38 protein-coding genes, 1 tRNA gene and 1 pseudogene are annotated in these 53,580 nt (G+C 65.2%); 17 read left to right on the top strand and 23 right to left on the bottom strand.

Annotated features, from left to right (window positions below):
* Positions 1-182 precede the first annotated feature (182 nt).
* The 4 genes from GX414_07635 to GX414_07620 all read right to left on the bottom strand — a co-directional run bounded on the left by GX414_07635 (position 183) and on the right by GX414_07620 (position 6,140).
* Entirely contained in the window at positions 183-1,355 is a 1,173-nt protein-coding gene (locus GX414_07635) for an IS4 family transposase (GenBank protein ID NLI46961.1), read from the bottom strand.
* 131 nt (positions 1,356-1,486) lie between these two features.
* A complete protein-coding gene (locus tag GX414_07630) occupies positions 1,487-4,399 on the bottom strand; it encodes an efflux RND transporter permease subunit (protein NLI46960.1) in 2,913 nt (970 codons plus the stop codon).
* Between the two features lie 14 nt (positions 4,400-4,413).
* The gene (locus GX414_07625; GenBank protein ID NLI46959.1) at positions 4,414-5,556 is read right to left on the bottom strand and encodes an efflux RND transporter periplasmic adaptor subunit; all 1,143 of its coding nucleotides are present in this window, start codon (positions 5,554-5,556) and stop codon (positions 4,414-4,416) included.
* A complete protein-coding gene (locus GX414_07620; GenBank protein NLI46958.1) occupies positions 5,553-6,140 on the bottom strand; it encodes a TetR/AcrR family transcriptional regulator in 588 nt (195 codons plus the stop codon). The genes GX414_07625 and GX414_07620 overlap by 4 nt, the downstream gene beginning before the upstream one ends.
* A gap of 341 nt (positions 6,141-6,481) precedes the next feature.
* Here GX414_07620 and ggt point away from each other — a divergent pair, with 341 nt between their 5' ends.
* The 9 genes from ggt (at position 6,482) to GX414_07575 (ending at position 20,713) form a co-directional block, all read left to right on the top strand.
* The gene (gene ggt / locus GX414_07615) at positions 6,482-8,236 is read left to right on the top strand and encodes a gamma-glutamyltransferase (protein ID NLI46957.1); all 1,755 of its coding nucleotides are present in this window, start codon (positions 6,482-6,484) and stop codon (positions 8,234-8,236) included.
* Between the two features lie 21 nt (positions 8,237-8,257).
* On the top strand, positions 8,258-8,791 hold the full coding sequence (locus GX414_07610) for an MGMT family protein (protein ID NLI46956.1): 534 nt from the start codon (positions 8,258-8,260) through the stop codon (positions 8,789-8,791).
* An 8-nt stretch (positions 8,792-8,799) separates the two neighbouring features.
* Positions 8,800-9,819: an alpha/beta hydrolase gene (locus GX414_07605; GenBank protein NLI46955.1), complete on the top strand. Its 1,020-nt coding sequence runs from the start codon at positions 8,800-8,802 to the stop codon at positions 9,817-9,819.
* Between the two features lie 124 nt (positions 9,820-9,943).
* Entirely contained in the window at positions 9,944-10,576 is a 633-nt protein-coding gene (locus GX414_07600; GenBank protein NLI46954.1) for a hypothetical protein, read from the top strand.
* Between the two features lie 223 nt (positions 10,577-10,799).
* Positions 10,800-11,936, top strand: a complete 1,137-nt coding sequence (locus tag GX414_07595) for an alanine--glyoxylate aminotransferase family protein (GenBank protein ID NLI46953.1) — start codon at positions 10,800-10,802, stop codon at positions 11,934-11,936.
* Between the two features lie 233 nt (positions 11,937-12,169).
* A complete protein-coding gene (locus GX414_07590) occupies positions 12,170-12,583 on the top strand; it encodes an osmotically inducible protein OsmC (protein NLI46952.1) in 414 nt (137 codons plus the stop codon).
* Positions 12,584-12,636: 53 nt separating this feature from the next.
* Positions 12,637-13,203 carry a hypothetical protein gene (locus tag GX414_07585; GenBank protein NLI46951.1) on the top strand — a complete coding sequence of 189 codons (567 nt, stop codon included), beginning with the start codon at positions 12,637-12,639 and terminating at the stop codon, positions 13,201-13,203.
* 118 nt (positions 13,204-13,321) lie between these two features.
* On the top strand, positions 13,322-19,279 hold the full coding sequence (locus GX414_07580) for a hypothetical protein (protein ID NLI46950.1): 5,958 nt from the start codon (positions 13,322-13,324) through the stop codon (positions 19,277-19,279).
* 156 nt (positions 19,280-19,435) lie between these two features.
* Positions 19,436-20,713 (top strand): serine hydrolase, encoded by a 1,278-nt coding sequence (locus GX414_07575; GenBank protein NLI46949.1) that lies wholly within the window; start codon positions 19,436-19,438, stop codon positions 20,711-20,713.
* 171 nt (positions 20,714-20,884) lie between these two features.
* Here GX414_07575 and GX414_07570 read toward each other — a convergent pair whose 3' ends face one another.
* Positions 20,885-21,169, bottom strand: a complete 285-nt coding sequence (locus GX414_07570; protein NLI46948.1) for a hypothetical protein — start codon at positions 21,167-21,169, stop codon at positions 20,885-20,887.
* 181 nt (positions 21,170-21,350) lie between these two features.
* Between GX414_07570 and GX414_07565 the strand changes: the two genes are divergently transcribed.
* The 3 genes from GX414_07565 to GX414_07555 all read left to right on the top strand — a co-directional run bounded on the left by GX414_07565 (position 21,351) and on the right by GX414_07555 (position 26,659).
* Positions 21,351-21,659 (top strand): hypothetical protein, encoded by a 309-nt coding sequence (locus GX414_07565; protein NLI46947.1) that lies wholly within the window; start codon positions 21,351-21,353, stop codon positions 21,657-21,659.
* Positions 21,652-25,674 carry an FHA domain-containing protein gene (locus tag GX414_07560; protein NLI46946.1) on the top strand — a complete coding sequence of 1,341 codons (4,023 nt, stop codon included), beginning with the start codon at positions 21,652-21,654 and terminating at the stop codon, positions 25,672-25,674. The genes GX414_07565 and GX414_07560 overlap by 8 nt, the downstream gene beginning before the upstream one ends.
* Positions 25,675-25,906: 232 nt before the next feature.
* A complete protein-coding gene (locus GX414_07555) occupies positions 25,907-26,659 on the top strand; it encodes a Nif3-like dinuclear metal center hexameric protein (GenBank protein NLI46945.1) in 753 nt (250 codons plus the stop codon).
* A gap of 42 nt (positions 26,660-26,701) precedes the next feature.
* Here the strand turns inward: GX414_07555 and GX414_07550 are convergent, their stop codons facing one another.
* Genes GX414_07550 through GX414_07540 form a run of 3 tightly spaced genes read right to left on the bottom strand, consistent with a single transcriptional unit; the run spans position 26,702 to position 28,834 of the window.
* The gene (locus GX414_07550) at positions 26,702-27,118 is read right to left on the bottom strand and encodes a tetratricopeptide repeat protein (protein ID NLI46944.1); all 417 of its coding nucleotides are present in this window, start codon (positions 27,116-27,118) and stop codon (positions 26,702-26,704) included.
* Positions 27,119-27,120: 2 nt separating this feature from the next.
* Complete coding sequence (locus tag GX414_07545) at positions 27,121-27,747, bottom strand: hypothetical protein (GenBank protein NLI46943.1); 627 nt, start codon at positions 27,745-27,747, stop codon at positions 27,121-27,123.
* 22 nt (positions 27,748-27,769) lie between these two features.
* Positions 27,770-28,834: a radical SAM protein gene (locus tag GX414_07540; protein ID NLI46942.1), complete on the bottom strand. Its 1,065-nt coding sequence runs from the start codon at positions 28,832-28,834 to the stop codon at positions 27,770-27,772.
* Between the two features lie 249 nt (positions 28,835-29,083).
* Between GX414_07540 and hemW the strand changes: the two genes are divergently transcribed.
* The 4 genes from hemW (at position 29,084) to GX414_07520 (ending at position 34,742) form a co-directional block, all read left to right on the top strand.
* Positions 29,084-30,256 (top strand): radical SAM family heme chaperone HemW, encoded by a 1,173-nt coding sequence (gene hemW, locus GX414_07535; GenBank protein NLI46941.1) that lies wholly within the window; start codon positions 29,084-29,086, stop codon positions 30,254-30,256.
* On the top strand, positions 30,246-31,280 hold the full coding sequence (locus tag GX414_07530) for a low specificity L-threonine aldolase (GenBank protein ID NLI46940.1): 1,035 nt from the start codon (positions 30,246-30,248) through the stop codon (positions 31,278-31,280). Before hemW ends, GX414_07530 begins: the two co-directional genes overlap by 11 nt.
* Positions 31,281-31,296: 16 nt before the next feature.
* Entirely contained in the window at positions 31,297-32,697 is a 1,401-nt protein-coding gene (gene purF, locus GX414_07525; GenBank protein NLI46939.1) for an amidophosphoribosyltransferase, read from the top strand.
* Between the two features lie 404 nt (positions 32,698-33,101).
* Positions 33,102-34,742, top strand: coding sequence for a mechanosensitive ion channel family protein (locus GX414_07520; GenBank protein NLI46938.1), 1,641 nt, complete (start codon positions 33,102-33,104; stop codon positions 34,740-34,742).
* A 6-nt stretch (positions 34,743-34,748) separates the two neighbouring features.
* On the opposite strand, the gene GX414_07515 is transcribed toward GX414_07520, so the two are convergent.
* The 12 genes and pseudogenes from GX414_07515 to trkA form a co-directional block, all read right to left on the bottom strand.
* The gene (locus GX414_07515) at positions 34,749-35,315 is read right to left on the bottom strand and encodes an isoprenylcysteine carboxylmethyltransferase family protein (protein ID NLI46937.1); all 567 of its coding nucleotides are present in this window, start codon (positions 35,313-35,315) and stop codon (positions 34,749-34,751) included.
* Between the two features lie 104 nt (positions 35,316-35,419).
* On the bottom strand, positions 35,420-36,256 hold the full coding sequence (locus GX414_07510) for an NAD-dependent epimerase/dehydratase family protein (GenBank protein NLI46936.1): 837 nt from the start codon (positions 36,254-36,256) through the stop codon (positions 35,420-35,422).
* A 60-nt stretch (positions 36,257-36,316) separates the two neighbouring features.
* Positions 36,317-36,883, bottom strand: a pseudogene (locus GX414_07505) (hypothetical protein).
* 108 nt (positions 36,884-36,991) lie between these two features.
* A complete protein-coding gene (gene aroA / locus GX414_07500; GenBank protein ID NLI46935.1) occupies positions 36,992-38,287 on the bottom strand; it encodes a 3-phosphoshikimate 1-carboxyvinyltransferase in 1,296 nt (431 codons plus the stop codon).
* Positions 38,284-39,102, bottom strand: a complete 819-nt coding sequence (locus tag GX414_07495; protein NLI46934.1) for a tryptophan synthase subunit alpha — start codon at positions 39,100-39,102, stop codon at positions 38,284-38,286. The genes aroA and GX414_07495 overlap by 4 nt, the downstream gene beginning before the upstream one ends.
* Positions 39,099-41,555, bottom strand: a complete 2,457-nt coding sequence (gene trpB / locus GX414_07490) for a tryptophan synthase subunit beta (GenBank protein ID NLI46933.1) — start codon at positions 41,553-41,555, stop codon at positions 39,099-39,101. Before trpB ends, GX414_07495 begins: the two co-directional genes overlap by 4 nt.
* Positions 41,527-42,561, bottom strand: coding sequence for an anthranilate phosphoribosyltransferase (gene trpD / locus GX414_07485; GenBank protein ID NLI46932.1), 1,035 nt, complete (start codon positions 42,559-42,561; stop codon positions 41,527-41,529). The genes trpB and trpD overlap by 29 nt, the downstream gene beginning before the upstream one ends.
* The gene (locus tag GX414_07480) at positions 42,558-43,130 is read right to left on the bottom strand and encodes an aminodeoxychorismate/anthranilate synthase component II (protein ID NLI46931.1); all 573 of its coding nucleotides are present in this window, start codon (positions 43,128-43,130) and stop codon (positions 42,558-42,560) included. The genes trpD and GX414_07480 overlap by 4 nt, the downstream gene beginning before the upstream one ends.
* Positions 43,127-44,686 carry an anthranilate synthase component 1 gene (locus GX414_07475; GenBank protein ID NLI46930.1) on the bottom strand — a complete coding sequence of 520 codons (1,560 nt, stop codon included), beginning with the start codon at positions 44,684-44,686 and terminating at the stop codon, positions 43,127-43,129. The genes GX414_07480 and GX414_07475 overlap by 4 nt, the downstream gene beginning before the upstream one ends.
* The gene (gene aroF / locus GX414_07470) at positions 44,686-45,699 is read right to left on the bottom strand and encodes a 3-deoxy-7-phosphoheptulonate synthase (protein NLI46929.1); all 1,014 of its coding nucleotides are present in this window, start codon (positions 45,697-45,699) and stop codon (positions 44,686-44,688) included. The genes GX414_07475 and aroF overlap by 1 nt, the downstream gene beginning before the upstream one ends.
* Before the next feature lie 295 nt (positions 45,700-45,994).
* A complete protein-coding gene (locus GX414_07465; protein ID NLI46928.1) occupies positions 45,995-47,446 on the bottom strand; it encodes a TrkH family potassium uptake protein in 1,452 nt (483 codons plus the stop codon).
* Positions 47,443-48,795, bottom strand: a complete 1,353-nt coding sequence (gene trkA, locus GX414_07460) for a Trk system potassium transporter TrkA (protein NLI46927.1) — start codon at positions 48,793-48,795, stop codon at positions 47,443-47,445. Before trkA ends, GX414_07465 begins: the two co-directional genes overlap by 4 nt.
* A gap of 110 nt (positions 48,796-48,905) precedes the next feature.
* On the opposite strand from trkA, the gene GX414_07455 reads away from it, so the two are divergent.
* On the top strand, positions 48,906-49,286 hold the full coding sequence (locus tag GX414_07455) for a hypothetical protein (GenBank protein ID NLI46926.1): 381 nt from the start codon (positions 48,906-48,908) through the stop codon (positions 49,284-49,286).
* Positions 49,287-49,561: 275 nt separating this feature from the next.
* On the opposite strand, the gene GX414_07450 is transcribed toward GX414_07455, so the two are convergent.
* From GX414_07450 to GX414_07440, 3 genes are all read right to left on the bottom strand, one after another.
* Positions 49,562-51,907: a YfhO family protein gene (locus GX414_07450; protein ID NLI46925.1), complete on the bottom strand. Its 2,346-nt coding sequence runs from the start codon at positions 51,905-51,907 to the stop codon at positions 49,562-49,564.
* A 738-nt stretch (positions 51,908-52,645) separates the two neighbouring features.
* Positions 52,646-52,735 (bottom strand) — tRNA-Ser (locus GX414_07445).
* A 99-nt stretch (positions 52,736-52,834) separates the two neighbouring features.
* Positions 52,835-53,580: ATP-binding cassette domain-containing protein (locus GX414_07440; GenBank protein NLI46924.1), on the bottom strand; the 746-nt coding region annotated here is incomplete at its 5' end.

The raw sequence follows: 53,580 nt of genomic DNA, 5'->3' as shown, positions 1-53,580 counted from the left end.
CGTACTTGTTCGGTCCGCCACCCGGGCGATGACGGCGCCGAGCCTCCCAGGCCCCATAGAACCCGAACACACGTCGACCCGGACCGGCTGCCCGCCGGGCGGGTCTGCCTCAGCCTGTCCCGCCGCCGGGATGTCATCTTTCTTAATCGGTTCTTAACCGTTTCCTCATCATCACTAGTGTCCTAAAAGATCTCGAATAGATTCTTCTGGTTAGCGGCACCCCTTGGTGGCATCAGGTCGGCCGATTCGGTCAACACCTGATACAGCGGGCGTTTTTCGGTCAGGGTGACTTCCAGAATGTGCAGGATAGTGTAGTGGCTGCGGTTCACCTGCAGCACATGCCGGGCGATGGCTACTAGCACATACGCGCAGATGGCGATCCACAACTGGGTCTGGACGGCATTGGCAGACGTGCCATAGAACGCCTTGATCCGCAGATGGGACTTGATCCATTTGAAGAAGAGTTCGACCCGCCAGCGGCCGCGGTAGAGTTCGGTGATGGTCAGCGCCGGCAACGTCGTGTGGTTGGTCAGGAAGACCAGCCCGTTGCCGGTGACGGGATCGCGGAAGGAGATGCGGCGGAGCGGTTCGAGATAGGTGTGGCGGGGATAATAGCTGACTAGCGAGACCGTCTGGTCGGCGCGCAGGCCGGTGGCTTTGTTCACCTTCACGGAGTCGTGGCGGTAGTAGCGCAGATCGCGCCGGGCCCGGATGATGAAGAAGGCCGCCGCGCGATGTATCCGGTACAGGCGGGCGAAGTCGAGGTAGCCACGGTCGAGGACGTAGATGGCCCCCGGCTGCCAGGGCAAGCGGTCGAGGAGCTGCACGTCGTGGATCCGGCGTGGGGTGATACAGGCAAAGGTCGGCAGGTCGGTCCGCAGGTCCAGGAGGGTATGCAGCTTGACGCCAGCCGCCTGGCGGCCGAAGCGGGCCCAGGGAAAGAGCGCCCGGCACAGCTCGATGGTGGTGGAGTCGAACGCGTAGACCGCTTGCTGGAGACCGGGCAAGTACTCGCGTTCGCCATAGAGCCGGACGGCCTGTTGGATCAAGACCTGGGCGAAGTCGGCGTAGATGCGCCAATCCCGCTGCTCGTTGGCGTGGGCCAGGTTGCTGCGGGACATGGGGGAGCGGATCCCGCAGTGGTAGAGATGGGTCCGGACACTGTGCAGGCAGACTTCCAGCGAGCGGAGGCTTTCCCGCCCGGTCAGTTGGGCGTAGAGCATGCACAGGAACTGATCCCAGCAAGTGAAGTGCTTGACCCCACGATTGCCGTGGTAGCGGTGGACGCATTTACGAAACTCGTAGGTCGGTATCAAATCGAGCAGCTGCGCGAAGACAGTCTGGCCGGTGTTCATGCGGGTGCTCCTGGGATGTCGAGATCCCACGAGTATGGGCGGAGAGCCGGCTGGAATTCAAATCGATAAATCGGCAGACAGGATCTTTCTTCATGATATTGCTTGTGTTACGGTGTTCCTTAACAGATTATTTAGGACACTAGTGTGGCCAGGGTTGTCATCATGATGGGGCGCAGGCGGGTTCGGCCCGCAACGATTAGCGCCTCGCGGCGGCTCACCCCTTCCGCCCGCAGAGCCTTGGCAAAGTCCACCAGCAGGATGGCGTTCTTGGTGACGAGACCCATGAGCATGATGAGCCCGATGAGCGACATGATGTTCACCGTGTCGCCGGTGATGAACAGCATACCCGCCATGCCGACGACAGACAAGGGGAGCGACAGCATGATAGCGAGCGGGTCGATGAACGACTCGAACTGCGCGGCCAGGATCAAGTACACCAGGATTACCGCCAGCAGGAGCGCCTCGGCCATGTAGCCGAACGACTCCACCATGATCTCGTTCTCGCCGCCGAACACCACCTGGTAGCCGGGCGGCAGGTCCAGCTTGGCGGCCTCGGCATCGATGCGCTGCACCGCCGTTCCCAGCGGGAGGTTGTCCATGTTCGCCGAGAAGACCACCTCGCGGCTCAGATCCTGACGATTGATTTCAGAGGGAGTCGTACTCACCTCGTAGCGGACGAGGCTCAGCAGCGGCACCAGAACCGGCAGTCCCCCGGGCGTGCGGACCGTCACCTTGAGCTGCTGGACTTGGCCGGGGTCGCGGCGCAACTCCTGCGGCAGGCGCACGCGGACGTCCACCGCGTCGCCGTCCTCGTCCTCGTAGGTGGACACCACCTGCCCGCCCACCAGCGCCCCGACGGTGCGCACCACATCCATGGTCATGACCCCGGTGGCCAGCGCCTGCTCGCGATCCACGATGATCTTGTACTCGGGGATCTCCTGCTCCAGGCTGACTTCCTGATCGACGACCCCGGCGATGGAGTAGGTGGCCTCCTTCAAACGGAGCGCGTGCTGCTTCAGCAGATCCAGGTCCTCACCCCGGATGCTCACCAGCAGCGGTTTGCGGGAGTCCATGTTGCCGGGCTCCGCAAACGACGGCACGATGCCCGCCACGTGCAGCAGCCGCCCCCGAACCGCCCGCTGCAGCTGGAACTGGTTCCGGCTTCGGGCGTCCCGCTCCACCAGCTTCACGTAGACGCTGGCGTCACGGACGGTGCCCCAGTCCCCCGCCCCGATGGTCGCATAGGTATGCCTGACCTCCGGGAATTCCTCCAGAACCCTCAGCACCGACTCCACCCGGTTGCGGGTTTCGGCGATAGACGCGTTGGGCGCCGTCTTGAAGTTGATCTGGAACTCCGCCTGGTCATACGGCGGGAGGAACGCCGTCTCCAGGAGACCGAACACGGCCACGCCGCCCACGAAGGCTACGGCAGCCAGCAGCACGATGGTCTTGCGGTGATCCAGTGCCCAGCCGACCAGCACCCGGTAGCCGTCGGCGGACCGGTCGAACCAGCCGTTGAAGCGGTCCAGGATCCGGGCGATCAGATGCCGCTTCCCCTTACGCTCCACGTCCGGGTCGTACCAGCGCGATGACAGCATCGGGTCCAGGGTGAACGACACGAAGAGGCTCACGAGCACGGCGAAAGTCACGGTGATCCCGAAATGGAAGAAAAACCGCCCGATGATCCCCTTCATGAACGCCACCGGGACGAACACCGCCACGATGGAGAACGTGGTGGCCATCACCGCCAGGCCGATCTCGCTCGTGCCGTTGCGGGCGGCGGTGAAGTGGTCCTCGCCCCGCTCCAGGTGGCGGACGATGTTCTCCCGGACGACGATGGCGTCGTCGATGAGCAGGCCGATGGCCAGCGACAGCGCCATCAGCGTCATCATGTTCAGAGTCATCCCCATGAAGTTCATGACGATGAATGACGAGACCACCGAAATGGGCAGGGTCAGGCCGGTGATCACCGTGGAGCGCCAGGAGTTCAGGAACAGGAACACAATGAACACCGTCAGCAGGCCGCCAAGAATCATCGTCTCCTGGACGTCCCGGACCGAATCGCGGATGAAGATGGAACCGTCGCGGATCAGCTCGAGGGTGGTGCCGGCCGGCATTTCGTTCTGCAGCTGGACCACCTCGGCTTTGACCGTGTCCACGACCTCCACGGTGTTGGCACCCGACTGCTTCAGGATGTCCAGGGCCACCGCCGGCACACCGTTGATGAGCGCCAGCGATCGCTGCTCCTGGATACCGTCCTCCACGCGGGCCACCTCGGCCAGGGTGATAGGCCGGCCGTTGCGCTGGGCGATGACCATCTGCTGGAACGCCGCGACATCCCTCGGCTTGCCGGCCACGCGCAGGGGAAATTCTGTTCCGTTGCGGTTGATCCGCCCCAGTGGGGTATTGACGTTTTCCGACTGGAGGCCGAGCACCACCTCGTCCACACCCATCCCCAACGCCTCCAGGCGGACGGGATCGAGCTGGATGGCCACTTCGCGCTCCGACTCGCCCACCATGTCCACCTTGCCCACTCCGGAAATGTTCTCCAGGCGCCGCTTGACCTTCTTGTCCACCATCGTGGTCAGCGCCTGGGGCGACAGTTTCTCCGAACGGATGGCCACCGACACGATGGGCACCGCCGCGAAGTCCAGCTTGTTGATGATGGGCTCCTCAATCCCCTGGGGCAGCTCGCCGCGGATGGCGCCGATCTTGGACCGCGCCTCCTGCGAGGCGTCGTTGATCTTGACGCCGAGTTCGAACTCCACCACCACGGTGGAGACTCCCTCGCGGGACGTCGAGGTGACGTGTTTGACGCCGGAGATGGGGTTGACCGCCTCCTCGATACGCTTGGTGACCTCCCGCTCCACCGTTTCCGGGGACGCGCCGGGGAACACCGTCACGATGGACAGGACCGGGATCTCCACGTCGGGGAACATGTCGATGGCCAACCGGCGGTATGAGAAGACACCCAGGGTGACCAGGGCCAGCATCATGACCGCGGCGAACACGGGCCGCTTGATGGACAGGTTGGATAGCAGCATCGAGCCTCTCCTTCTCAGCGGCCGACCTGGATGCGGTCGCCGTCCTTCAGGTTGAAGGCGCCCCGCACCACCACCCGGCTGCCGACCGCGAGCCCCGAGAGGATCTCGACGTTGTCGCCGGCGACGGCACCGGTCTGCACGGGGCGACAGCGGACGGTGTCGTTTTCCACGACGAACACGTCCGCTCGGCCGGCAGCGACGTCCCAGCCCTGCAGCGCCTCACGCGGCAATTGGCGGACATCCTCCCGGCGCCCGGTGACGATTCGTCCTTTGGCGAACAGCCCGCCCTTGAGCACCTCCGGCTCGTTGCGCACTTCGGCGATCACGCGGACGGAACGATCCGCCACCGAGACCGCCGGGTTGATGTGCTTGACTTCGCCGGTGAACGTCCGGTCGGGCACCGCGTCTGTGGTGAATGTCAGCGGCTGACCCAGTCGCAACTCGTTGAGTCGCGCCTCGGGCACCGTCACCGTGAGTTCCAGGATGCGGTTGTCCACGATCTGGAACATGACCTTCGGCGAGCCCATTTCGCCTGCCAGGTCGCCCACGTTGACGCCGCGCAGCGCCACCGTGCCGGTCATCGGCGCGCGGATGACCGCTTTGTCCAAGCGGGTCTGGGTGTGCCGAACGTCGTCCTCGGCGAGTCGCTGCTGCGCCCTGGCCGCCGCCACCTGGGCCTCGGCGGCGTCGCGGGCGCTGCGGGCGTCATCCACGGTCTGCTGCGTGACCAGGCCGTACTGCTTGATGTTGGTGAGCCGGGCCAGTTCGCGCTCGGCGCGGCTCAGCGCCACCTCCGCCTGGAGGACGTTGGCCTGCGAGGCTTCCACCGCAGCCTGAGCCTTCCGGAGCATGACCTCCCCCTCACGTGTGTCCAGCCGCGCCAGCGGCTGCCCCTGCCGCACGCGCACCCATTCGGTCACGTACACGTCGGTGACGATGCCCGTGTATTCCGACTTGACCTCGGTCTGGAACTTGGGCGCCAGCGTGCCCACGACATCGATGCCCTCTTCCAGCGATTCGGTCGCGAGGGTGACGACGTCGACGGCCACCGGCGGCCGCCCCGCGGTCGGTGGCCGGTCCGCTTCGAGGTTGGAACAGCCGGCCGCAACGAGCAGCAGGGCGGCGGCGCAGACACATAGTGTGATTCGGCAGATCATGAGTCTTCTCCTCGAGCCGTGGATTCCGATGTGGTGATGCCCGTACCAATGAGCTTCAACAGGCGTTGCAAACCGTCCCGACCCGGCGCGATATCGGCGTGGCAGAGCTGCAGGTCCATGCAGGTGCTGGTCACGCCCAGAATCACCCAGGCGATGTCGGTGGGGTCTCCCGGTCGGACGGATCCTTCACGAATCCCTTCCTCGACCAGGGCCACCGTCGCCCGCAGGACCTGCTGGTGGACGGCTTCAAAATCGAAATAGGGGGCGCCCTGCGGCGGGCCGTAGTACATGGCATGCATGAGCCGAACCAGCGCCAGGTGGGTGATCACCATTTCCATCAAACGGTCGCAGAGGGCCCGGATGCGCGTCACGGCGTCGCCGGGCGTGGCGACGGCCTGTCGGATTTCCAGTTCCAGGTCGCGCGAGGCTTCTTCGAGCATTTTCAGGTACAATCCTTCCTTGTTGCCGAAGTGGTAGTAAAGGGCGGGCTTGGTGACGCCGGCCGCCTCGACGATTTCGTTCACCGACGTCGCGGAATAGCCCTTTTGCGAAAAGAGCTCCGCGGCAGCCTGGAAGAGACGCATGCGGGTGGACCCTTCGGTGCCGTAATCGTTACCCGCACTTCGTTTGTTCTGTTTTGGTGCTGGCATTCTTTCCTCCAGTCCACATATACCGAACGGTAAGTATATAGGTTCTTGTTCTCTTGTCAACAAAAAATATACTGATTGGTATAATTCTGTTCAGATTCATCCAACTAGTTGTTATTAATATATTTAATGATATTCAAACTTGTGGCTCAAATGGCTAACTGAACATCTTTGCCTCGACGCCAACAACGAAAATTTCTCCACCACACAACCTTCTGGAATGGAACCCGGAACAATTATTTGGGATAATGTTCGTGATATCTTCAGGAGAAACCACGATGCGCCGACCGGTTTTGATTGTGCTGACTCTGGGGCTGCTGATCATGACGGCCCTGCCGCAGCCGCCCCGGGTGATCGACCATTACCGGGTGCTGTTGAACCAACTGGAACAGGAAGGTCTGCCGCGGCTGTCCTCGAAAGGCATGGTGAGCACCGCCGAGCCGCATGCCACCGTGGCTGGCGTGGCGGCGCTCCGCGCCGGCGGCACGGCTGTCGACGCCGCTGTGGCCGCGGCTTTCGCGCTGGCCGTGACCTATCCCAATGCCGGCAACCTGGGCGGGGGCGGCTTCCTGCTCCACGTGCCGGCGTCAGGCGGCACGCCGGCGGTCTTCGACTTCCGCGAAACCGCGCCCGCCGCCGCATCGCGGACCATGTATCTCGACCCGGCGGGGCGCTACATCCCCGATTCCTCCACCGAAGGCTTTCGCGCCGCCGGCGTGCCGGGCACGGTCCGCGGGCTGCATGCCGCCTGGCAACGAGCCGGTCGGCTCCCGTGGGCCGCGCTCCTGGAGCCGGCGATCGCACTGGCCGCGGAAGGCTTCCCGGTCAGCGCCGATCTGGCCCGCCGCCTGGCGGCCGAGGCGACACGGCTTTCCGCGCACCCGGCCACAACCGCCATTTTCTTCCGCGACGGGCGCCCGCTGGGCGAAGGCGAACATCTCGTCCAGCGCGATCTGGCGGCCACCCTGCGCCGGATTGCTGCCGGCGGTGAGGCGGAATTCTATTCCGGCGAGACGGCCGAACGCCTGGCGGCCGAATCGACTCGTCACGGCGGCCTCATCACCCGGGACGATCTGCGCGCTTACCGCGTGGCCATGCGCCAGCCCCTGGCTTTCCGTTTCCGTGACTTTGAGATTGTCACCATGCCGCTGCCCGGAGGCGGGGTGGTGCTGGCGGAAATTCTGCAGATTCTGGAACCGTACGCCCTGGCCCGCCTGCCTGAACCCGTCTATCTCCAGCTGCTGGCCGAAGCGATGCGCCTGGCTTACGCCGATCGGGCCAACCGGATGGGCGATCCCGACCATGTCTCCGACCCCACGGCCGAGTTGCTGGCCCCGGCGCACATCGATCGGCTGCGGCTGCTGATCAAGCCGGGTGTGGCGCTGGACAGCCGATTCTTCCTCCCCGGAGCCGCGGCGCCGCAGCCGGAATCCACCGAGACCACCCACCTGTCGGTGGTGGACGCAGCGGGGCATGCCGTCTCGCTCACGTACACGCTGAATGAAAATTTCGGCTGCGGCGCGGTGGTCGCCGGACTTGGTTTTCTCCTCAACAACGAAATGGACGATTTCGCCTCAGCTCCGGGCCTGCCCAACACGCTCCGGCTGATCCAGGGCGAAGCCAACGCCATCGCCCCGGGGAAGCGGCCCTTGAGCTCCATGACGCCCGTCGTAGCCCGACGCGGCGGCCGGCCGGTGCTGGTGCTGGGCAGCCCCGGCGGCCCCACCATCGCTACGGCGGTTGCCCAGGTGCTGCTCAACGTGCTGGAGTTCGGCCTCGACCTGGACGCCGCCGTGCAGCGGTCCCGCATCCACCAGCAGTGGCTGCCTGACGTCCTGTACCACGAACCGGCCACTCTCGCCGAGCCCGTCCGGCAGGTCCTCGCGGGCATGGGCTACGATCTCAAGCCGTACACTCGGAGCGGCCGGCTCGGCCTGGTGGAGTGCGTCGCTGTCGAATGGGACGCCGCCGGCCGACCCGTGATGCGCGGCGCCTCCGATCCCCGCGGCACCGGGCTGGCGGCTGGTTTTTGATCCTCTTCGCGGAGGTTGACGATGGCCCGTGTAAGAACCTGTCAGTTCACGGTCTTCGAGACCGCTCTGGGTTTCTGCGCGATTGCCTGGCGGGGCGCCCGGATTTGCCGCTTCCACCTGCCTGCGGCCGATCCGGCGGCGGTCGCCGCCCGGCTTCGTGGGGAGGACCCCGCCGCGGAACCCGCTCCGCCTCCGGCATCGATAGTGCGCGTGATCGAACGGGTGCGCCATCACCTGGCGGGACGCCGCCGCGATTTCCGCTCCGTCCCGCTGGATCTGGACGGTCTGCCGCCTTTCACCCGCCGCGTCTACGAAGCCGCCCGCAAGGTTCCGGCCGGACAGACCGTGACCTACGGCGAGCTCGCCGAACGCTGCGGCTCGCCCGGCGGCGCCCGGGCCGTGGGACAGGCCATGGCCCGCAATCCGGTGGCCCTGATCATCCCATGCCATCGGGTCCTAGCCGCCGGCGGACGCCTCGGCGGATTCTCCGGTCCGGGCGGGCTCGACCTGAAAGCGCGGATGCTGGCTCTGGAAGGGGTCTCGCTGGACAACTGACCCGCATCATGTCCGGAGCAACACCATCTCAAGCCACCCAATGTTCCCGCATCCGCCTTGCGCTGCTGCTTGCATTGGTTCTTGCCGGTCTGAGCGTGTGTCTGGCGGTGGCCACGGCCTCCCATTGGTTCCCGAACGTCCTTGCCGGCGGGATCGTCTACGCGCCCAATCATGACCGGCCACCCGATCCGGCCGATGATCTCCGCCCCGCCGAATGGCGACGCCTGGGCGTTTCGCGGCAGGCGCGGATCCGGGTGGGTGATCCGCCGGCTGCGCTTTCCATCTGGATCATCGAACCGCCGGCTGCTGCGGGCGGCGCACCGCCGACCGTCTTCGTTCTGCACGGAATCCGCGACCGTAAAGACCACCTGCTGGGGCTGGGCCGTGCCCTGGCGGCGGACGGCCACCGGGTCGTCCTGGTGGATCTGCGCGGCCACGGCCGCTCGGAAGGTGATTGGCTCAGCTACGGGGTTCGGGAATCGGCCGATCTCGCCCGGCTTCTCGACGAACTGACCGCCCGCGGATGGGTGTCCGGACCGGCTGGCGTGATGGGTCCCTCGTACGGCGCGGCCGCGGCCATTCAATGGGCGGGCCGCGACCCGCGCCTGGCGGCGGTGGTCGCCGTCGCCCCGTTCACCAGCCTGCGCGACGTGGTCCGGGACTACATCCGCCACTATCTGCCCGGCTTGGGCGGACTCATTCCGAACCGACTGGTGGACGAAGGTCTGGCCCGGGCGGGACGTCTAGCCAATTTCGAACCAGCTGAAGCCGATCCGCTGCGGGCCATCCGCAGCGCCCGGGCGCCCGTCCTGTTCATCCACGGGCGGGACGACCGCAACATCCCCTGCGCGCACAGCATCCGCCTGCACGCGGCCGCCCCGCCCGGCAGCCAGTTGCTGCTGCTGGACGGTGAGGACCACTTCTCCATCACGCGCAGCGGCACCGACGCGACCCGCCAGGTCATCCGCGACTGGTTCCGCCGGTGGCTGAATGCCTCAACCGCCTCGGGATTAACCTGTTCCCAATAGCTGCTCCGTCAGGAATCGGTGTTACAATGGGCCCGCTGAATTCCGGCGATCGGCCAAATGGAGAACCAAGGTACACCAACGGTCTGGTGGTGAACGCCGAAACTCTTAACCGGAGGAATGCCGCATGTTCCACCGAGTCACGATTTCCCTGCTAATCGGCCTGGCCCTGACGAGCGTACTGTCCGCCGCAGGGCGTTTCGAGATCACCCCCATGGCCCTGTATCGAATCGGCGGTGAATTCGAAGCCGAAGACGGCGAGACCACGCGGGACCTTCTGCTCGAGGGCGGGCCGGGCTGCGGTTTCACGTTCGGCGTCGACTACGATGAGCATTATCAGTTGGAATTCTCCTGGCTCCGGCAGCAGGCGGAACTCCGGGAGGGAACCGGATCACTGTCGCCGTCCGTCCGACTCTTCGACCTGAATGTGGACCAGTACCAATTCAACGGCCTCTATCACTGGATCTGCGAAGGAGGTCGGATCCGCCCCTTCCTCATTTTCGGGATCGGCGCCACCTACCTGGATCCGGTGCCCGCCGACGTCGACGGTTCCCTGCACCTGTCGGTGCGCATGGGCGGCGGGATCAAGCTGGGTATCGGCAAGCACGCCGGGGTGCGGGTGCAGGGGTGTTACGTGCCCACTTACGTCAGCGAAGAGACCCGGGTCATCGGCGTCTTGCCGGGCGAAGTGTACATCGTCACAGCGGGACAGTTCTTCCACCAGCTCGAGGCCTCCGGCGGTTTTTACATCCGCTTTTAGACGCGTCGCGCGGTTCATCATCTCCCCTGCTGGCGGTGCGGTTCTGTCGGTTGGGGGGTCTGTGCCAGGCCGGTCGGTCAAGTCGTCTATTTGCAACATTCCGGCAACAGTTTTATGATATTCTCTACACGGCGTATACAGCCGGGGCGCCGCGCGCGGCGCCCTGCAACCAGCAGCGGGCGCCGTATCGTGTCCCACTGAACCGCTCCCAGGAGGCGCGCTCATGAAACCGCCCATGCTCATGACGCCGGGACCCACCGAGGTCAGTGAGGACGTGCTCACCGCGATGTCCCGTGCCATGGTCAACCCGGACCTGGATCCCGCATTTTTCGAGTTCTACCGCGGAGTGACCCGCAAGATCGCGCGGCTGGTGGGCACGGAACATGAGGTGGTGGTGCTGGGCGGAGAGGGCATCCTCGGCCTCGAGGCCGCCTGTGCCTCGCTCATCGAGCCCGGCGATCGGATCCTTTGCTTCGCCAACGGCGTGTTCGGCTACGGCTTCGCCGACTTCGTCAAGCTGTACGGCGGCCAGGTGGTGTTCTGTTACGGCGACGAGCGGCATCCGTTCGATCCGGACGAGGTGCTGGCGCTGCTCCAACGCGACTCCGGCTTTAAGCTCGCCACCCTCGTGCACTGCGAGACGCCCACCGGCCTGCTCAATCCGGTGCCGCTGCTGGCGCCTCTGCTGCGGGAGCGCGGCATCCTGACGGTGGTGGACGCCGTATCCTCCATCGGCGGAATCCCCATCGCCGCCGACAACTGGGGCGTGGACATCCTGCTGGGCGGCTCCCAGAAGTGCCTGTCCGCCTCGCCGGGTCTGTCCTTCCTCAGCGTCAGTCCCGAAGCGTGGGGGGCCATCCACCGCCGGAAACAACCGGTGGCCGGCTACTACTGCAACCTCGACCACTGGGCCGACTGGTACGAGCGGAAATGGTTCCCTTACACGCTGCCGGTGAGCGATCTGTTCGGCCTGGACGCCGCGCTGGACCGGGTGCTGGCGGACGCGGACGTCTACGAGCGCCACCACCGCGTGGGCCAGGCGGTGCGCCAGGCCATCACCGCCGGCGGACTGGAGCTCTTTCCCAAAGCCGGCTGGTCCGACACGGTTACGGCCTTCCTGCCGCCGTCCGGATTGAAGGAGTCGGAGATCCGGCGGGAGATTCTGGAACGGCACCGCATTCTGTTGGCCGGCTCGCTGGGCACGCTCACCGATCCCGTGATCCGCATCGGCCACATGGGCGAAAATTGCTGGGTGGACAAGGTGGGTTTGGCCCTGGGCGCCCTCGACGACGTGCTGCGCGGACTCGGCTTCCAGCCGAAAGCCCCGCTGGCGGACACGTTCACAGCAGCCCTGGATTGAATCCCCTTGCACCGTGCCGGACCCAGACCATCACTGCGGTCCCGGCTGAGACAACTCCAGCCACGCCATCGACCATCCGCCCGGTTTATGCCGTCGGGGCCGGGAGGAATCCTACGGATTGTTTCCGTCATCCATTCGCCCGTATAATTCGGCTGTTGTCCCGTCTGCAACAACCGACGGCGTATATGCACTCACTTGACGATGGATACACCACACCCAATGCAGGAGGCGGCATGTTAGAAATGCGAATTGACTTTCCGGGCGGCACCTTGGTCAACGCCCATTTCGGCCATCACACCGTCGTTACGGACCAGCCGCCAGAAGGCGGCGGCACCGACAGCGCCCCGGCTCCTTTTCTCTTGTTCCTGGCTTCAATCGGCACGTGCGCCGGTATTTATGTTTTGTATTTCTGCCAGCAGCGGAAGTTGAGCCTGGACGGCGTCCGGATCGTCCAGCGCATTCATTTCACGACCGGCACGAAGAACGTGGAGACCATCGAGCTGGAAATCCAGGTCCCGGCAGACTTCCCCGAAAAATACCTCCCTGCGCTGATCCGCGCCGCCGACCAGTGCAAGGTCAAGCAGCATCTGGAAAACCCACCGGAAATCACCACGGTCGCCCGCGTCGTCGCATCGGGGACTTTTTGACAGTCCCGCGTGCCGGCGTTACAATGCGGCCAACCTGCCGCGGAGGCTCTGCCATGCGCTGTTGGATCGCCGGGTTCTGGATCACCCTGCTTGCCACGGTGGCCCTGCCGGTTTCGCCTGCCGTGGCGGATCCCGTCACGTTTTATTTCATCGGCATGGCCGGTCTCGCCCAGGAAGAGCCCGATCTGCGTCTCATCCGCCTCTACGCCGACTTCGACTGCGACGGCCGCACCGACATCGCCGTCACCGGCAGCCAGACGTGGGGCGGCGCCGGCGGCATGTGGGACATCTACCTGAGCCAACCGAACGGCCGCTACGTCCGGGTGGCGCAACTGCTGTTCCATCCCAAAGCCATCGCCATCGACAAGATCCGGCCGGGCGTGGGCCGGGTGTCCGTGTTTCAGCGCACCGGGAAGGGCCTGGGCCGGCTGATCCACTACCGCCTGTCCAGCCAGGGTCTCGTCAAGGTGTCGGAGCGGAACCTGAACCTGAACGACCAGGGAATCGGCCCCGACCAGGGCGCCTTCCAGGAGCTGTTTCCCCAACCCATTGCGTCCGAATACTGCCTCTGGACCGAGTACGAGCGCGACCGTAACTGCGTGTGGCGGCCCGGCTACTGATCGGCTATCGGCTCCCGCACTCCGTCACCCCGCACCCACCGTCGACCTGCCGCCGTGGCGGCCACATTGACACTCCCCACTGTTCAGAGTATTCTCAAAATAAAAAGGACAATCTGGCATGCGAAGCAACACCAAGGAGTTTTCCATGTGGGCGTTTTTTCTGATGATCGGTTGCGTCCTGCTGTTCGGGATCGCCTGTGACGCCGCGGACGGCAGGAGCCGCAAGTCACTCTGGGACCGGGTCGCCCAGGCGGAGGCGGACGGCCTGCCCGAGACCTCCGCGGCGCTGCTGGGCCAGATCTACGACGGCGCCTGCCGCGACGGCGCCGACGTCGAGGCGCTTCGGGCGCTGGTCAAGAAGATCCTCATGGAATCCGTGACCGGCGGCAACCACCCAGAGGAAAAGGTGCGCCGGCTCCGAGCGGCGCTGCCCCAGGCGCCCGCGCGCATCCAGCCGCTGCTGCGGGTCATCCTGGCCCAGTGGTACAACCATTACTATCAGCGGAACCGGTACCGCTTCCTCGATCGCGACGCCACCGCCAAGCTGGACGAACAGGACTTCACGACTTGGGACCTGCCCCGGTTGTTCCGGGAGATGGACGCCCTCTACCAGTCGGTGCTCGCTGACGAGGCGCTGTTGCGTCAGATCCCCACTGCGGACTTCCGCGAGTTTCTAGAACCGGGGAACATGCCCGACGCGCTGCGGCCCACCCTGTTCGACTTCATCGCCGACCAAGCCATCGTCTTCTACACATCGAATGACACCTTCCGACCCAAGCCGCAGGATGCCTTCGAAATTACTGCCGACTCCGATGTGCTGGCTCCTGCCGCCGCTTTCGTGCAGTGGCAGCCGGTCACCACCGACACAGAGTCGCCGCTGCTCAGAGCGCTGCAGTTGTTCCAGCGCATTCTGCGCGCCCACGCTCAGGACGCCGACCCGGCGGCGCGGCGCGACGCCGATCTGCGCCGGCTCCACTGGGCACGCAACGTCGCCGCCGGTGAGGCGGCCGCCGAGCGCTTCATCGAGCGGTTGCAGGAACTGGCGGAATCGGCCGGTGATAATGTGTCCGCCCTGGCCTGTTACTATTGGGCTCAAGAGCTGCAGTCGCAGGAAGCGTTCACCGCGGCCCTGGCCGTCGCCGAGGCGGGCGCCGAAACCGCACCCAAGTCGGTAGGCGGCGCCAATTGCCGCAACCTGATCACCGCCATCCGGCAGCCGGTCTTCCAGTTGCAGGCCGAGACAGTGACCCTGCCGGAGCGTCCCTGGCATGTCCGGGTCACCTACCGCAACGTCACCGGCTTGACTTTCCGTATCTACCCCGTATCCCTCCCCCCGTCAATGGAGCTTTTCCGGGAGCAGCATCTCAACACCGATGAGCTGGACAAGCTGCTGCGCAGCCAGCCGCTCTGGGAGATCCACAAGACCCTCCCGCCCACCACCGATTACAAAGAAACGACTCAGGATGTCGAGCTGCCGGGGCTGGCGCCCGGCTTCTACCGCGTCCTGGCCAGCTACGACAAGTCGTTCCGGCTCAAGGAAAACGCCATCGCAAACGCCACTTTCTGGAGCAGCCCGTTCGGGGTGGTCCTGCGCGCCCGCGGAGACCGTATTGAGGGCCATGCGCTGGGCAACGCCACCGGTCGACCCATAGCCGGGGTGGCGGTCACGGCGTACGCCTACGACTACGCCAAGCGTGCCTACAAGCAGTCGGGCGCCGCCGTCACCGATGCCAACGGCTACTTCTTCATCCAGCCCGGCGAGAACCGCCGGGACCAGATGTTCTTCTTCCGGGCGCCCGATGGCACGCGCTACCTCCACGACGACAGCGTCGGCTACGCCCGCATCACGCGGACCGAAGCCGCGACGCGAACCGTCCTCTTCACCGACCGCTCGCTGTACCGGCCGGGACAGATGATCCACTTCAAGGGCCTCTGCCTCGAAACCGATCCCGCCGGGAACAGCTACCGGGTCCTGCCCCGGCGGACCGTGACCCTGGCCTTCCGCGATGTCAATGACCAGGAGATCGCCAAAGCCGACTTCGTGACCAACGACTTCGGCTCCTTCAGCGGCACCTGGACGGCCCCAACGGGCCGGCTGCTAGGCGCCATGCGGCTCGTCACCGCCGACCCGCCGGGCAGCGCCATCCTCCGGGTCGAGGAATACAAGCGGCCCAAGTTCTTCGTGGAGCTCCGGCCGCCCGAAGGCGAATGCCGGCTGGGCGACGCGGTCACGGTCACCGGCGAGGCCCAGGCTTATGCCGGCGCGCCCATTGACAGCGCGTCCGTCCGCTACCGAGTGGTCCGGCTGGCCCAGCTGCCGCCTTGGTTTTACTACTACCGCGACCCGCGCTGGCGCATCGGCGAGCCACAGGAAATCGCCAGCGGCACGCTGACGACCGACGCCGCCGGCGTGTTCCGCGTGACGTTCGCCGCGCGGCCCGACAAGAAGATCCCTGCCGGTGACCATCCCACCTTCGTGTACCGGATCCAAGTGGACGTGACCGACACAGCCGGCGAAACGCGGAGCAGCGAACGGGTGGTCCGGCTGGGCTACACCGCCCTGCAAGCCGACATCACCGCCGCCGAGTGGCAGGAGTCGACCGGGCCGATCCGTTTGAAACTCCGCACCACCACCCTCGACGGCGAGCCCGTCCCCGCCACGGGCACCTTGACGGTTTTCAAACTGCAGATGCCCGACGCCCCTGTGCCCGCCGAGCTGTTCGGCGCCCGCCGTGGCGCCGGCGAGGCCGCGTCGGCCCGCACCGCCGAGTGGCAGCGCTGGCCCGCGGGCGACCAGGCGTTGACTCGCGAATTTTCCACCGGCGCGGATGGGACGCTGGTCGTGGATCTCACCCTGTCCCCCGGTGTCTACCGCGCCCAGCTCCACACCCAGGACCGGTACGGTTCGCCGGTGCGCGCCATGCAGCCGCTGCTGGTGCTGGATCCCGCGGCCCGCACGTTTCCGGTCAAGACGCCGGCGTTCTTCGGCAGCCGTCCGGAGGCGCTGGAACCCGGCGATTCGTTCGAGGCGTTCTGGGCCACGGGCTACGCCGAAGGCCCCGCGCTTGTGGAGATCTTCTCCGACGGCGAGTGGCTGCAGCAGTATTGGATCCATCCGCAGGAGACGCAGCATCGGATCAGCTACCCGGTGACCGAGCGCCACCGCGGCGGCTTCACGGTGGTCACCACCTTCGTCAAGGAAAACCGCCTCTACACCACCACCACGCGCGTCGCGGTGCCATGGACCAACAAGGCGCTCCGCCTGGAGTGGGGCACCTTCCGCTCCAAGCTCCGTCCCGGCCAGGCCGAGACCTGGTCGCTGAAGGTCACCGGACCGGGCGCCGAAGCAGCCGCGGCCGAACTTGTGGCGACGCTCTACGACGCCTCGCTCGATCAGTTCTACCCTCACGGGTTTCCCGGCCTGTCCGGCGTTTTTCGCCAGGACCGGACGTACATCCACCCGTTCTTTTCCACAAAGGGCCAGGGCCTCCGCATGTGGGAGGACGAGTTTCGGCGCTACGCGCCCTATGAGGAGCCGCTTTACCTCCATTTCCCGTCGGACGTGACCGACAACTACTTCATGTACGAGATGCGGCGGACCATGGCCGAGGCGCCCGCCATGATGGCCGGTGCGCCCATGCCGCCGCCCGCACCGGCACCCGCGGCGAAGATGGCGGCCCCGGGAGAAGCGGAAGCCGCCGATGCGTCTGCCGCGCCGGCAGAAGTGCCCGCCCAGCCGGTGTCTCCGCCGACGGGTCCGGTCCAGCTCCGCACCAACCTGAACGAGACCGCTTTCTTCTTCCCGCAACTGGAGGCGGGCGCCGACGGCTCGTTCACCCTGAACTTCACCATGCCCGAGGCACTGACCCGCTGGCGCTTTTTAAGCCTGGCCCACACGCGCGAGCTGGCGAGCGGCGCCCTCAACGACGAGGTGGTCACCCAGAAGGAGCTGATGGTCCAGCCCAATCCGCCCCGGTTCCTCCGCGAGGGCGACGAGCTGGAGTTCAGCGTTAAGGTCATCAACCTGACCGACAACGTGCTCGAAGGCGCTGTCACCTTGAACTTTCTGGACGCCCTCGGCGAGCAGTCCCTCGACGGCGCACTGGCCAACGCGACGCCGAACCAGTCTGGCGCCATTCCGGCGAAGCAGTCCCGCTCGTTTGCCTGGCGGATCAAGGTCCCGGACCGTCTCGACCTCGTCACCTATCGCGCCGTGGCCCGCGCCGGCGAGTTCTCCGACGGCGAAGTGGGGCTGCTCCCCGTCATCAGCCGGCGGATCCTGGTCCAGGAATCGCTGCCGCTCTGGATCAGCGGTCAGGGTGAGAAGGCGTTCCGTTTCGACAAGCTCATGGCCTCCGGCGCCTCCGACTCGCTGGCCCACCTGAAGCTGGTGCTCCAGATGGTGTCCAATCCGGCCTGGTACGCGGTGCAGGCCTTGCCGTTCCTCATGGAGTTCCCGTATGAGTGCTCCGAACAGGTGTTCAACCGCCTCTACGCCAACGCCCTGGGCCACCACATCGCCCACGCCAATCCGCGCATCCGCAAGGTGCTGGACGCCTGGCGGACCGCCCAACCCGCGGCGCTGGCTTCCAACCTCGAAAGGAACGCCGACCTGCGCGGTGTGTTGCTGGAAGAGTCGCCGTGGGTGCTGGACGCGCAGGACGAAACCCAGGCCAGGCGCAACACGGCCTTGTTCTTCGACGAAAACCGGATCCAATCCGAGCTCGCGTCCGCCCTGCGCAAGCTCGAGCAGATGCAACTGCCCGACGGCTCATGGCCCTGGTTCCCCGGCGGTCGCGGCAACAGTTACATCACCCTGTACCTGGTCACCGGCTTCGGGCGCCTCAAGCACCTCGGGGTGCAGGCGGTGCCTCAGGAAATGGCCCTCAAGGCCGTCGACCATCTCGACGGCTGGATTGTTGACGTGCACAAGGAGATCATCAAGAACCAACGGCTCCGCCAGAACAACCTCACGCCCACCGCAGCCATGTACCTGTACGCCCGGAGCTTCTACCTCGAGGAAAAGCCGCTCCAGGGGGAAGCCGCCAAGGCCGCGCTTTACTTCCTCAAACAGGGCGAGACCCACTGGCTCAAACTCGACTCCCGCCGCGCCCAGGCGCAACTGGCGCTGGCCGAACACCGTTTCGGCGGCACCGTCCCGGCGATGCAGATTCTGCGTTCGCTCAAGGAGCGCAGCCAGGTTCATCCGGAGCTCGGTCGCTACTGGGCGGAGGGCCAGCTCTCCTGGTGGTGGTACCACGCCCCCATCGAAGCGCAGGCGCTCATGATCGAGGCCTTTGACGAGGTGGCCCGCGACGCCCAGACGGTCGAGGAATGCAAGATCTGGCTCCTCAAGCAGAAGCAGACCCAGAACTGGAAGACCACCACCGCTACGGCCGACGCGATTTACGCCCTGCTGCACCGGGGCGAGGATTGGCTCGCCGCCGACGCCCTCGTCGGGGTGACCCTCGGCGGGCAGCGGGTGGAGCCGGACACGGTCGAAGCCGGCACCGGCTGCTACGAAAAGCGGTGGAGCGGCCCCGAGATCCGGCCGGAAATGGGCGAGGTGAAGCTGGAGAAAACCGACCCGGGGATCGCCTGGGGCGGCCTGCACTGGCAGTACCTCGAGGACATCGGCCGCATCACGCCGTACGCCGGCACCCCGCTGCAGCTCCAGAAAGCGCTCTTTGTCCGGCGCGACACGAAGCAGGGCCCGGTGATCGAGCCGGTGGCCGGGCCGCTGGCCGTGGGCGACCTGGTGGTGGTCCGGGTCACGTTGCGGGTGGACCGCGACATGGAGTACGTCCACATGAAGGACCACCGCGGCAGCGGCTTTGAGCCGGCGGACGTCCTCTCGGGCTACCGCTTCCAGGACGGCCTCTTCTACTACCAGTCCACCCGCGACACGGCCACCCACTTCTTCATCGACTATCTCCCCGTGGGGACCTACGTCTTCGAGTACAACCTGCGGGTGACGCACAAGGGCCGCTACCCCACGGGCCTGGCCCACATCGCGTGCATGTACGCGCCCGAATTCAACAGCCACTCGGCCAGCGTCGAAGTCGAGGTCCGATAAACCGTTGATGGTTGATAGTTGATGGTTGGTATGGATCGCCCCGGTCCCGCGACCGGGGCTTTTTGCCGTTGAACCTTGGTGCGCCGATTTGGTGGAGGCGACTTTTTCCGCTGATTCACGTATACCCCTTCACACCAGGCGGAAGGGAAGACACGCATGTCGCCACCACGCCAGGGCCATCTGAAACTTGCCGCCGCGCTCATCGGCTGGGTCGTGTTACTGACGGAGGCGGCGGCGCAGGTGCCGTCCCAGTGGTCGTCCGTCGCGCCCGAGGCCGTCGGACTCGACCACATCGTGCTCGACGCCTACCATGATGCCATCGCCCGGGGCGACTTCGGCCCGGTGCACAGTTTTCTGGTCATCCGCCACGGCCGGCTGGCGGCGGAGCACTACTATCACGACTTCGACGCCGACACGCTGCACATCGTCTACTCGGTTACCAAGAGCGTCACCTCGGCGCTGGTGGGGATGGTGCTCGACCGCGGCGAACTGGACGGCCTGCTGCTCCCGCACTTTCCCGAATACGCGCCCGTGGCCAATCCCGATCCGCGCAAGGACGCCATCATCCTCGCCGACGTGCTGGCCATGCGCGCCGGATTCGACTGGAACGAATTCCAGTACCCGTACACCGACGCGCGCAACCCGTACCGCCAGCTCATGGCCAGCCCTGACTGGCTGGAGTTCATGCTGGACCGCCGGATGGCCTACTGGCCCGGCACCGTGTTTCAGTACAACAGCGGGTGCACCATCCTGCTCTCCGGCCTCCTGCTCCACGTTACCGGGCGGCAGGCCCACGATCTCGCAGCGGAGCGCCTGTTCGCGCCGCTGGGCATCTCCCGCTGGGACTGGTCGTTGGGCGCCGGGGGGCTCACTGATACCGGCGGCGGCCTTTGGCTCCGGCCGCGGGACATGGCCGCATTCGGCCAGCTCTACCTGCAGAAAGGCGCGTGGCGCGGCCAACAACTCGTACCCGCATCGTGGATCGCGGAAAGCATGATCCGCCGCTCCACCTTCGCCGACGGCAGCGGCTACGGCTACCAATGGTGGCTGCTGCCGCTGGAGGCCGGCGCCGCGCCCGGCGCCGGTCCCGACATCTGGGTGGCGTGGGGCTGGGGCGGTCAGCACATCTTCGTCGTCCCGGCCCTGGATCTCGTGGTGGTTTCGACCGCCGGGGATTACAACGGCCAGTATGAAGGCCTGGTGAACCACATCCAGGAATTTCTCGCCGAGGTGATCCAGCCGCCCGACGGCGACCTCACCGGCGACGGTGTCACCGATGCTCTGGACCTGGTGGTGCTGGCTCAGGTGCTGGCCGGCAACATCGGGCCGGAAGACCCGCTCTGCGCCTGGCCACCCATGGGCGACCTCAATGGCAACAGCCGGCTGGACGCGGTTGATGCGACCCTACTGCGACAGCAGCTGATCGTTCGGTAACCAGGTGAATGGGTGTACGGGGCGGACCGGAGATTCCGGATCCAATCCCGGTTCATCGGCTGTTCGCCCTCCTTCAACCGGCAGCGTCCGACGATCGAGCCCGGGGATCGGAGACCGGCGACAAAGCGACAGAGTCATTGACGGCCGACCGGCAGGCCGCCGCGGCCGGGATCACCCCACGATTTCTGCGTGGCGGAGAATCCCCTTGGGCAGCTCGTCCGGGACCGGTGTGATCTGGATGTACTTGATGTTGCGGCCGGGGATCACCAGGAGGGCGCCCTGGGCCTCCACCACGATCTTGTCCGTCTCCAGCGCTTTCTTGACCGTGGCGGCGATGGTGGCCGCGTCGTGCCCGGCCTGCTTGGGATAGCGGAACACGATCCTGGTCCCGTCCATAAAATGGATGACCATGTGAGCGATCCCCACCCCAAGCTTGCGCGCGCCTGCTTTTTCCATGAGCCCACACTCCTTGCTCAGACTGCTTGGGCGCCATTGTACACCGGCCGCCGGTGGCGCCGTCAGTTTTTCCGCGACGCAGGGCCGCCACCCAGACTGTGAGGATTCCTGTTTGCGGGGACCCGCCTTCCTGTTACAATCTTCCTGCCGGTCTCCCAACACACCCGGAAGCGACGGACGCATGGCCCAGTACCCACCCGCTGCCTACTATCCGCCCCCCGCGCCGCCGCCTCCCCAGCCACACGCCCCCGCCAAGAAGAAGCGGGGCTGCTGCAGTTGCTGCCTGTGGGTGCTGCTCCTGCTGTTCGTTTTGGCGGCCGGCTTCGTCGCCTTCGCCTATTTTTACCTCCAGCCGCCGGCCAACCCGGTGGAAGAGGAATACGAGGAAATCCCCGACTATTTTCCAGCTCAGCGCATGGAGCTGAATCGGATTGTGGTACTGGCGGAACCGCCATCTGTGTCGAGCCCGGGCGAGGCGTCCCATGGCTAGTCGCCGCACATCACAGCTCCTGCCGGTCCTGCTGATCCTCCTGACGGTTACATGGACAGCCGCCGCCGTGGACCCCGGCCAGGCGGAACTCTACCGCCGCCAGTACGCCGGCAGCCTGCAATACCTGCGGGTCAACATCTTCGAGAACCCGTACACCGTGCACGTGGCTCCAGACCGCTTCGTGCTCCCCACCCGCGGGGGCCTCAACGCGCTGCTGTCGGCCGGCGAGCCCGTGCGCGTTCAGAGCGTCACCTTCGCCGAACAGACCGTGGTTCTCGCCGTGACCGCACCCAACGGGACCCGCGGCGTAACCCTCCGTTTCGCCTTCGATGAACCACTCGACCCGCCGTTTTCCTCGAGCGGCGTCTTCCTGGATGCGGTGGCGGCCGTGTTCACGGCCACGGCCCGCGTGGGCAAGCCCGGCGACGACGCCCGGCCGCCCGATGAGGAGGAACCTGAGACGCCCCCGACTGAGGAGCCGGAACCGGAGGACGAGGCGAAGCCGCCGAGCGACGAGATCCGACTCCTGGTGGAACCGGGCGCCGACCGGCTCCCCGGCGATGGCGACGCGGTGACCACCGTGACCATCTCCGCCCGTAATCCCGACGGCCGGCTGCTGGATCACCTGGCCGGACCGGTGGACATCCGCATCAACGCCGGCCGCCTGGCGGCCGAACGGATCCAGATGTCGGGCGGCATCGCTCGGACCAATCTCCAGGTGCCCATTCTGGACGATCGCTCCAAGATGCTCCTGCGCAGCCTGCAACTCACCGCCATCATCATCCGGAAGGTGATGGGCGCCGGACCGGGTGCCGACTATAAAGAGATCGCTCTCGAAGAAGCACTCAAGGGGCCCAACGCGGCCGCGCTCAACACAACCGAGGGCGACAAGCCGTGGGTGCTCATCGTGGCCGAGTTCCAGGGGATCAAGGGGAAGGCCAAGATCCACCTATACCCGTCACCCACCCCAGCGTCTGCGGTCTTCGGCTACTACGAGGGGAGCGACATCACCGGCGCCTCCAAATGGACCTTCGACACCGGCAGCATGATCCTCAAGCAGGTGGGTTACGCCGATGAGGTGAAGGTGGCCTATACCGGCGAGAGCCACATGGGCTTTTACGGAGTGAGCGTGGGCGGGATCGGCACATCGCTCATCCCGCTGCCGGGCGACCAGTTCTTTCTCATCGCCCCGCCCATTCTGTTCCACCGGGTGGGACGGACCCAGACGGAGGCCGCGACCGCGCCCGAGGTGAAGCCCAAACCGACGGTGACGCTCACCGCGCGCGACAATCCAGTCGCCGGCGACGGTCAGAGCACCACCCCAGTGGTCTTCCAGTTCATGGACGCCCAGGGACGGCCCCGCGCCGGGGTGCGCCTGACCTGGAAACTGGACTTCCACGGCGTTTTTTCGGCTGACCAGAAAGGCCGCCTCCTCTCCAGCGACCCGGTGACGGGGGCCGACGGCACCGCCCGGGCGGTCTACCAGTCACCCGCGATCGGCGCCAAAGACATGCAGCAGACCGGCTCGATCAAGAACCGCGACGTGGTCGTCGAATACGCCGCCGGCGAGGACTCCGGCCGGGTCATTTGCCAGATCGGCGTCATGAAGGCCGCGCCGGTCCGTCTCGTCGTTGAGAAACCGGGGCTGGAGCGTTCGGTGCTTCCGCTGCAGATCGCCAGCCTCAATGGATTCATCAAGGGCCGGGTCTTGCTCAAAGTCACCACTCACCGCCTCCCAGGCACGGCCACGCGCGTCCCCGTCAACGACGCCACGGTGAAGTTGGAGGGAGACGAGAAGATCCTCAAGTGGGCCGCCGTGGACGTCGTGAAAACCGACGACGAGGGCCAGTTCACCATCCAGATGCACATGAGCAACTGGCCCCGCTGGGACAAGGAGCTCACGAATCCCTTTCTGGTCGCGCCATCGGCACGGTTGCTGGGGCTGCAGCACAACGCCCTGACCCATTTGGGCAAATGGGAGGCCTCCACCGAGGTCAAGTCCCGCAGCCAAATCTTCGTCCAGGGCGCCCAGACACAGGTGGCCGAATTGAGCGCCGAGGACGCCGAGGGACTTGTCAACAAAATGGAGCTGTTCGGCTGGATGCTCCTGGTGCTCAAGGACACGCGCAAGGACGCCACCGACGCCGGCCAGGAACTGCTGGGCCATGCCTGGACGCTGTTCCAGGCCGCGGCCAGCTACTTCTACGCCGACTCCAAGCTGGACAAGTACGTCAAGGATAAATACAAGCAGCTGGAAAAGACCGTCGGGCTGCGCAAGCTCCAGGCACTGAAGGCCCGCTGGGAGAAGAGCCAGAGCGCCCCGGCCAGCGTGTCGGGACGGATCTACCGCTGGCTGTTCAAATGGTTCTTCAAAACTCCCCCGGTCGAGCGGCTGGTGGACAACCGCCAGACCCGGCGGGTCACCCGCAGCATGCTCAACGAACTGATCCTGCCCCAGGTCATCAAACGGATTTCCGATTTTCTGGGCGAGTACGTACCCGAGATGCCGTTCCCCGACATCAAGGGGGCCATCACCGGTGCGCTGCTGGCGCCCTACGACGACCTGGCCAACCAGCTTCTGATCCTGTTCCTCGAAAACGACGACTACGACTCGATCCGCGCCGCCTACGCCCGCAGTTACGCCAAGCTCAAGGTCCGGCACGACTGGCTGGCCCGGGAATACCAGCAGATGGTGAAATGGCGCATCGCCGAGGAATGGCTTACCGTGCTGGTGGACACCATCAGCGAATGCGGTCAGGTGGCCATGAAGATCATCGGCACCATCTACCTGCAGCCGGAGATCGTCAAGCATGCCGAGACGCTGGAGAAAATCCAGAAGGTGTTCGACAACGTCATGGCCGGTGTGCGCTTCGTCGAGGAGTGCTACCGCTTCGTGGGTATTCTCAACAAGTCGCTCGACGTGGTGATGGTCACCACCGCCGACCTGTCAGGCGCCCCGGTTCAGGCCCTGTTGCTCCGGCCCGGCGCCGGGGGCGCGCTCCGCGTGGCGCAGGCCGGCCTGCTCCCCGGCGGCGGGGATGCCGACACGCCCCGCCTGGAGCTGGCGGACAATATGGAGTGGGACGCCTTCACCGCCAGCGGCGGCCGCGTTTCGGCCGACGCGCTGGCCTACCTCCGTGAAGCCGATGAGGCCGTCGCTGCCTGGGAGATGGCGACGGTGTCCGGCCTCTTCGCCCTGCACGACGGCGCACCCGACCGGATGCAGGCTTACACCGACGGGTCAGAACGCTGGGAATCGCTCCGGCGCCGCCTCCGCCTCCTGGCTCTGCGCGGCCTGGAGCGGCCCCTCACCGCCGCCGAGCGCGGCGACTGGGAGCGGTCGGTGAAGCAGTTCCAGGCGGAGACGGAAACCTACCAGACGCTGCTTGACGACACGGCCGCCGCCATCGACGACCTGCCCCCGGCCGCCGACGCCGCGATGATCGAGAACATCCGCCGACAGACGAGTAGCAGCTTCGTCTCGCGGGTGCCCGCGTGGGTGTGGTTCGCGGCGGGCGCCCTGCTCGTGGTCATCGTCGCGGCCGTGCTGCTGGGCCTGGCCCTGTCGCGGCGTTCCCGCCGGCGTGCGGCCGCGGCCGCAGTTGCCCAACAACCGACTCCGGCTTACCCGACACCGACCCCTCCGGCCCCGCCCGCCGCAACGCCGGCGTACCGGCCGCCGCCCGTCCCGGGCTACGCCGCACCGATGCCGGCGCCGGTGCCGGCGCGACCGGGTCCCCTGCTCCGGGACAACCTGGGCCGGACGCACGCCCTGGACTCCGGGTGCACCACATTGGGATCCGCGCCCGACAACGCCATCGTGCTGGCGGTGCAGGGCGTGTCCCGCCACCATGCCCGGATCTGGCGCACGCCGGAGGGGACGTTCTGGATCGAGGACCTGGGCAGCATGAACGGCGTGTTCGTCAACAGCCAACGCTGCACCAAGAGCTGGCTCGCTCCCGGCGCCGTCGTCACGCTGGGGCAGTGGCAGGCCCGACTCGAAACCGGTCCCTGAACCTTGGTCGTCCATTCCGTCCCGTTGCATTCACCGCCGAGATGTGGCGGAACATGGATGCCATGAACTGTAATTCGCGACCATCGACCGGATCGAGCCCGGTGGGCGCGCGGCCCGTGGAATCGGCCGGAATGCCCGTTCATCCAAATCTTTTGATACAATTGCCGTGTCTTTCTCTGCATCCTTTTTACTTTCGTGGTGAAGGAACCCGCCGATCTCCGAGGAGCTTGACATGAAACTGACTGAACTGGTGGACGAGCTCGACCGGTTGCTGAACATCCATGCCATCGAGGATGAATCGGCCAACGGCCTCCAGGTGGAGGGCCGCGCCGAGGTCCGCCGCGCCGGCTTCGCCGTGGACTACTCGCCCGAGCTCGCCGTCCAGGCGGCCGCCGATGGCATGGACTTTTTGTTCGTCCATCACGGGATGATCTGGGGCGGCCTGCGCCACGTGCGTGGAGTGACGCTGGCCTACCTGAAGCCGCTCATCGAACACGGGATTTCCCTCTACGCCGCTCACCTCCCCCTGGACGTGCACCCGGAGCTGGGGCACAACATTCAGATGGCCCGCCTGCTGGAATTGCAGGATCCCGCGCCCATCATCGACTACAAGGGCGCGCCCATCGGCATTCTGGCGAACACCGACGGGCCGGTCCCGCGCGAGGACGTGTTAGCCAAGGTCCGCGCGACCATCTCGTGCGACGTCCATTTTCTCCCCTTCGGCCCCGAGCGGGTGAGCCACGTGGCCATCGTCTCCGGCGGCGGCGCCAGGCTGGCTCTGGAGGCCCGCGAGGCGGGCGCCGACTTCTACCTGACGGGCGAGACGTCCCACAGCGCGTACCACCAGATCAAGGCAGTGGGCCTTAACGTCTGCTTCGCCGGCCATTACCTGACGGAAAAATGGGGCGTGCTTGCGGTGATGCGCCATCTGCAGGAGCGAGGTCTCGTGGAAGCCAGATTCTACGACATCCCCACGCCGTTCTGATTGCGTGGGGTTGATTGTGCCCGGATTTTCCGTTGTACCAACTTACGGGTGGTGTTGCTGCTTCTGGGCTGTTTCGGTGATCTGCAGCAGCGTTTCGGCTCGCTCGCGGATCGGATGATCGGGTTCGATATCCGCCATAACCCGGCGAAGCTCCTCGGCCGCCTCGTCGATCCGACCCTTCAGCAACAACTGTTGCGCCAGGTTGCTGCGGGCGCATTTTTCACCCGGGCATGTCGCCAGCGAGCGGGCAAAGCAATCTGCGGCCTGATCGAACCGCCCCTGAGCCTGGTACACCGCGCCCAGGCAGGCGTAGATGTCGGGATTTTCCGGCGCCAGGATCATCGCGCCCCGCAGCACGTTTTCGGCATCGGCATAATCGCCGCGGCTGTAATAGAACTGGCTGATTTCCATGAAGAGGTGGATCTCTTCCGGGCTGGCTTGGATGTTCAGCTTGGTCATGATCAATCCCCGCGCAGATTGCGCATCTTGCTCTGAATGGTCTCCCGCATCGCCACCAGGTCCAGCACCAGCTTGTCAACCAGCCGGTAGGCTTCTCGGAGGACTTGCACCTCCTGAAGCGCCTCTGGATCGTCGTTGGCCGCTTCGATTTCCGCCAGATCCTGAGCCGTCTGCCGGCTGAGGCTCTCGATCCGGTTCTGCCCGTGAGCCACCACCCAGCCCAGCGTCTCGTATCTCCCGGCCGCCAAGCGGCCGGACGCCCCGATCTCGGCCTTGGATAAATCGAATGACCCGTGGGGCAAGACCCCGTATTTCATCACGATCGCCGGCGTCGGCAGCCCCGACACCCCCGGTTCGGCGGCGGGTGTAATGCCATATTTCAATGTCAGACTGGTGCCGCCGGGCAGACCGCTCGGAGAGATCAAACCGTATACCAGAACCGGCGACGGTGTGGAGACGGCCGCTTTCGCCCGCTCGCTCAAGTGTTCGAATATGGGCGCCAGCACCCCGCCGGCCGCCGGCGTTCCCATCACCTCGCCCATGGGCGCCGCCCTGGCGGCCGCCTCGGCGGCGGCACTGGCAGCCGTCTCGATGGCCCGAAACGCCGCTTGCAAATTGATCATACTCATGGACTCCCTCCTTCGGCCAATGTCATCTTGCGGCCGCCTGCCGCGCGCCTTCAAACGCATACAGGCAATACGGCGCCTGGTGGGTCGCCCCCGTCAGGGAGTGGGACACCGCGGTGCAGCCACCGGCGCACTGGCGACCGTGGACGCAGCCGACGCACAGGCCGCCCAACATCTCCGGTGTGAATTCCCGGTTATAGGCGAAGCCTCCGGGCCGGTCCCAGATCTCCAGCAGGGTTTGTCGCCGCAGACTTCCCTCAACGAATCCGTCGTCCAGGATCGACAGGCAGCCCTTGACCGAGCCGTTGCTCTGGATGCCAACCGCGCGAATGCCGGCCTGGCAGCCTCTCCAGGTCGTGTCCCGAAGTTGAGGCTCCGCGTCTGACATGTAGCCGATGCAGTCGGCGGGTTCGGTCCGGGGGACCTGGCGCAGCCGGCGGGACTCGATGAGGATTGCCGCCAGTTCCTGATATTGAGCCGGCGAGAGGAACCAGTCGGCGTGCTCCCGAATCCGGCCGTAGAAATTGCTGGTCTGAACCTGCCAGGCGTAGACCGGCCGAACGAATACAATTTCGTCTCGCAGACGGCGCAGCTCCGGGAGGTTCAGGCTGTTCACCGTGGTCAAGACCGCAGCCGGAATCCCCCGCTCCAGCGTCGCATCGATGGCCGAGACGGCGATCCGAAAGGCTCCCGGGCGGTTCCGGATGAAGTCGTGGGTAGTTTCCAGACCGTCCACACTGATACCAACATGGAGCCGGGGCGCCTCATCCGCCAGCTCCCGCAACCGGTGCAGGTTGTGTCCTCCCGCCACCAGGGCCAGCCCGTTGGTGATGATGCCCACCAGCAAGCCGTGCTGCAGCAGGCGCCGGACGATGTCGGGCCAGTCGTCCCGCAGCAGGGTCTCGCCGCCGGACAAGGTGATGTGGCGGCAACCGGCCTCGGCCAGCTGGTCGCACACCCGCAGCGCTTCGGCCGTCGACAGCTCGTCCGCCCGCGCCGCTCCGGCCACCGACCCACAGTGACGGCAGCTCAGGTTGCACCGCAGCGTGGTTTCCCAGACGGCCCGTTCCGGCCAGAAATAGGAGCGCATGGTTCACTCGACAAAAGAAAAACAAACGTATAGTGCCGGTTTACTGATCCAGAAGCCCTATTGAAGCTTTGTTTAATTATAAACCCGACTGTGTGAATGTGATGTTGTTTTTCCGAAGTGCCCGTCCTCCCCGACAGACGCGGACACTGGCAGATATCCCGGCCAGGTGAACCGCTACTCCATCAAACCAATCGCGTGTACAATAGTCACGGTCGACCGGGTCGGAAATGAATCACCACGTGATGGACAATGGATTTAGCATCGCAACATCCATGGGCTGATGCTGCCGGGCTGTACATCCACCTGCCGTTCTGCCGGGAGAAGTGCCTGTACTGCGACTTCGTCACCTTTCCCCTGGGGCCGCAGGCGGAACCTTACCTCGCAGCGGTGGAGCGGGAGGCGGCCGCCGCAGCCGCGCGGGCAGAGCCGGCGTTCGCCCGGTTCGACTCCGTCTACCTCGGCGGCGGCACCCCGTCGTTGCTGCCGCCGGCGGCGGTGGCTCGCCTGCTGGATCGCCTGCGCGCCGTTTTCACCATCTCACCGGACGCTGAAATCACCCTGGAATCCAATCCCGAAGACGTTAATCCGCAAGCGGCCGCCGCGTGGGTTGCCGCCGGGGTGAACCGGGTCACGGTGGGAGTGCAGACCGTTCACGCCGACACCCTGATCGCGGTCCGCCGCCACGGCGGTTCCGCGGCTGTCACCGCGGCGGTGGCGGCGCTCCGCGAGGCGGGCGTGGGGAACATCGCCATGGACCTGATCCTGGGACTGCCCGATGAGGGGCCGACCCGCTGGGTGGAGAGCCTGGAGTTCTGCTTGGGACTCCGGCCGGACCACGTCTCGATGTACCTGCTGGACGTCGACGACCACCCGGCGGTGGCACGCCGGATCCGCGACGGCCGCTGGCGGATGCCGCCCGATGAGGCGGTGGCCGATTTTTACCTTAACGCCTCGGCGCGCCTGGCCGCCGCCGGACTGCCCCAGTACGAGATCTCCAACTTCGCCGCGCCGGCGCGCCGCAGCCGGCACAATCTCAAGTACTGGCGCCTGGCGCCGTACCTGGGGCTGGGCGTGGCCGCCCACAGCTTCGACGGCCGGCGGCGCTGGTGGAACGAGCGCCGGCTGCGGGCTTACGTCGATTGTACGGCCGCAAGCAGGCGTGCCGAAGCGGGCGAAGACGCGTGGGACTGGACCCGACGGGCCCGCGAGTTCGTCATGCTGGGGCTGCGCCTGGTGGACGGTGTTTCCCGCGCCGAGTTCCAGCGCCGCCTGGGACGGCCGTTTCCGCCGGAGTGGGCGGCAGCGTTGAAAAAAAATATTGTCCCCTCCCTGGTGTTGGACGATAATGGCACGTTCCGCCTCACCCCCCAGGGGATGCTGGTCAGCAACGAAATCCTCCAGGAACTCTTCGATGCGAATTGATCTGCGCAGCGACACCCTCACCCAGCCGACACCCGAGATGCGCCGCGCCATGATGGACGCCGTGGTGGGCGACGATGTCTACGGCGAGGATCCCACGATCAACGCGCTCGAGACCCGCGCCGCCGAGCTCACCGGCAAGGAAGCGGCGCTGTTCATGCCCACAGGTTCCATGGGCAACGCGGCGGCGCTGCTCAGCCACTGCGCGCCGGGCAGCGAGGTCATCTGCGAATCGGCCTCCCACGTCTACAATTACGAGCTGGCGTCCATGGCCGTCTTCGGCGGCCTGCTCCCGCGAGTGCTGCCGGGTGTGGACGGACGGATGGCGCCGGCTGACATCCGCGCCGCCATCCAGCCACAGGTGTACTACCGGGCGAACGCCGGCCTCGTCTGCTTGGAGAACACCCACAACCTGGCTGGCGGCACCGTGCTGGAACCCGCGTACATGGCCGACGTGCGGGCCATCGCCGATGCCCACACCCTGCCCATTCATCTGGACGGCGCCCGAATCTTCAATGCCGCCGTGGCCCTCGGCGTGCCGGTGGCGGAGCTGGCGCGTGACGCCGACTCGGTGATGTTCTGCCTGTCCAAGGGGCTGTGTGCTCCCGTCGGCTCCCTGCTCGCCGGCACCCGCGAGTTCATCGCCCGGGCCCGGGTGCACCGCAAACGCCTGGGCGGCGGCATGCGTCAGGCGGGCGTGCTCGCGGCCGCGGGGCTGGTGGCGTTGGACACGATCCCCCCGCTCCTGGCTGACGATCACGAAAAGATCCGGCGCTTCGTGCGATTTTTCCAGCAATACCCGTTCATCCGTCTGAACGCGGCGGCCACCCAGACCAACATCCTGATCTTCGGGGTGGATCACCCGCGACGGTCCGCCGCGGACCTGCTCCGCCTCCTCGCCGAGCAGGACGTGATTGCCTCGGGCTTCGGCGACCGGATCCGCCTGGTGGCCTACCGCGACATCACCTTCCCCATGGTGGACCGCTGCCTGGAAATCTTGGCGGAGCTGTTCCGCCAGCAGTTCTGATCCGAGAGGTGGATTGATGTGCGGAATCGTCGGTATCTACACGCACCAGCGGCGTGACATCCCGGAACAGGCGTCGCTCGCCCTGTTTGCCGAGCAGCACCGCGGCCAGGAAAGCTGCGGCCTGGCCTGGGCGGAAGACGGCCGGATCCGGCTGCTCAAGGCCATGGGCCTGGTGAAGGAGGTCTTCACCTCCGACGTGCTGGCCGGGCTGCACAGCCACTGCGCCGTCGGCCACGTCCGCTACCCCACCCAGGGTGGCGCGACACTGGAAAACGCCCAGCCGCACCTGGTGGAAACCCTCAACGGCCCCCGCTACGCCCTGACGTCCAACGGCGACCTGATCAATTACGCCTCGCTCCGCGAAGAGCTGAACCGGAATCATGTGTACCTGGCGTCCCGCAACGACGGTGAGGCCATGATCCGGCTGCTGGTCCACCTGTTGGAGCGCGAGGGGATGAACCCTGTCGCGGCCATCCAGACCCTGTTCACCCAGCTCGAGGGCGCGTTCTCCACCGTGTTCATGACGCCCGATGAGATGTACGCCTTCCGCGATCCGTACGGCTTCCGGCCCATGCTGCTGGGAGAGCTCGAAGACGGTTGGGCCGTCACTTCGGAAAGCTGCGCCCAGGACATCCTGCGCACCACCAACATCCGCGAGGTGGAGCCCGGCGAGATTCTTGTCTTCCGGCCCACCGGCATGACCTCGATCCGCACCGACGCCCGGTTCTTCCGCAGCGACCACCGGCCCGGTACGGCGCACTGCGTGTTCGAGCTCATCTACTTCGCCCGACCCGACTCCTTCCAGTACGGCAAGCAGGTCTACCGCATCCGGCAGCGCATCGGCCAGACGCTGGCCGGCTATGACGACTTCACGCCCGATTGCGTCGTGCCGGTTCCCGATTCATCCAACTTCATCGCCCAGGGCTACTCCGAGGCCAGCGGCGCTCCCTACTCCATGGGACTCATCCGCAACCACTACGTGGGCCGCACCTTCATCAAGCCGGTGCAGCAGTTCCGCGACGAGTCGGTGAAGCAGAAGTTCAATCCGCTGGCCGGCTTCTTCACCGGCAAGCGAGTGGTGCTGGTGGACGACTCCATCGTCCGCGGCACCACGCTGCGCAAGCTCGTGCGCATGATCCGTTCGGCCGGCGCCCGCGAGGTGCACGTCCGGATTGGCTCCCCGCCCGTAAAGTTTCCCTGCTATTACGGCATCGACACGCCCACCTATGAGGAGCTCATCATCAACCAGATCAACCAGGAGCAGCTTCGCATCCACATGGAAGCGGACTCGCTCAAATACCTCGAGCTGAAAGATCTCCTCGCCATCGTGGAAAACGGTTCCCAGTTCTGCGCCGCCTGCTTCGACGGCCGCTACCCAGTGGGCACCCCCATCCCCGGCAAGAAGTCGCAGTGCTGATCCCTGCGCCCCGAGTGGCGGGCGGCTGAACCGTGCCGGCCGCCGGAATCACCGGTTCACGTTTCACCGGTTTGCCGGCCCATGAGCCGCCCGAGTCTGCGTGAGGATGACCCGGGTGGGCCCTGATCTCTGAATTTTCCGCCATCGGTTCTCCAGGTGACTCGCCGAGGAAACCCGATTATAATTATGGCATTTTCACCGGTCAGCATCGACAGGAGCGGCACCGTGCGGGACTTAAGCCGGCGTACCGAGGGGTCGATCACCACGCCGAAGTTGCGGTCAAAACGGATGCCGCCGGGATTCCCCGGTATTTTATCCGGACGCTGTTGACGGTTTGACTGCCGATAAGAAATCAGGATTACTCAGAGAACACTCTGACGGGTTACGAAATCCGGGAGGCACACATGACGAGAAGCCCGAAAACGCTTCGATTTTGCATTCTGGTGGTCCTATGCGTCACCACCGCGGCGGTCGCGGCCCAAACACCGGATGCTCAACCCAATGCGGCGCAACAGGAACTCCATGAGGCCATCGCCACGGCTCCGGTCGAGCTGGACGGCCGAACCCTGTTCTTACTCCGCGGGATTTCAGCCTTCCCCGCCGAGGAGCGGGCCAGCGTTGTCTCCGCCCGGATTGAAACCGCCGCCCGCGACAAGAAATTCAACCCGCAAAACCTGGCTGTAGTCGAAGAGGACTCGATGTCCGTGATCACGGCCGGAAAAACCCGGTTGCTCAGCATCATCGATGCCGACGGCGATCTGGAAGGCGTTTCCCGCAAGTCGCTGGCGGGGGTCGTCTGCAACCGGATCCGCCAGGCGATCGTTACATATCGGGCGGAACGGCAACCCGAAGCCGTTTGGAACAACGTCTTCCTGGCTCTTGGCTACACCGGGATCCTGGCGGCCATCCTGGCTCTGTTGGCCTGGCTGTGGCGCCGGATCATGCGCCGCCTGGTCGTCAGGATCGAAGACCGGGCCCGTTCCATGGGCGTAGACACGTTGCAAGCGGGGAGCGCCCAGAAGGTGGGCAGCATCATCCGCCGCGGGCTGCGCAGCGTTTTGACCCTGGGCATCATCCTGGCCGCCTATTTCTACGTCTACGTGGTGCTCGGACTATTCCCCTGGACCCGGCCCATCCATGCGAGCCTGGCGAATTGGATCATCCGACCACTTCAAACCATCTTGAGCTCGATAGTCAGTCAGCTTCCGAACCTGATCTTTCTCCTGATCCTGTTCTTCATCGTGCGCTGGGTGCTCGGGTTGATACGCATGTTCTTTGACTCCGTGGCCAAGGGTACGATCACTTTCTCGTACTTCGATCCGGAATGGGCGCACCCCACCTACAAGATCGTCCGGCTGTTGGTGGTCGCCTTCGGCCTCGTGGTCGCGTATCCATACATCCCCGGCTCGGACTCGGCGGCCTTCAAGGGTGTTTCCCTTTTCTTGGGTGTCGTTTTCTCCCTGGGGTCCTCGTCGGTGATCTCCAACCTATTGGCCGGTTACACCCTGACCTACCGCAAGGCGTTCAAGCTCGGCGACCGGGTCAAGATCGGGAACGTGACCGGCGACGTGACCACCATGCGGTTGCAGGTGACCCATCTCCGCACCCCCAAGAACGAGGAGGTTATCATCCCCAACTCCTCTATCCTGAACGGAGACGTGACGAACTACAGTTCACTGGCCCAGTCGCCCGGCTTGATCCTGCATACGACGGTGGGGATCGGCTACGAAACCCCGTGGCGGCAGGTGGAAGCCATGCTCCTCCAGGCCGCGGACCGGACGCCCGGCCTGCTCAAAACACCCCCGCCGTTCGTCTTGCTGAACTCGCTGGGCGATTTCTGCGTCGTCTACGAGATCAACGCTTACAGTGACCAGCCTCAGAACATGGGCCCGCTCTACGCCCAGCTGCACCGTTCCATCCTGGATGTGTTCAACGAGTACGGCGTGCAGATCATGACGCCGGCCTACGAGGGAGATCCCGAGAAACCGAAGGTGGTCTCCCGCGACGAATGGTACAAGAGTCCGGCCGAACCGCCGCGCGAGTGACCGCGATCAGAACAGGCCCGGGACCAGCCGCTTCGTGCGGGCGCAGTAGGCGGCGTAGGCCGGGCCCAGGGCCTTGTGGAGTGCCCGCTCCTCGCACTCGATCCGGCGGATGACCGCCCACGTGATGGGGGCCATGAGGACCGCCAAGCTGAGCCAGTTGGCGAATGCGATCCCCAAACCCAAAAAAGCGATGAGCAGCCCGGTATATGACGGATGGCGGACCCAGCGGTACAAGCCCCGCTGCACCAGCTCATGATTGGTATGAATGGCTACATCGACTGTGAACTGCCGGCCGAGCGCCATGATCGCCGACCAGCGGATCACCAGCCCCGACACCAGGAGACCCAGGGCCACGAACTGGTCCCATTCACCCGGCAGGCGAAACCGGGCGGCAGGCATCCATTTGAACGCCACCGCCAGGATTACGCCGAGGGTTATCATCAACCACAGCAGCCGCAGCGAACCGCGGTCCTCCCGTCGAGCGCACGCTGCATCAGCCCGCTTGATGATCGACAATGCGATCTCCGACACGGGGAACAACGCCACCACCGACCACAGTATGATCCTGAGCATGGGACCCGCCCTCGACCGCCGGATGTTCGGGTTCCACTGTTTGTTCAAACGACGCGTGATGCCACGGGCATCGAAAATTATGGCTCCGTCGGTAACGTGAATCCCTACGACCAAACCTGGCGCAGGGAATTCAACCGGAGACCCAAAGCTGGAGCTGCTGTGGCTTTCTCGCTCCGGCTGTCGCGGAGCATGATGTCGATGAGGCCACCGGGGAGCTTCGGCCCCACATATTGCAGGAGCTGGGCCAAAATGGCGGGGATGTGGCGGATGGGCACCCGCTCGTTGCGGTTCAGCAGGCGCACCAGATCGTCCATCGCCATCTCCTCAGGACCCTGCAGGTCGAAGATCCCGCTTTCGCCCGACTCAAGCGCGGCCAGGATGGCGTTCACGACATCCCCGATGAAAACGGGCGCGACGCGCTGCCGGCCGCTGCCGAGCACCGTCACCCGCTCCGTCGGTCCGGCGAGCAAGGCGCTCGCCGTGGGTCCGGGCGCCTCCGGCGGACCGATGATATGGGCGCACCGGAACACGGCCAGCGGAATCCGGGTGTCCCGGATCAGCTGCTCGGCGCGGGCCTTGGTCTGGAGGTAGGGGTTGGCGGCGGTTTCCGACGCGCCGAGATAGCTCAGGAACACCACGAGTCGCGCCCGTCCGCCCTCGAGGGCCTGGATCAGTCGGTCGGCGGGAAGCACGTTGGCCTTCATGTAGTCGTGGTCGGGCGGATTCAGCGCTCCCGCCAGATGCACCACCGCCTCGGCTGTGCGGATGACGTCTCGGGCGGCGTCCACCACCAGCCAATTGGCAATAGAGCGGCAGCCCTCCACGACGAACGGTTTGCGTACCAGCGCAGTCGGCATGATGCCGCGCTGCACCAATTCAGCCAGCAGCCGGCCGCCCACCTGCCCGTTGGCACCCGTGACGACGACGGATCGAGGGAACACACACGCCTCCTGCCCCGAATAATCGACGCCGACGGTTGGTCATCGACTGCTGCATATCCATCAACCCACCGGTCGGCGGATGATGGTCTTCCACCTGGCCGGGGTGGCCTTGCGGCTGTCGCTGAGGGAGATCTCATGACGCTTTCCCGCCAGCCGCCGGCCAAGGGATTCGGTGTTGCGGTGCACCTTCGCCACTGCTGCGCCCTCGACCAGGACCGCGCAGCGGAGCCGATCAATAGCCACAGGCGCCGCCTGGCGCCGCACCTCGGCCACGTCGCGCTCCACGAGCGCCCCGGTGACGAGAGCCGGCTACATGATCATGAGGGTCCACCGCCAGTGCGACTCTTCGTGGATCGAAAATCGAGTCATGTCATCGACTCACCCCAGTCCTTCCAGCGGCATCACGTTGTGGTTCACGGCCAGCGGGCCCTTAGTCACCATGAACGTGACGGCATACGACTCGGCGAACAGTGTCTCCACGGCGGCGGCGAATTCCGGAGAGTCGCTGGGGTCTCCGACGCCATCCACCATCAGGTGGCTCTGAAGCGGCACCTCGACCTGGGCCACTGCAGTTGCGGACGGACCGTAGAGCGATTTCAGCTTCTTCCGGTAATCAATCCACGGCATCGCGTCTTTTCAGGTGGTCCAACACCGGCGACAGTATAACATGATCGGGGATGGAAAGACGCCGGCGGCGAACCGCGGCGGTAACCCGGCGATCGATGGCGATTGTCATTACGATGATCGCGCTGCCAGTCGGACACAGCAGGCGCCGAGCGTGGCCAGGTCAGCGAAGAAGTCGGGGTACGACTTGCGGATGCACTCCGCGCCGACAATGGTCACGGGAGCCGCGGCGCCGAGCGCCGCCACCGCCGCGGCCATGGCCATGCGATGGTCGCCCCCGGCGTCCACCGTGCCGCCTGCCAGCCGGTGGCCGCCGGCCACCACCAGGACGTTCCCCTCCCGACGGACGTCCCCACCGAGCCTTGTGAACATCCGGATCAGCGCAGTCGCTCGATCGCTTTCCTTGTGCGCCAGACGTTCCGCGCCGCCCAGTACGCTTCGCCCGCGGGCGTGGACCGCCAGGGCCACCAGGGGTGGAAACAGATCGGGCGCATCGGTCAGGTCGATCTCGAAGGCACACAAGTCCGCGCGGGAGATTCGCACACCGTCCATTGCCGACGGCCCTCCGGGAACGGCGTTCCATTCAGGTGCCGCACCGGCCGCCACCAGCGCGTTCATGACGCGGCGGTCAGCCTGAGTGGAGGCCGGATCCAATCCCGTCACGACGATGTCACCAGCTACGGCCCCGGCTACCAAGAGAAAGGCCGCCCCGCTCCAGTCTCCTTCCACGATGCAGTCCGCTGCCCGGTACCGCTGATTGCCGCGGATGCGGAACCCCCCATCCTCCTCGTGTTCGGCAGTCACCCCGAACGAGCGCATCACCGCCAGGGTCAGGTCGATGTACGGACGGCTGGCCAATCCGCACACCGAAAGGACCGAGTCTTGCGGCGCTAAGGGAAGGGCCATGAGCAGGCCCGTCAGGAACTGGGACGTGAGCGCGCCGTTCACCTCGGTCTGTCCGCCTTGCAGCGGCCCCCGCACCCGCAGGGGCAGATGGCCGTTCGTGCTCGCACACTCCGCGCCCAGTTGCCGGAGCGGAGGCTCGATAAGCCCCAACGGCCGGCGGAGCAGCGATCCCCGTCCGGTGATGGTCACTTCACTGACGCCCAGCGCCGCGATGGCCGGGAACAGCCGCGCCGCCAGCCCCGATTCCCCGCAATCCAGCGGAGTTCCCACGGGCGCCAAGCCGCCGGTCACGGTGACGCGGTCCCGCCGCACCGCCACCCGGGCGCCCAGCGCCCGGGCCACCGTCAGGGCCGCCCGGGCATCGTCACAACGGGACGGATTCCGGATCACCGTCCGCCCCGTTGCCAGCAGGGCCGCCGCCACGGCTCGAATCATCACACTCTTGGAGGCTGGCGCTGCGACCGTCCCCGCGACCGTCGAAGCATGCATCCGAACGTTCATGCCTTGCCCCCGTCGCCGTTTCCGTCCCGCCGCGGCAGGTCCCGAAACTGGCGGACGAACCCCGCTACGTCGGCCAGCGCCTCGTCGTCCGGCCGGTCCGGCGCCACCCGCCGGGCGATGGCGCTGCCCATGATGAAACCGTCCACATCCTGCAACGCCATCGCCTGTTCCGGGCTGCTGATACCGAAACCGACGAGCAGCGGCAGGTCCGACCGCATCCGAATCCGGTCCACCTGCTGCTGCAACGCGGTGTCCGCGGCCTGATCGGTTCCGGTCACTCCCGCCACCGACACAAGGTAGACAAATCCGGATGCCGCTGCCAGGATCCGCTCCAGCCGCGCCAGCGGTGTGGTGGGCGCCACAAGCTGAATCAGGTGCACCCCTGCATCGGCACAGGTCCGGTGCAACTCGCCGCTCTCGTCCACGGGCAGATCCGGCACGATGAGACCCTGGACACCGACCTCGGCGAGCCGCGCCGTAAAATCGGCCGGTCCTGCCTGATACACCATATTGGCATACGTGGTGAGCACGACGGGCCGTCGGAACCCTGACGGCCACAGCCTCGCCGCCAAGCGGAACACGTCAGCGGGTCGAACTCCGTTTTCCAGCGCGCGACGGCAAGCGGCCTGGAACACCGGACCGTCGGCCAGCGGGTCGCTGTACGGGATGCCCAATTCCAGGATGTCCACCGCCGGGGCCAGCACGTCGATCAGCCGCCGGGTGAACGCTGCGTCGGGATAGCCGGCGTATACGTGGGCCATGAAGGCCAGCCGGCCGGTTTGGCGGCAATCATGCAGTCGTTGGGTCAGGTTCATGGTTGCGCCTCCACAGTCGCCAAGTCCTTGTCGCCTCGTCCCGACAGGTTGAGCACCACCACGTCGTCGGATCCAAGGTTCATCTTCAGCACATGGGCCAAGGCATGGGCCGATTCCAGCGCCGGGATGATCCCCTCGGCGCGAGCCAGCAGTCGGAAGGCCGCCACCGCTTCGGCGTCGGTCGCGCTGACGTAATCGGCCCGGCCGGTACGTTGCAGCTGGGCGTGCTGCGGGCCCACGCCCGGGTAGTCCAAACCGGCGGAGATGCTGTGCGCTTCCTCGATCTGGCCGTCGGCATCCTGCAGCACCATGGTCCGGGCCCCCTGAAAGATCCCCTCGCGCCCACCGCCGAGCGACGCGCCGTGGCGGACGCCGTCACCGCCGGCTTCCACCCCCACGAGACGAACTCCGGCGTCCCCCAGAAACGCATCGAAGATTCCGATAGCGTTGGAGCCGCCGCCCACGCACGCCACCACCGCATCAGGCAGCCGTCCGGCCGCCTTTAGAATCTGTTCCCGCGCTTCGCGGCCGATGATCTTCTGGAAATCCCGCACCACCGCCGGATAGGGATAGGGGCCCGCCACCGACCCCAGCAGGTAATAGGTGGTGCGGACGTTTGTCGTCCAGTCACGGAGCGCCTGACTCACCGCGTCCTTCAGCGTGCCGCAGCCGGGCGCAGTCTCCACCGGCGTTACCGTGGCGCCGCAGAGACGCATCCGCTCCACGTTGACGCGCTGGCGGGCCATGTCCTCGACGCCCATGTACACCTCCACCGGCAGGCGGAACAAGGCGCCGGCCATGGCCACGGCGACGCCGTGCTGCCCGGCGCCCGTCTCGGCAACGACCCGCGTCTTGCCCATGCGGCGCGCCAGCAACATCTGTCCCAGCACGTTGTTGGTCTTGTGGGCACCTCCGTGGAGGAGATCCTCCCGCTTGAGATATACTTTCCCACCCGCAGCCGCAGAGAAATTTCGCGCCAGATACAAGGGCGTAGGCCGGCCGGCGTAGTCCCTGAGCAGGCGCGTCAGCTCGGCGCCGAACGCCGGATCGGTCATGGCCCGGCCCCAAGCCGTCTCCAGCTCGTCGAGCGCCGCCATGAGCGTCTCGGGGACGAACCGCCCGCCGAACCGACCGAAACGGGTGCGGTCCTTGGCGACGCGGGCGAACCGCCACACGGCGACTGCGTCCTTTATCCCCGGCGCCGTCTCCAAGCCGGAACAGGCATCCACGGCGAAGGGATCCACCGGCAAGTCGGTCACCGTCTCGGGCCCGAGCCCGCCGGCCAGGAACACCTTGCCGGGCACGCCGGCCAGCAGCCGGTGGTTGAACGAACGGCCGGTGCCACCGAACCGCGTTCCGTCACCGCTGTCATACAGTCGGGCGAATACGCGGTAGCCGTCGGCATCCGGCAGGCTCTCAATCACGCGGAACGCCTTGATCACCGGCTGCGTCCAGCCGCGGCAATAGGCGGCGCTTTCGCGGCCGTGGAACTGGAGCACGTCGAGGCCGACCACATCCACGACACGACGCACCGCTGCCCGCGGCGCGTCCACGAACACACCCACCGCCGCCACGGTGTTGGGGAGCTCCCGGGTGATCGCCGCCGCGTGCTCCGGCTCAATGTAGCGCGGACTGCCGGGGTGGAAGTTGAAGCCGATGTAGTCGACGCCGGATGCAACGGCCGCCGCCGCGTCCTCAGCTCGGGTCACGCCGCACACCTTCACTTTCGGCCGTCGCAGCGCCGCAAGCCGCTCGGCCGGGTCGGCGGCGCGCATGAGCGCCGTGCCCACGAGCACGGCGTGGGTGTCCAGCCGGATGATGTCGGCCAAGCTGGCAATGCCCGACTCGCTCACCACCAGGCGGTCGGTGGGGATCTGCTCCTTCAGTCGCAGCGTGGTCTCCAGGTCCACCCGAAAATCGTTCAGATCCCGGTTGTTGATCCCGATGATTCCGGCATCCGCGGCCAGAGCTTTGTCCAACTCCGCTTCGGTGTGCACCTCTACCAGGCTGTCCATGCCAAGGCCAGCGGCGACGGCGATGAAGCGCTGCAGGTCCGCCACCGACAGCAGTGCGGCGATGAGGAGCACGGCGTCGGCGCCCAGCGCCCGCGACTCCAGAATCTGGGCCTCGTCGATGATGAAATCCTTGCGCAGCACCGGCAGCGCCGTGACCGCCTTCACCCGCCGGATGTCGGCCGGGTCGCCGCCGAAGAATCGTCGATCGGTGACCACCGATATGGCCGAGGCGTAGCGGTCGTATCCCATCGCCAGTTCGCGGACGGATCGGCCGCCCAGTTCGCCCGCCGACGGCGATCGCCGCTTGATTTCGGCGATGAGATGGTGCCGTCCCCGCAGGTGGGCGCGAAGGCTCCGCGCCGCGGGCTTGAGCCGCGTGAAGTCGGCGCCGCGCGGCAGCTCGGTCCGCTTATGGGCGACGATTTGATCCAAAATCATGGCTGTACCTCCTCAAGTCTTCCAGCTTGGCCGCCGCCCGGCCCGAGTCGACAGCCGCCGCGGCCCGGGCGACGCCGTCGGCGAACGACGCGGCCCGCCCCGCGACCAGCAGGCCCGCCGCCGCGTTGAGCAACACAACGTTCCGGCCGGGACACCGCTCACCCGCCAGCACGCGCCGCACGACATCCGCGCTGGCCCCGGGCCCGTCCACGGCCAGCGCTTCCCGCGGTACGCTCTCCAAACCGGTCTCGGCCGGGTGGAGGGTGAACGTCTGCACGCAGCCGCGGTGCAGCCAGACGATCCGGTTGGGGCCGTCCAGCGTGAGCTCGTCCAGGCCGTCGCCGTGGACCACCATGGCGTCCGCCAGGCCCAGCCGCGCCAGCGCGCCGGCGACGAGCTCCGTCAGCGCGGCGTCGTAGACACCGATGACCTGGGCGCTCACCCCGGCCGGATTCAGCAACGGCCCCAGCAGGTTGAACACGGTGCGGAAACCCAGTTCCCGACGGATCTCCCCCACCCGCCGAAACGCCGGGTGGTGGGCCGGTGCGAACAGGAAGCCGATCCCCGCGGTCTCGATGCACCGGCGGACGCCCTCCGGCGGCAACTGCACGTTCACGCCGAGCACCTCGAGCACGTCGGCGCTGCCGCAGCGCGATGACACCGATCGGTTGCCGTGCTTGGCCACCGCCACGCCGCAGCCGGCCAGCACGAACGCCGCCGCCGTCGAGATATTGAACGTGCGGCAACCGTCGCCCCCGGTGCCGCAAGTGTCCAGCAGCGGCCGCGCCCGCGGCGTGATCCGCACCGCCGCGGCGCGAGCCAGCTCCGCGAAGGCGGCCAGCTCCGTCACCGACACCCCCTTCAGGTTCAGCGCCATGAGTGCCGCCCCTACGCGGGCGTCGGACCAGGAGCCGTCCATCACTGAGCGCATGAAGCCGAGCGACTCCTCGCGGGTGAGGTCCTGCCGCCGGGACAGCTTCGTCAGGATGCCTTCCGCGGTGCTCATGGCAGCCTCCGCAGCGCGTTGGCCAGAATCCGGCTGCCGTGGGCGGTGAGTATCGACTCGGGGTGGAACTGCAGCCCCGTCAGCCGGCCGGCTGGATCCTCCACGGCCATGGGGACGCCGTCGGCGGTGGCGGTCACCTGAAGAGGCGGCGGGATTTCCATCCCGCACAGCGAGTGGTACCGGCCGGCGGAAAAGATTTGCGGCACGCCGTCGAACAGCGTCGTGCCCGCGTGGGTCACCCGCGATTTCTTGCCGTGCACCGGCACGGGCGACCGACCCACCACACCGCCGAACGCCTCAATGAGGCACTGGTGCCCGAGACAGATGCCCAGGATGGGATATTCCGGATGGTACCGCCGAATCAGGGGTACACAGATGCCCGCCTCGGCGGGGGAAGACGGTCCCGGTGACAGCACGATCAGCCGCGGCCGGAGTTCCCCGAGCACTTGCGCCAGGTCGGCGGGCGCGAGGTCGTTGCGGTGGATGCGCACGGCCGCACCCAGGCCGCGCAGCTCGTCCACCAGGTTGTAGGTGAAGGAATCAAAGTTGTCGATCATCAACACGTTCATGAGGCCACTCCCAAGGCCTCGAGGCATGCCCGGCTCTTGCGCCACGTCTCCTCGCACTCGCGCTCGGGCACCGAGTCATGGACGATGCCGGCACCGGCGCGGACCTCGGCGGTGCCATCCCGCAGCAGGATGGAGCGGATGACGATGCAGGAATCGAAATCGCCACGCGGGGTCAGGTAGCAGACCGCCCCGCCATAAAAACCGCGCGCGGCGGGTTCATACCGGCAGATCAGCTCCATCGCCTTGATCTTGGGCGCCCCGGTGAGCGTGCCCATGTTCATGGTGGCCTTGTAGGCGTGGAGCGCGTCGAGGTCGCTTCGCAACCTTCCCCGCACCGTGGAGACCAGATGCTGAACGTGCGAATACTTCTCCACTTTCAGCAGTTCGGGCGCGTGGCGCGTGCCCGGCTCGGCGACGCGGGCGATGTCGTTGCGGGCCAGGTCCACCAGCATGCAGTGCTCGGCCAGCTCCTTCGTGTCCTGGAGCAGGTCCAGCTCGTAACGGGAGTCGAGCTCCGGATCGATGCGGCCGTCGCGGCGCCCCCGGGGGAAGGTGCCGGCGATGGGCCGGATTTCCACTGTCCGCTCCGGGCCGGCCGACACCTTCAGGCAGGTTTCGGGACTGGAACCCAGCAGCACGTATTCCGGCGCCTGGAAGTAGAACATGTAGGGTCCGGGGTTGATCGCCTTGAGCCGGGCGTAGACCTGCAGCGGCGGCTCGGCGGCCGGCACGCGGAAGCTCCGCGCCAAGACACACTGGAAGATGTCACCCCGGCTGATGTGCTCCTGAATCCGGGTGACCTGCGCCGAGAAGTCGGCGTCAGACACCGACACCACCGGCGGCCCGACCGCCGGCGCCGGCGGGCAGCGGAACGGCTCCGCCGCCCGAACCGCCTCTTCCAACCGCCGGATCGTCTCCATGCAGTCGTACCGGGCGTCGCTGTCCGCGCCGTCCAGCACCGGCAGGTTGGAGATGAGATAGGTCTTGTTCTGCAGGTGGTCCATCACGAACAGGTTATCCGCGAAGTAGAAGTCCAGGTCGGGCAGCCCGTCGTCGGGCTGGGGCGGCAGCGCCTCGACCGCCCGGACCGCGTCGTAGGCGATGACACCGTACAGACCGCCGAAGGGGATGTCCAGCCGAATGCGCGGCTCCAGCCGGAAGACCACCGCCCGGAGCACGTCGAAGATGTCGCTCGATTTCAGCCGGGTGTCCTCGTCCTGAACATTCGACCGCTGGCGCACCCGTCCCGTGATCACGTCACCGACGATTGCCACTTCCTCGGCAAAGGGGAAGGCCCCGCCCAGATGCGCCAGGTAGCGGCGGCCGCGGGCATTGAGCGCCCGCACCGCGAAGCGGCTGTTCTTCGCGGTGATCCGCAGAGACGGGTCGACGCAGCCGGTGCTCTTGTCACCGTACTTCTCGATGAGGTCGGCCGATTCCAGCAGAAAGGCGTGAGAACCTTCGCGGAGGCGGTGGAAAAGGCCCACTGGGTCCACCGTGGTGTCCAGCACCTTGTAGACCGTGTCCAGGGTACCCGGCGTGACGTGCGGCGGCATCACAAAATCCTCCCTTCGGCCTTGGCCAGCCGCCGAAGCTGTTTCATCAGCTCATCGAACTGAGCCGGGTACAGCGACTGCCGCCCGTCGGACAGCGCGCGCTCCGGCTCGGGGTGCACCTCCACAATGATCCCGTCGGCGCCGCAGACCAGCGCCGCCTTGGCCAGCGGGATGACGTATTCCCGGTATCCGGCGGCGTGCGACGGATCCACGATCACCGGCAAATGGGTCCGACTCTTGAGCACCGGTACGGCCGCCAGATCCAGCGTGTTTCGGTAGGCCGTCTCGAATGTCTTGATCCCCCGCTCGCACAGAATCACCGCCGGGTTACCCTCACTGAGGATGTATTCCGCGCTCATCAGGAACTCGTCCAGCGACGCCGCCATGCCCCGCTTGAGCAGCACCGGCCGGCCGGCCTGTCCGACCTCCCGCAGCAGCCGGAAATTCTGCATGTTCCGCGCGCCTACCTGGAGCACGTCGGCATAGGCGGCCACGAGCGCCACCTCGTCGGGCGCCATCACCTCGGTGACCACGGCCAGGTCGGTGGCATCGCCCGCCTGCCGGAGGAGTCGCAACCCCTCCTCGCCCAGTCCTTGGAAGGAGTAGGGCGACGAGCGCGGCTTGAACGCCCCCCCGCGCAGGAAAGTCGCGCCCGCGGCCTTCGTCCGGCGGGCCGTGTCCAGGATCTGCGCCTCGCTCTCCACCGCGCAGGGGCCGGCCATGACAGAAAAGTTTGGCGCGCCCACCAGCCGGCCACTTACGTCGATGACTGTCTCCGACGGATACAGCTCCCGGCTGGCCAGCTTGTAGGGGGACAGAATCGGCACCACCCGATCCACCATGGGGTGACTCTCCAGGTGCAGGCCCGCCAGCACCCGCTCGTCGCCGAGCGCCCCCAGCACCACCCGTTCGGTACCGGGCATGTACAGGGGTTTGAGCCCCTCGCGGCTGATGGCCGCGAGGATGACATCGGCGTGCGCCCGGGTCGCCTCGTGTTTCAGAACGATGATCATGCCGTCACTCTCCTGTGTCCGCTCCACGGCGGCCGCCACACCGGTTGGGGTGGGCGTCGAAGAGGCGACAAAAAACCCACCCTCGCGGGTGGGTTGTCGTCAATTGGATTGGAGGTTTAGATCAGAGGGGGCGATGCGAAACCCACGCCGCTTCGGCAAAACGCCAGCTCCACCAAAACCAGTTGGCGCAGGACGTGATCCGGATGTCGGCTTTCTGATTGCGCATCATCGGCGGGATTGTAAGTGTCGAACCGTTCGCTGTCAAGAGACTTTTTTCAATCGAGCGCAACCGGAGTTATTTCCGCCAGAACATGGGTGTGAACAGGATCAGGACGGTGTACAGCTCCAGGCGTCCGGCCAGCATGGCCAGAGTGAGCACCAGTTTCACTGCCCCGGGCAAATACGCGTAGTTCTCAGCCGGTCCGATCGCACCGAAACCGGGACCGATGTTGCCCACCAAGGTCAGGGCGCAGGAAAAAGACGTGAGGATATCCTGATCGGCCAGGGCCATGACCAGGGTTACACCGCCCAGCACCAGCATATAGAGAAAGAAAAAGCCAGTCACGGCGTAGCCGATGTCCTTGCGGATGACCTGGCGGTTCACCTTCAGGGTGAAGATGCCCCGGGGGTGGAGGAGGTATTTCATTTCGTGGAGCCCCTGCTTGAACAGGATCATGATGCGGATCACCTTGATCCCGCCGCCGGTGGACCCGGAGCACCCGCCGACGAACATCAGGAGAAACAGGACGCATTGCGCCAGGACCGGCCATGTTTCATAATCGGCGGTCGCAAATCCGGTGGTGGTCATGATGGACGCCGTCTGAAACGCCGCGTGGCGCAGGCTCGTGCCGAGCTGCGCGTAGGCGTCGCCATACAGGCTGAAAGTGGTCAGCAGGGTGGCCGCGGCGAAAATCGAAAGATACACCAGCAATTCGCTGTTGCGGAACACGTCGCGGAACCGGCCGGTGAGCAGCCGATAGTGAAGAATGAAGTTGATGCCGGCCAGCAGCATGAACACGGTCACCACGCCGTCCACGTATACGGAATCAAAATGCCCGACGCTGGCGTTCTGGGTGGAAAAGCCGCCGGTGGCCATCGTCGCGAACGTGTGCGTCAGCGCATCGAACAGACCCAGGCCGCCGCACATCAGCAGAACCGTCTCCAGGACTGAAAACACCAGGTAGATCAGCCAGATGATCTTGGCGGTTTCGGCGATGCGCGGCGTGATCTTGTCCACCGTGGGGCCCGGGGCCTCGGCCTGGATCAGCTGCAGGCCGCCCACCCCCAATAGCGGCAGGATGGCCACGGTGAGCACCACGATCCCCATCCCGCCCAGCCAATGGGTGAAGGATCGCCAGAACAAGATCGCGGGGGAATGGCTTTCGACATTCGTGAGGATCGACGCGCCGGTGGTGGTCAAGCCAGACATCGTTTCAAACAGGGCGTCGGTGAACATGGGGATCGCCCCGGACAGCATGAACGGGAGCGATCCGAACAGGGCGGCCGCCAGCCAGCCGCCGGTCACCAGCAGAAAGCTGCTTCGGGTGGACAAAAAATCGCGTTTTTCCCGGCGCAGGCCGATGATCGTCGGCAGGCATACGCCCAGTCCCACCCCCATGGTCACGCCGAATGCCCACGCGCTGCGGGTGTCCGCGTGGAACAGGGCCACCGCCAGCGGCAGGGTCATGCAACCGGCGATGATGAGCACGATGAATGCAATGAGACGAACGACCTGACGGATGTTCATGCTGGACCGGTGAAGAGCTCCTCAATCTGGCTGCTGCTTTCAAGCAGGCTGATTACGATGACGTCGTCGCCGGCCTGCAGGCAGAAATTACCGTCCGGGAGGTGGTGCTGATTTTTTCGGATTACCGACAGGATCAGGGAGTTCTCGGGCATCGGCACGTCTTTGAGCGGGGTCATCAACACCGGACATCGCTCGTCCACTGTCAGCTCGATCACTTCCGCCTGCCCTTCGGCGATGGTATGCACGGAACGGAACTTGCCGCCGGTCAGATGGGACAGGATCGCGTCCACGGCACTCCCTTTGGGGCTGACCGTGGAATCGATCCCGATTCGGGTGGCGATCTTGACGTAGTTGGCGTTGTGCACCAGGGCGATGGCCTGCTTGACACCCAGCGTCTTGGCGTAGGCGGCGGAGAGCATGTTAAGCTCCTGGTTGCCGGTGGTGGTGATGATGAGTTCGTAACTGTGAAGCTGCTCTTCGTCGAAGATCGCTTCGTCGGTGATGTCGGAATGGATGATGGTGACATTGGGCAGCTCGTCGGACAGCTGCTTGCACTTGACGTAGCTGCTCTCGATGATCTTGACGTGCCGTTTCCGCTGCTTGATCAGCTTGGCGACCTGTCGGCCGATCCGTCCGCCGCCCACAATGATCACCTCCCGCAACTGCTCGATCACCGAGTGGCCGGACCGGGCGAACAGGCGTTCCAGCGTCTCCTTGTCGGACACGATCTGCAGCATGTCCCCGCTCTGCAGCACCGCGTGTCCGGTGGGGATCACGATTTCATCATCCCGGATGATGGCAGCGACGAGATAATCGCCGGGGTGCGCCGACCGCATGTCCCGCAATGTTTGTCCCGCGAACGGCGAGCCCTCGGCCAAGGTCAGTGTGCGCATTTGGACGGCTTCGGACTTGAAGAGGTACACGTCGCTGTACGCGCCCTCCCGCACCGTGCGAGCGATGGCGGCCGCCGCTTCCATTTCCGGATTGATCAGGTGATCGATGCCCAGATTCGACGTGCCGAAGCTCTTGCTCTTGATATAGTCGGAATTGCCCACCCGTACGATTTTGCGTGGCACGTGAAATTCGCTGTGCGCCATCAGGGCGGTGACCAGGTTGATCTCATCGGAATCGGTCACGCTGATAAAGCAGTCGGCGGATTCCAGCCCGGCTTCCCGGAGAACCGCCAGCCGGTTGGCCTCGTCGTTGATGACGATGCAGTCCAGGTGATTGGCCACGTGCTTGGCCGTCTCCGGATCCTTTTCGATCAGGATCACGTCGTGTTCTTTGGCGATGAGCTGGCCGGCCAGTTGGTATCCGACCCCGCCGGCTCCGGCGATAATGATTTTCATGACGGGTCCCATTATCCCAGACTCGGTCCAGCTGATCAACTGCGGGCGGGGCCGATTATGTTATAACCACCCGGCGGCCCAAACAGGTCCGACAACAAGGGCAACAGACGATGAAGGAAACCAACGACACGCAACAATCGGGCGGCCCCTGGAGCAACATCCAAACCGTGGTGTGGCTGGCGGGGCTGGCCATCCTGGCCTGGCACGGCTGGTGGTGGCCGGGCATCCTGGTATTGGTGGCGGTCAGCATGGCCGCCAAGGGTATGGCGGCGGCGCTGGCACCGCCGCCCCTTGGGGTGGAACCTGTACCCGCCGCCCCAGCTCCGCCGACCGTGGCGACGTCGCCCGCACCTGAATATCGTCCGGACCTGCTACCGGACACCTGCGACCATTGCGGCGGTCCGGTTGATGGCCGGCAGATCCGGTGGACCGGCACTCAGTCCGCCGCCTGTTCGTACTGCGGCACCCGCTTGCTGCTCCGGACGCGTTGACCAACAACGAGATTGACCACGGTCGCTGCCGTCACGCGGAGTGAAGGTGCGCGGTTGGTGCAGGCCGAGTCGGTCCTCGATCGATTCAGCCTTTTTGCAGAAATATCGACGGACGAAAAGCTGTGTGGGCACCGGCCCTCATGCCGCAGATTGTATCAGTGATTGGTATCGCTTCGAAGATTCCAATGTTTGACTGGACTCGCACCGGACAATCCCGTTGGAAATGCACCCGGTGCCGCCAAAGCTGTGGCTGGCCGCTGACCCTACTTCGACGGTCATTTACGGTGACAACAGCCGAATACAACCGCGAGCACCGCCAGAACAAGTCCAAGAACCGAAAGGATTACACCAGCAGTGAAAAACGGCGGTTGGTATTCGAATCGCGCTTGGTGAACCCCTGCATCCATTTGGAATCCCTGAAAAAACCCGTTCACTGGAACGATGGGTTCCGGGGCCCCGTCCACCCATAATTTCCAGCCAGGGTCACCCGTTTCATTCCACACCAATAGGCGGGATGACGACAGGAACACACTGGCCTCCATGCCGTTGTTCCATCTGCGGTACGATAGTACCCGAAATTCTCCGTCGTCGGGGTAGGCTGCCGCCGGACCTCCTTCCCGGACAGCGGTGTGCCCAGGTTCGAATACCCGAGAAAACATCACGCGGGCCGATTCTCCTGCGGCAACAGCCACTACCCTCTCGGGGGCATACAGCTCCTGCACCGGGTCAGCGAGGGCCTGCACGAAGATTGGCACTCCGTCCGCCAACTCCCGCACTGCCACCAGCGGATCGCCGGTAGGCCTAAGTGTAGGCACATAGCGCACCGAATGGGCCCTGAGCACGTTGCGCACTTCTGCCCAAGGGATCGCGTTGCTGCCAAGAGCTTGGAAAAAAGTATGTTTACCCGGGCTTTCCATGACAGCGGGTGTGCCAATCAAACCACTCCGGCAACCCAAAAGCAGGGGCATGTAGTTGCGTGCGAGCGCCTCATACAGTCGGAACTCCTCTTGCCAGAGTGCCGGAGGCACGGCCGCCGGTCTGCCCGCCGGGGCGATCCGACTGGCCGCTGGTCCATCATTGGAGCCCAAGCCGGACAGAATGTTTCCCGGAGCGAATCGGTCAGACGGCAGAGTGGGCAGGATCGGCAGCCCAGCCGTAAAGGTCACACCTATCAGGACTGACACTCCCAGGCAACACACCCTTTGGAACAATTTTTCCGGCATGAAGCACATGACGACCAGTCCAAACAACAACATCCACTGCATGACAAGTTGGGCACCTAGAGATTGCCGGGCTGCCATCAGCCTCGCCGCATCCATTTCCATCCCTATCGGAAAGAAAAGTGGGAGGCTGGCGGCAGCAGCCATTCCCCCTAAGGCGGCGACAAGCACCTTTCCAATAATTCGTCGTTGCCTCCAATCAGCGTCCAGGAAGGCGTCTATGCCACGTACCGCTAGAACAACGATCACCAGCATTGGCAGAAACAGGAGTTTGACAGGGTATCGCAAATATCCCAACAGGGGGACGTAATCCCAAAGCCATGCGTACAATCCTCCGGCGGAACCCATCGCCAGCCAAACGCCGACGCCGATCACCACCGCAGAACCCACTTTCATCCAGCGGGGTGATGCTGCGAATCCAGCCAGAGCCAGTGCCAGCGGGACGCCACCCAAATATAACGACAGAAAATACGGCAGCAGCGAATCCCCTCGTAGCTGGGGCTGCCAGGTTATTTTTGTCTGGAAATTCCCGTACGGCTGCGGGAGAAGTAATTGCAACACGTCCGCACCCTGAAAGGCATAGCGGTCATCCACGGAACCTGCGCTGCGCTGACTGCCAGCTACCAGTGACAAGGCCGGCAAGATCTGGACAGCAGCCAGTAGACCGGCCAACACGGCCGCCCCTGCCAGCGGCACAGCCATTCTGCGGATCGCCAGCCGCTTCCGATGAGCCAGCAGAACCAGATAAACCGCTCCGGCCAGCAGGACGCAGAGGAAGTAATTGGGCTCGATGGCCAGCACGGCCAGCGCTACAACGCCAGCCAATGACACCACGTTACGCCCGTCGAGCCGCCAGACCGCCCGACGCAAGGCGCACAGGAAGAGCGGCATCAGGGCTACATAAGTCACCAAATTCTGAAAAAGGGCATGAGACAACGCAAAACCGTTTAGCACCCAGAGCAGGCCTCCCGCCGCAGCTGTCAATTCCCGACGAACATGGGGACGGATAAAAAAATAAAAAGCAATCGCCCCAACAAGGTAGTGGAGCAGAAAATGCAGTTGGAAAAAGTATACTGTTGGCATCAGGTAATACAGCCAAAACCCTGGGTAGACCACCATGTAGTCCGGATTAGCCAGCGCCGGCTCGCCGCAGTTCACTAACGGATTCCACAAAGGCAGGTGACCGTCGTTAAGAGCGCGAGCCACGAAGATCTTCAGCGGGAAATATTGGTTGATAATATCGCGGAGGTATATGACCCGTTCACCGAACAGTTCGGGCAGAAAAAAAAGCATCCATGCCAAGACAATGAACACCAGCGCTTTGTAACGACTTGCTGTCGAAGAAAACCAGTCCAAACTTGCTCGACACAATGCGTGTGGAAGCTGATGTTCGTCCTTCATGGCGGCATACTCCCGAATTCAGCTTCCCTCCCAAAACCCGCGGATGATGAAAGCCAACAGGCAGGCAAGGACTCCCTTGGCTCAAGGTAAAGCACAGTATCTTTCGGAGCTCTTACGTCGCAGTCGTCCGCTTGCATGACGTGAGCGCTCCTGATTGCCACGTCGGCGATGCCCTCGCATAAGCGCAGAGACAGCCGGTCTTGTTGTGGTTCTACTGGCGCCACTTTGGTTATGCCTCCCCTGCCCACCCCGGAGACGACGTGGCCTATGATCTAGAAATCCTGCCCGGCAATATCGGTTCAGGATTGGTCCCAAGCTCTTGGCCGGGCTGTTTGGCCGGCGTTTGAATGTTGTCGGCACCGCCTGTCGAAGAGTGCATATTGTCAACTTTGTACAAAATATAATAACCACCCCACGAATGCTTGGCAAGTTTCAGATTCGACCTTCTCTCGAGCAAAGATGATGTTGTGATGACAGCTTGTTATTCGGATGCTGCAACGACTGCGTGAATGTCATACGAGACGCTTCAAGACCACATGCTATGCTACCCATCAGCAAATGATGACGGTACGACGTTGAATCGCGTAACAGATGATGTTTTCTGTGCACGATCCATGTTTATTGTCTTGGGGGTGGATCAACCCGGCGTCAAACCAAAAAAAATTAGACTCATGAATGGATCGGAAGAAAACGACCAAAACCAAGATGACCAGAAATGAGTGGTAATGTGTTTCAAAGTGGCGGAGGAGGTAGGATTCGAACCCACGGTCCCCGTAAAGGGACAACGGTTTTCAAGACCGCCGCCATCGACCACTCGGCCACTCCTCCGCGGCAGGCGGGACCGCGCAACCGCGTGTCCCGCGCCGCGGCCGATTATACGGCCGGGTCGCTCCGGTTGCAAGTCGTAGATCCACGCGGGCTGTGCGCTCAGATATAGCGGCTCCGCAGAAGATCGGCCGCGGAAGCGTCGAGAGCCTCGATTCGTCGCACGTCCTCAAACCGTTCCAGCAGGTCTTCCGCCCGCAGCCGCCGCTTTTCCTCTTCCTGGACATCGTGAATGATCCGGCCGCGGTGCATCATGATCAACCGGTCCCCGAGGTTGGCCGCCTGCTGCATGGAATGGGTCACCATCAGGGTGGTGAGCCGGTCTCGGCCCACGATCTCCCGGGTCAGCCTGATCACCACCGCGGCCGTCTTGGGGTCGAGCGCCGCAGTGTGCTCGTCGAGCAGCAGCAGCCGGGGTTTCACCCAGGCCGCCATCAACAGGGTCAACGCCTGACGCTGCCCGCCCGACAAGTTGCCGATCTCGTGATCCAGACGGTCCTCCAGTCCCATGTTCAGCGACCGCACCTTCTGGACGAGTGTTTCGAGGCGACGGCGGGACAGCGCCCGCGCCAGGCCGAACCGACGGTCCCGGCGGGCGGCCAGGGTGAGATTTTCGGCGATGGTCATGCCCGGAGCGGTGCCCGCGAACGGATTCTGAAACACCCGGCCGATCCAGCGGGCGCGCCGGTAGACCGGCCAGCTCGTGATGTCGACTCCGTCAAGTTCGATCCGGCCGCCATCCAGGGAGAATTCGCCGGCCAGCGCGCCGAGCAGCGTACTTTTTCCCGAACCGTTGGTGCCCACCACGACGACGAAGGCGCCGTCGTCAAAGCCGAGATTCACGCCGT

This window comes from Acidobacteriota bacterium, assembly GCA_012517875.1.
GTDB lineage: Bacteria > Acidobacteriota > JAAYUB01 > JAAYUB01 > JAAYUB01 > JAAYUB01.
Note: the sequence above shows the minus strand (reverse complement) of the source record. Positions and strands in the feature narration are given on the sequence as shown.

Coding starts and splice junctions, on each gene's coding strand:
- GX414_07635 (NLI46961.1), bottom strand. CDS start 1,355: ATGAACACCGGCCAGACTGTCTTCGCGCAGCTGCTCGATTTGATACCG.
- GX414_07630 (NLI46960.1), bottom strand. CDS start 4,399: ATGCTGCTATCCAACCTGTCCATCAAGCGGCCCGTGTTCGCCGCGGTC.
- GX414_07625 (NLI46959.1), bottom strand. CDS start 5,556: ATGATCTGCCGAATCACACTATGTGTCTGCGCCGCCGCCCTGCTGCTC.
- GX414_07620 (NLI46958.1), bottom strand. CDS start 6,140: ATGCGTCTCTTCCAGGCTGCCGCGGAGCTCTTTTCGCAAAAGGGCTAT.
- ggt (NLI46957.1), top strand. CDS start 6,482: ATGCGCCGACCGGTTTTGATTGTGCTGACTCTGGGGCTGCTGATCATG.
- GX414_07610 (NLI46956.1), top strand. CDS start 8,258: ATGGCCCGTGTAAGAACCTGTCAGTTCACGGTCTTCGAGACCGCTCTG.
- GX414_07605 (NLI46955.1), top strand. CDS start 8,800: ATGTCCGGAGCAACACCATCTCAAGCCACCCAATGTTCCCGCATCCGC.
- GX414_07600 (NLI46954.1), top strand. CDS start 9,944: ATGTTCCACCGAGTCACGATTTCCCTGCTAATCGGCCTGGCCCTGACG.
- GX414_07595 (NLI46953.1), top strand. CDS start 10,800: ATGAAACCGCCCATGCTCATGACGCCGGGACCCACCGAGGTCAGTGAG.
- GX414_07590 (NLI46952.1), top strand. CDS start 12,170: ATGTTAGAAATGCGAATTGACTTTCCGGGCGGCACCTTGGTCAACGCC.
- GX414_07585 (NLI46951.1), top strand. CDS start 12,637: ATGCGCTGTTGGATCGCCGGGTTCTGGATCACCCTGCTTGCCACGGTG.
- GX414_07580 (NLI46950.1), top strand. CDS start 13,322: ATGCGAAGCAACACCAAGGAGTTTTCCATGTGGGCGTTTTTTCTGATG.
- GX414_07575 (NLI46949.1), top strand. CDS start 19,436: ATGTCGCCACCACGCCAGGGCCATCTGAAACTTGCCGCCGCGCTCATC.
- GX414_07570 (NLI46948.1), bottom strand. CDS start 21,169: ATGGAAAAAGCAGGCGCGCGCAAGCTTGGGGTGGGGATCGCTCACATG.
- GX414_07565 (NLI46947.1), top strand. CDS start 21,351: ATGGCCCAGTACCCACCCGCTGCCTACTATCCGCCCCCCGCGCCGCCG.
- GX414_07560 (NLI46946.1), top strand. CDS start 21,652: ATGGCTAGTCGCCGCACATCACAGCTCCTGCCGGTCCTGCTGATCCTC.
- GX414_07555 (NLI46945.1), top strand. CDS start 25,907: ATGAAACTGACTGAACTGGTGGACGAGCTCGACCGGTTGCTGAACATC.
- GX414_07550 (NLI46944.1), bottom strand. CDS start 27,118: ATGACCAAGCTGAACATCCAAGCCAGCCCGGAAGAGATCCACCTCTTC.
- GX414_07545 (NLI46943.1), bottom strand. CDS start 27,747: ATGAGTATGATCAATTTGCAAGCGGCGTTTCGGGCCATCGAGACGGCT.
- GX414_07540 (NLI46942.1), bottom strand. CDS start 28,834: ATGCGCTCCTATTTCTGGCCGGAACGGGCCGTCTGGGAAACCACGCTG.
- hemW (NLI46941.1), top strand. CDS start 29,084: ATGGATTTAGCATCGCAACATCCATGGGCTGATGCTGCCGGGCTGTAC.
- GX414_07530 (NLI46940.1), top strand. CDS start 30,246: ATGCGAATTGATCTGCGCAGCGACACCCTCACCCAGCCGACACCCGAG.
- purF (NLI46939.1), top strand. CDS start 31,297: ATGTGCGGAATCGTCGGTATCTACACGCACCAGCGGCGTGACATCCCG.
- GX414_07520 (NLI46938.1), top strand. CDS start 33,102: ATGACGAGAAGCCCGAAAACGCTTCGATTTTGCATTCTGGTGGTCCTA.
- GX414_07515 (NLI46937.1), bottom strand. CDS start 35,315: ATGCTCAGGATCATACTGTGGTCGGTGGTGGCGTTGTTCCCCGTGTCG.
- aroA (NLI46935.1), bottom strand. CDS start 38,287: ATGAACGTTCGGATGCATGCTTCGACGGTCGCGGGGACGGTCGCAGCG.
- GX414_07495 (NLI46934.1), bottom strand. CDS start 39,102: ATGAACCTGACCCAACGACTGCATGATTGCCGCCAAACCGGCCGGCTG.
- trpB (NLI46933.1), bottom strand. CDS start 41,555: ATGATTTTGGATCAAATCGTCGCCCATAAGCGGACCGAGCTGCCGCGC.
- trpD (NLI46932.1), bottom strand. CDS start 42,561: ATGAGCACCGCGGAAGGCATCCTGACGAAGCTGTCCCGGCGGCAGGAC.
- GX414_07480 (NLI46931.1), bottom strand. CDS start 43,130: ATGAACGTGTTGATGATCGACAACTTTGATTCCTTCACCTACAACCTG.
- GX414_07475 (NLI46930.1), bottom strand. CDS start 44,686: ATGCCGCCGCACGTCACGCCGGGTACCCTGGACACGGTCTACAAGGTG.
- aroF (NLI46929.1), bottom strand. CDS start 45,699: ATGATCATCGTTCTGAAACACGAGGCGACCCGGGCGCACGCCGATGTC.
- GX414_07465 (NLI46928.1), bottom strand. CDS start 47,446: ATGAACATCCGTCAGGTCGTTCGTCTCATTGCATTCATCGTGCTCATC.
- trkA (NLI46927.1), bottom strand. CDS start 48,795: ATGAAAATCATTATCGCCGGAGCCGGCGGGGTCGGATACCAACTGGCC.
- GX414_07455 (NLI46926.1), top strand. CDS start 48,906: ATGAAGGAAACCAACGACACGCAACAATCGGGCGGCCCCTGGAGCAAC.
- GX414_07450 (NLI46925.1), bottom strand. CDS start 51,907: ATGAAGGACGAACATCAGCTTCCACACGCATTGTGTCGAGCAAGTTTG.